Origin of the sequence: Neobacillus terrisolis (assembly GCF_051233475.1) — a bacterium.
Classification (GTDB): domain Bacteria; phylum Bacillota; class Bacilli; order Bacillales; family Cytobacillaceae; genus Bacillus_BU.
In genome coordinates, this window is sequence record NZ_JBKFGH010000027.1 from 57,672 (window position 1) to 115,342 (window position 57,671).

Below are 57,671 nucleotides of genomic sequence, written 5' to 3' on the forward strand. Positions count from 1 at the left end.
CATCTTTGATATTCTTTGCAGCTCCCACGCCCATAATCGCAGTTGTGATTGTATGTGTTGTCGAAACCGGTATTCCAGTGGCAGTTGAAAGAAATAAACACGTAACCCCTGCTAATTCAGCAGAAAACCCCTGATATTTTTCCAACTTAACCATATCCATCCCGACAGACTTGATTATACGATAGCCACCGATTGATGTGCCAAGCCCCATTACTGCAGCACAAATTACCATGAGCCATAACGGAATGATCACTTCGGCTGTTTCTGCCTGGCCTTTGGCAAGAAACATTCCAAGCAAGAATATACCAATGAATTTTTGACCATCCTGTGCACCATGCATAAACGCCATGCCTGCCGCGGAAAAAATCTGAGCTTTTCCAAAAAACTTACCCGATTTGTAATGATCCATACGCCTGAACAGAAGTTCAACAAGCCTCACCATCACAAAACCCAACACAAAACCCAAGCCAGTTGATAGACCTAAACCATAGAGAACCTTGATCCACTCACTGCCATTAATTCCAGAGAATCCTCCCTGTAAAGCAATGGCTGCTCCCGAAACCCCGGCAATTAAGGCGTGACTTTCACTTGTTGGAATTCCAAATACCCAAGCTGCAGTTGCCCAAAGCACAATCGCGATCATTGCGGCACATAATGCGACCAACGCATCATCTACATTCCCATGAAAATCAACCATATTGTAAATGGTCTCAGCCACCTTTTGATTGACCAAAGTCATCGTAAGTACACCAAGCAGGTTGAACACCGCCGCCATGAAAATGGCTGAACCCGGACGAATTGAACGGGTGGAAACACTAGTGGCTATGGCGTTGGGAGCATCCGTCCATCCATTGACAATAATGACGCCCAATGTCAGGATTGTCGTGATGATCAATGCTGGATATTCACTTAATTGAGAAATGAAATCCAATAACGTTATTTCCATAGGATCGGACTTCCATGAAAGTAATATTTGCATTGTGCCAATTGAATTTCCAACATTATTATCAACTTCCTTCGGTTCAAATTTTTTCCGGAGTGTGGATGCTGTTTGCCCTGTTGTGTCGGTCAAATGAAAAGCTACTCTTTCATCCCAAATCTCGTAATAACGTTAATCGTAACCTTGATTGAAAACATGGGGATGGTGCTTTTATTCTCTTAATTTATTCTAATAACTCACACTAAAAGGTAGTTTCTTCTATATAATAGTTTAATTGATTAAATAATTGTAAGTCATTCCTTTACTTTCTCCTTTGATAATTGGGTTCTTATTCTTTTCGGTAAAAGCTGTATTTTTGCATTCATTCATAAAAAAAAATAATCCAGTTCTTCCTCATAACCGATATCTCTCATAAATCTATTAACAGATTGGCGTTGAATGGTTTGAGATTGACCTAATTTAATCTGGGATAAGTGAAGCTGCGCTGCATTAAAAGCATGTTTGACAGTTGTGTTTAACTGAAGCTTTTGGTCAACTCTTGCTGAAGCATTCATGTTTGTTCGCGCAATATCAAATAAATAAACACCCATGGCGTGTAATAGTTTATTATTTTTTTTATCTACTAAATTTCTTATTTCAGCACGAATGTCCTTTAATGATGTCTCCATTAATTGAATGTGTAAACCACTACTGATGTTATATCTAGTTTTCAACTCATCAATAAGTAATTTATGTTGAATGGCATTATCTATTTCACCAATCAGCTCCTGCATGTCTTCATCAAACATCACGATAGAATCCATCGTTATGAGACCAGGTGGTCGATAGTAAACCAGCAAATGGCCTAGCTCATGTGCTTCGGCTTCTATGCGTTCTTTACTCGATAAGGATTCAAGAATGTAAATCTGCCAAACGTTTCCCTCATTTATAGCTTGAGCGGGGCTCTGTGCAAACAAACAATAAGCTTCTGCTTTTTCCCTTGGTATAAGATGAACATGATAGTTACATAAAGACTCCACATCTAATCTTAATCGTTCTAATGAATTTAGCATTAAAGTTATCCCCCTTATTTGTCGTTCGCTTACATCTGAAAAAATGTAAAGCAGTGAGGTAAAAACTTTGATGATTAGAAACTCATAAGAATTAAGTGTTATCAAAATCTGTCATCCTAAATCCGTATTCATAAGATTCATCTATAAACAGATATTTTTTATAAAATACCCCTAAAACTTTTTTTGCATTTTTAGTACTAAAATTCAGAGATTAATTTTTTCATATATTTTACCTCCATTATAAATTACAAAATCCTTCCAATACAAAAATAAATAAACGACATTCTTATGACGAATGCCGTTGTAAAAAAATGAAAGGCTAACTAAAACTGCAACACCAATAAAAAATGAGTTCCTGCCTAAAAAAAGGTGACAGGCCCTTCCAGAAAACTGGATGGTACCTGTCACCTCACATCTCTCTTCTATACTGTTTGTAATACCTCTTCCTCCTGGTGGATAGGAGGAACGATGGATTCAAGATAATATGCTTTTTCAAAGCCGTCTCGGGTAGCCTCGCCAAGCGAGCTAAAGCCTGCTGCATCACCTAATACAAACACATTTTCCAGCTGTACCTTTAATGCTTCCTCTAATGGGTTGTAGGCTTCAACACCCATAGCAACAATGATAAAGTCTGTTTCAAATTCTGACTGTTTCCCAGAAGCTAAGTCCGCTACCATTACACGGTCTGGAAGGATTCGTTCAACTTTGTGGTCAGTAACAATGTTGACATTTACTTGTTTCAGCTTCTCAAGCAATCTCAATCTCGTATCAGGTCCAATTCTCTGGCTTGCTTTTGTAGGAATTTCGACAAAGGTGACATCATTCCCAGCTTCGGCAAGGCGACGATTTGTTCCATGACAGATCATACCGCTTCCGATCACTGTCACTTTACTATTAGTAAATTCTTTTTTCTGTAACTTTACATCTTCATAAGTATAAACATGGGCTAAATCATTGCCCTCTACCTGTGGGAGCTTAGGTCTTCCGCCTGTTGCCAATATAACAGCATATGGATTTAGAGCAGTAATCGCTTCAACAGTGGCCGCTGTATTCATGCGGACATCAATATTTAGACGTTTCATTTCATTGCTGAGATACTTAACGTGCCACATCATTTTCTCTAGATAATTTGGATCAGAAACAAGGTGCAATTGGCCTCCAAGCTTGTCTTCTTTTTCAAAAAGAGTTACATGATAACCTTTTAATGATAGATTTCGAGCCGCTTCCATTCCACCTGGACCTCCGCCAACAACTACAACATGGCGTTTTTCGTCAGCATGAATTGGGAGCAGTTCCTTAAACTCTAATTCTCGGCCTGCTCTTGCATTAATGGAACAATGAATGTGTGAACCACCCATAGCTGAATGGATACAATGGAGACAGTTAATACATTTTCTAATTTCTGCCTCGCGTCCTTCCATTGTTTTGTTTACCCACTCAGGATCAGCGATTAATCCTCTGCCGATGGCCACAAAGTCTGCATTTCCCTCAGCCAAAATGGCTTCAACAAATTGCGGTTCACGAATGGATCCAACCGTGATGACTGGAATATTAACCTCTTTTTTAATCGCCTCGGCCAAATAGACTCTCCAGCCTTGTTCAAATAACGGCGATTCAATAATTTTGTCCATAGATTCATAGGTACCACAACTTATATCCAGTCCATCGACTCCTAATTTTTCCAAGTACCGACAAATCTTTTTACCTAACTCTAAATCGATGCCGCCTTCGACAAATTCATCAACACTTAGACGGACGATAACAGGGTAATCCCCACCGCACTTTTCTCGAATACTGAAAATGATTTCCTCAATAAATCTCATTCGATTCTCAAAGCTTCCCCCGTATTCATCAGTCCGCAAATTTGTTTGAGGACTTAAGAACTGGTTAATTAAATAGCCATGGGCACCATGAACTTCCACGCCATCAATCCCCGCTTGCTTACATCTAACGGCAGTCTGCACGAATTTATTGACCAACTCTTTTACTTCCGCAGTTGTTAATTCCCGAGGTTCTTCACCTATTGCAGCACTGGCAAGATTACTAGGAGCAACGATTTGTTTCCCATTGATTAATGCGGAGCTTGACTGCCGGCCGGCATGATGGATTTGCACAAAAGTCTTTGCTCCATATTGATGGACCGCTTCGGCTATACGATGAATCCCCGGGATGAAGCGATCGTCGTCCAGCCTTAATTGTCTAATAAATCCTTTCCCGTATTCATAATCAATACAGGTAAATTCAACAATAATTAACCCTGCTCCACCCTTCGCTCTTTCTTCATAATAGGCGACAAGTTGATCAGTTACCTCCCCTTCAGGACCAGCTAAATTCGTTCCCATCGGTGGCATGACGACTCTGTTTTTCAGTGTTAAGTTACCTATTTTACCTTCTTTGAATATGTTTTTATAATGCATAAGTTGGCCTCCCTTATTTCATTTTTGTGAACTAATTCACATTCACTGTCTAGCTTTATTTTATAGGTAATTAACAGAAATTGTTATCCTTTCATTTGATAGATTCGTGACAATAGTATGTGAAATTTATGGGGAATTGTAAGGATGAGAACTTAGGCGGAGACTTTCCGGCTAATGATTATTGTGGAGACTTAGAATACATATATAAACGGAGATATTCCGACTAACTCCTCTAAATAAGTCAAAATCTAATGCTTTGGGTAATATAAGCGGAAAAACTCCCTTTATTTTTAAGGAAATAAGGGTATTTCCCAATTTAAACGGAATTATTCCGTTTATTTTTCAAACACAGAGAAGAACAACATTCAAGTTTAACATAGCCTTTCGTTTTAATCCCCTGGTACCACTCCTATTTAGTAAAGCAAAATAAAAAATGAGTTCCAAACCCCTAATAAGGAATCTGGAACTCATACTTTTATATTTTATAAATCCGAAACAATGAGATAAGTTAAACGAATCGGTCCATGTACGCCCCATACCTTGTTTAACTCAATGTCAGAGGAACTACTTGAACCACAAATAAAGTTAATGGCTGCAGGATTGATTCCTTGCTTTGACATTTCATGAAGTTTTTGCATTCCTTGTGTTAAACGAGGAACGATTGTACTTTGCGGTACTATACAAACATAATTTAAAGGCAGGAAGTTTGACGATCTTCCTTTTCCCAACTTATCAATGACAGTGTAAGAAGCTGTTTCAGCAATTGAAAGATCACTAATACACACGCCATAAGACGCATTCAATGCCTTATCAATATTTTCACGGCCTTTTTCATCAGTCCAAACATACGCATCTTTCAACGCATCATTTAGACCCCATTCTGCAAAACGCTCATCATTCCAAGCGATAATTGGGCCTGTTCCATGTTCCACTAGTTTCTCAGCAACCGTTTTTGCAAGATCTTTTTTCTCGATAATTAAGGAATCAATCTTACCACCAGATCCTGCTTTGTTAACTTGAGCATTCTTATGGAATTCTTCAGCTAGTTGTTCTTGAGTAAAGCCTTTATAAATTTCAAGCTGAGGTTTGCTTGATAATTCAGGATGCACAACCTCTTTCGGCATTGGGCGACCAAGTATATTTGAAAGGTTAGAAATAAATGACTCTCTATTTAAAATTTGCCCTTGTACCATTACTTATCTCCTCCCTTACTTCTTGATTCATACCAATCTCTGAAACGTGTTTTTTCCAATGCAGGCAAGTCACGTTTGTCTGTCCAACCTTTAAGAATGCTAACACCTTTTTTAATTTTTCCATCTTCCATCAATGGTTTTGTCATTAATGGCGCAATACTTGTTCCTAGCTTGTACATCCAAGGACGGCTTAGAACCATACCTGCTCCGGACATACTTGCACCCCAGAATGCAGAAGCCTTCTTTTCTTCAGCTAATACACGCTTGTGCTCATGGATTAATGAGTGCAACGGGATATTAGATGGACAAACTTCTGTACACTCACCACAAAGTGAACACATATATGGAAGTTCTTTAAAGTCATCATAGCCTGCAAGTAATGGCGTTAATACCACGCCAAGTGGTCCAGAATAGATCGCATTATAAGAGTGGCCACCAACTTGTCGATAGACTGGACAGACATTTAAACATGCAGCACAGCGCATACATTGTAATACTTCTCTGAATTGAGACTGTAATACTTTAGAACGTCCATTATCAACGATTACCACGTGAAATTCTTTAGCACCATCCGCAGCGCCTTCTTCAGTAATCCCGTTTACAAATGTGGTATAGCTTGTATTTTTTGCCCCTACTGCACTTCTAGCTAATAAGCTAATACAGATATCTGCATCTTCATAGGTCGCAACAATACGTTCCATACCCATAACAGCTACCTGTAATTCAGGTGCTGATGTACAAAGGTCGATATTTCCTTCATTACTAATTAATGAAATCGCTCCAGATTCAGCAATAGCAAAGTTACATCCGTAAATTCCCATATCAGCCGTTACATACTCATTACGCAGTGAAGCACGAGCGAATGCAGCTAAGTCTTCGGGAATATCGTTGCCAGTATATCCATTCTTGGCAAAAACATCACGAATTTGGGTTTTGTTTAAATGTAAAGATGGCACGACCATATGTGAAGGTGGATTCCAGTCATCTAATTGCAAAATGTATTCAGCTAAGTCGGTTTCTTTTACATCTACACCAGCATCCATCATTGCATGGTTAAGTCCAATTTCCTCTGTAACCATCGATTTAGCTTTTACAACTTTTTTAACGCCTCTTTCTATTGCTAGATTGGTAACATACTGAGAGGCTTCCTTAGCATCCTTGGCAAAAAATACGTTACCTCCATTTTTGATAACGTTTTCAGAAAACTGGGTTAAATAGAAATCTAAGTTTTCAAGAACGTGGGCACGAACTTCTCCTGATAGTTTTTGCCACTCACGGAAATTACCATCTCCCAATTGTGATAGCACGTTCGTTCTATTTTTACTAATTAAATCTTGAGCTTTCACCATTGCCGCACGCATGAAATCATCGTTTAGATTCTTTTCAAGATTTTTCTCAAAAGTTTGGTCATTAATCTTAATTCCCATGTTGGCTCCCCTTACTATTTAGAATTTAGCACTTCAGCAATATGCATTACTTTGATATCTGAACCAAGTCTACTTAAACGGCCACCAATATTCATTAGACAAGCGAAGTCTGCGCCTATCAAATAATCAGGGTTCGCTTCCATAATGTATCTTGCTTTTTCATCCGCAACTTCAGCTGAAATGTCCCCCATTTTTACAGAGAACGTACCGCCAAACCCGCAACACTTATGTGAATTGTGGAAATCTACTAATTCTAGACCATCTACTTTCGAAAGAAGTTGTAATGGCTGTTCTTTCACTTTTAAAAATCTTGATGTATGGCAGTTGTGGTGGTAAACAGCCTTTCCTGGAAGTTTCGCAGAAAAGTCATCTACATTAATCACTTCGATTAGGAATTGTGATAATTCGTATGTTTTTGCTGCAACTTTTTCCGCTCTTTCTTTCCACTCTTTATCATCAGCTAAAATATGTGGATATTCTTTAACAAAATAAACACAAGAACCTGAAGGCGAAACAATCGCATCAGCATGTTCAAATGTTTCGATAAAGTGTTTGATTGTGTTTTTGGTTTTCTCTACGTATCCAGTGTTGTAAGTAGGTTGCCCGCAACATGTTTGTTGCTTAGGATAATCGATTTCATGACCCAGACCTTCAAGTAGTTCAACAGTTGCTTTACCGACATTCATTGCCATAAAATCGACAATACAGGTTGTAAATAATGTTACTTTCATGTCAAATCTCCCCTGCGATTTAGTAATATCAACGTTATTATACTAAAAAAATAACTAATCTTGTTGCGAAAATTCGACAATTTTCTATAAAAACTTAAAATATAGTATAAATAAAGAAACCTCACCCTAATTGCGGTGAGGTTTCTCCTATTCATATGTAGTTAACAAAGCCGAAATAGTGTCATACTAGTATAATTTATTGGTGGGGCACCTTTAACGGAAAACCTTTGTCAAACTTGTTAGGCTGATTCCTTGGCGATTCCAAGAACCTCGCAAATTCAGGTTCTTTTCAACCTAATAATGAGTTTGGCGATTTTCGCGGACACAGAAGACCTTATTTTTAATAAAAACACCATTTTACTAGACTTTCCGGACATAGGATCTCTTATTTATGTAGAAATCATCAAAAAAACCCCATTTTTGAACGAATAGCGGATCTGGTGTCCGCTTAACCTATCAAAACCGGACTTTTGGTCAAAATAACGGAACTGGTGTCCGCTAACATAACACTTCACATCAACCTTTATGTAAATTTATCAATTTGGCACCAATTGAAGAGGACGTCACTAGGACTCCTCGAGGTTTCTGCGATTCATAGAGTTGTTTCACAAGAGGATGAAAAAGTTGATTTTTTAAGTTTTTGCTATTTAACTATTAACCCTACCCCTACTCAAATCGGCTGCATAAATGCGAGAGCTATTTCCCCATGGATGATAACCTGTTCCAATATGTTCGAATCCGTATTTTTCATAAAAGCCAATATGTTCTGTACAGAGATATAAGTTAGAAAATCCTCCTGCTTTGGCATCATTCTTTGCCCTTTCTAACAATAAAGATCCATAACTGTTTCCTCTATATTCTTCTTCAATGTAAACAGCACACACCCAGGGATACAGGTCCATGCGGCTAATGAAATCATTTGTGATCAGTCCGGCACAGCCAATTATTTTTTCAGCATCCATCAATAGATACCATTGCGGTAAGGGATTATGGGAAGTAATACAATGTGTTATACAATCCTCATAGACCTTCATGCTATTTTCATTTGCCCATTTGCTTTGGAAATATTTTATGGCTTCATCATTAAATTCAGGATTTTTTCGCACAGATATGATTTTCATTTCCACTACTCCCTGTTGTATTTATTAAAGGTCAACTATGTTATCATTCAAAAAAATAAGCGCTGATCCTGTTTCAACTAAACCGAATGAATTTAGCGGACATACGTTCCGTTATTTGCGTAAGAAAGTGTTAATTTACTATTTGAGAGGACATACGTTCCGTTATTTAGCTTTTTAGGCTGTCTTTTGATTGATTTTTCTACAAATAAGGTACTCTGTGTCCGGGAACATTCCGAAAATAGCCATTTTTATTAAAATAGCGAACTCTATGTCCGCAAAAAATGATTTGAGTTTCAATCTGTTACGCTTCCGAGACATCGGAAGGATCCCCAACCTAGGATTCCTTCAAAAATAAGACTTTCTCAAAAAAAGGAAAAACGAAATAACCAAGGCAAACGCCAATCACGTTTAGAATAAGATCATCAATATCAAAAATTCCTCTTTTTGTAAAAAATTGCAAACATTCAATCGCAGTGATGGTACACAAAGTGATTAGAAGCAATTGTTTCATACCAGATGTCTTTTTTGTAAAACGATAATACACTCCAAATGGTATAAATAAACCTATATTTGCGCCTAGATTATAGAGTGCAATTAAATAATCTACTTTACCGGATAGAAAAAAGTTTATGGTATTGAATGGAATGAGATTGATGGTTCCATAACTTTGGCCACTGGGTCTGAAAAATAATAGAATTAGCAATCCCAAAGAATAAAGAAATGTTATAACATGGAGGATATTTTTTGATAAACGAATCTTTTCCTTTTTGACCCAGCACATACCAAATAAGACAAGTATAGAAATAGAAAACCAAATAACTCCTATGGCAATTGGATGTAGATATTTTGTTATTTCCACCCATACCGGCAAAAAAATAATAAATATTAGCTGTGAATATAGAAAACTAAGCTTTATGTTTTTATTCATGTTTCTCGCGTGCTCCACTATGTCCTAAATTTTAGTTTCCGTCACTGTAACTTCCCGAGTCAAAGGCTAAAGCAAAACAGGTAGGAACTTTCAACTATGTCAAATCCGATCTTCACATCATCTTTTTGCCATTCGGTCAAGTGATCATATACGTCTCCAACTTCCACTATCATTAATACCTTTTCGCTATTTTTATCATTTTCATTTCAGCTCAACCTTTTATCTTAATAATAACGCGTAGTGTTACTTTCAATCTATAATTTGACTATGTAATTGACTAATGTTACCTTAAAATTGAACAACATTCAAAACGATGTTCAGTAGAAACAAATGGAGAATGATTTTATGAAAACTACCGAAGTAAAAGAACGGATCATGGCTACCACAATAGCTTTAATAGAGGAATGCGATTCGATAGAAAATGTGACCATCCGAGACATTGCTGCTAAAACAGGTGTTGGAGTAGGGCTTATCAACTACCATTTTCAAACAAAAGATAACCTGATTAATCAATGTGTGCAAAAAATAATCGGCAATATTATTAATAAGTTTGAGGTAATGTCTCAAGGTGTTTCTTTGGAACCCATAGAAAAACTCCGTTTTCTGATTAAAGCTACCTGTACGTTTTTGGCCACAAACCAAGGTGTTTCCAGGGTGTCTATCCTTTCAGATCTTGTCGCCGGAACCACCTCAGACAATACATCTCAAACCATCAATGCATATCTGCCTGTTGTTAGATCAATATTCGAAGATACAAAAACAGATACCGAAATTTACATTTCAACCCACATCCTTATTTCTACTTTGCAATCAGCATTTTTAAGAAGTGAGGTTTTGCTTCAGAGTGTTGCAGTTGATTTCTACGACAAAGAGCAGCGCGACCAATTTATTGATAAGGTTATTGAAAGAATCTTCCAGTAAAAATACCTCTCCCCTTCTAAAATTTTTAAAAGGAGATTTTTAAAATGAAGGTAGTTGCCATAATGGGAAGTCCTCACAAAGGTCAAGGGTATAAAATTGTTAAAGACATTGAAACGGAATTAAAATCATTGGGAGATGTGGATTTTCAACATATTTTTTTGAGTAACGTCAATCTCCAAACATGTAAAGGTTGTTTTGCTTGTATATCAAAGGGAGAAAGATTTTGCCCGCTGAAGGATGAAAAGGAAAAGATCGAGCAAGAGCTTTTGAACGCTGATGGGGTCATCCTTAGTTCACCCGGATATGCTCAGAACGTTAGTTGGTTAATGAAAAATTTCATTGACCGTTTTGCATACAGTTTACATAGACCGAAATTTTTCAATCAGTCACTGATGCTTGTTGCGAACGGTGGGTCAGGTTTACGTAAAGTGGTAAAAGCTCTTTCACTTACTTTGGGCGGAAGCAAATTAATATGCAAACTTTGTATTACGACAACACCTTGGGAAGCAACGGAACGGTATAAAGAAGAAACCAACAGAAAAATTAAGCAGTCGGCAAAGAAATTTTACCAGTCAATGAAAACACACCAACAAGGCTCTCCAAATTTGGGTAATTTAATCTGGTTTCATATTTTTAAAAAAATGGCCTCCCTTTCAAGAAAAAATTTACCGGCTGATTATGAGTACTACAAAGAAAGATCCCATTATTTCTATGACGTCAAAGTGAATCCTATTAAAAATTTTATGGCTAATCTTATTGCAAACCTCGCTGTATGGAGTATGAAAAAGAAGGTTGTATTCAAGTAATTACCGGTTCATTCCCAGGGTTGTAAGAGAGCAAAACGGGGTGTGGATGTGCTTAGTGCACAACCACACCCCGTTTTTTTATTACCGGTTATCAGCAGGATCTTTTTAAACTAGGTTCGCTACCTCCTTTTTTATCAGAGGGACAGGTGGCTCTTGATATTCCCCTTCAGCAACTAAACTCAAATTATATTCTGGGGCAAGAACAATATTCGTGTATGTGCCAGAACCGGACAAATATTGATAAGTATGTTTTAAGCCCGCCGGGATGAAAATCGAACAAGGGCTTTCTACAATCCGCCGTTCAGCTTCAATTTCCACCTCGCATAATAATCCGGTACCACCTATCTCATTTCCCCAAAAAATAAACGCGCTATCACAGTGATGAACATGGACATCGACATGGGCCTCCATTTTTAGCTCTTCAGAAGTCCCGATAAACACTCTCTGTATCACATAGAATGAGGAACGGTCATCTGTACGATAATCCATTTGCACCCAGCGGTAACCCGGTCCATCACGATGAAATAATAGCTCGGAGGCTCCTTTAATAAAAGGACGACCGATTCGCAAATATGGAGAAAGCTTGCTGCAGGAGCGTTCCGTGCGCTTCTCTTCAATTTTCCGGATGCGACCAACAGTTTCAGGGCTCATTCCCTCATAGGCGTCAACATTTTTCTGAACGGCCTTGATGTGATATGGAGCTGTATGTGTGAATACGTTCTTCCCAATGACAGGCCTCCAATCGTCGATTTTGCAAAGGGATGCCAATTGTAGTACCTGCACCAAACCTGATATTTTTTTCAAATCAAATAAAGACTGATTACGTTTCTTGGATAAAATCACTGCTAAGTTGAGCAAGTCGACAATTCCCGCACGTTCACCAATGCCACAAAGAGTTGCGTCGATTACGGATGCCCCGGCATCAATCGCTGCCAGAGCGTTTGCCATTGCAAGTCCTAAGTCATTGTGGAGGTGGACTTCAATTTCGCACGGAAAGGATGCAACTGCAGCTTTGACAGCTTCGGAACATTGATTAGGATCCCATAAACCAACTGTATCTGCTAGACTGATTCGGTCCGCACCAGCTAATATTGCAATGTTGCCAAGGTATTCAATATCCTGCCATTCCGTTCTTGATGCATCTTCAATCGTAAAGCGAACTTTCATTCCCAGTTTTTTTGCCTCCATTATGGATTCTTTAACTTGTTCAAGAACAAATTCATGGGAGCGATCTGTGAATTTGGTTTCAAGGGAGATGGGATTAATGGATGCCCATATTCCTATCCAATCTGCTCCTGCTCGGTGGGCAGCGCGCACTTCTTCTATTTTTGCCCGAGAATGCATCAAGATTTCAGCACGTTTTGCGGAATCCGCAACTTCTTTACAAATCTTCTCCTCCTCTGGCGATATTCCGGGATGGCCTATTTCAATTAAGGTCACGCCGAAATCCTCTAGCATATGGAGCAAAGCGATTTTGTCCTCCTTTGCAAAGCGAACACCACTATGCTGTTCCCCTTCACGGAGTGTTGAATCTAATACAATTACACTCTTACTTTTCATCATTCATTCCTACTTTCAATCTATTAATATCAGAATTTATTATCCTGATTTGTAAATGGGGCGTTTCCCCCTTAAATCAAGCTTGAATTATTTGGATAAAAACAATGCCATTACCCCTGCAGCAATGATTAATCCAGCTGGCAATCCCTTCATAAATAAGACAGCAACCAAGGTTCCAAATAAAACGCCTAATAAAATAGTAGGGTTTGCCGGAAGAATTCCAACACCTCTTCCCCCGATATAGGAAACAAGGAAGCCAGCAAGGATGGAGCCGATCCCCACCGGGGAGGTCACAAGCTTCATTACACTTTCACTGGTGACTTTTCCTGTAGCAATCGGCATTAATAGAAAAAGCATCAAGAAAAAGATTCCGACTGAAAAGGAGTATTGTTGAATATAACTTAAACTGGATTTCGGTCCAAGCGCCATGATCAGGGCAAGGGAGCACGCTGCTCCGGCTACCACAAAGTCCTTAATGAAAAGAGCAAGCAAAACAATAATGAATAACACATAATATGGAAGATACATAAATTTCCCTCTTTAAAGGGTAGAATAATTCCAGCTGCCACCTTCAGGGGAAACCGCTGACACTAACCTCTGATCGGCTAAATTAATTTGGATTAAATTCGGACTTGTAATGGGTTTTAAATCTTCACGGTTAATTAACAATTTAAAGGCTTCAAAACTGGCAATAACACCGACGATATTTGCCACCGGAGCCAATACAGCCCAAGGTCGTTGCTTCTTTACATAGCTTTCGGCCCATTCCTGGTCTGCTCCGTGCTTGACAGAATAAAGCGCACGACCGTCTTTCATCGCATGAATTTTTTCTTGCATTTCTTCAGTTAATTCCTGTTGATAGGATGGATATCCCAAAGCAAGCTCGTATGGCACAGAATTCCGAGTTAAGCTCATAACACCACCGCGAAATGGCGGTGTGACCGCAATCCAGATCGACGGAATTCCTAATGATTGCGCGGTTCGATGAATGATGGCACGTGCAACTAAATTATCTGTGGCATCAATGATAACATCTGTATTCGCTAAAAGTTCTGATGCATTTTCCTCAGTAACAAACTGATGGGTCACCTGAATTTTCATCGAAGGATTGATATCCAACAGAACATCACGAGCAACGTCTGCCTTTTCCCGTCCAAGACAACTGACCGAACTAAGCATCTGCCGATTGATATTACTGGCTTCAAAAACGTCTCTGTCAATCACATGAATAGCCCCCACTCCCATACGGGCTAACTGAATTAGGGTAATGCCCCCGACACCGCCTGCTCCAACGACGGTCACATGGCTATTTTTCAACTTTGATTGCTCCTCTTCGGAAATAACCCCAATGTTTCGAGTAAAACTTGCATCATATAAATCTTCAATATTATTTAAACTTTGATTTGTCATGATTTTAAATCTCCTCTATAAAGTTTTGTAATCCCATCCGCCCTCAGGGGCAGTTTCTACACGGACTGGTGTTTGCGAATCGACATCAATTAATATTCCCTTTGGTGCTCTCGCTAGCGGTTCACGACCTGTTAAAATCTGGACCGCCTCATTAAAGCTAAATAATGATAAAAGGTGTGCTCGCATGGGAGTGATAATCCAGCCAACCTTTCCGGCGCAAAAATCCTCTGCCCACTCCTTTGGTGCACCTTTTTCTACTGAATACCAGGCACGACCTTTTTTAATATCGGCAACCTGTTTGCGCATTTGTTCATCGTTCAATTTCTTACCCACTTTACAAACATTTAATGCTTCTTCATAGGGAATGCCATCTGGAAAGAAGGTTGATACGAACCCACGTGTTGGAGGACTCCCTGACATACCCACGCTCGGGATACATAGTTCTCGGGCAGTTCGGTGAATAATCACCCGTGATGGCATATCATCTACAGCTTCAATGACGATATCATGACCTTTGATCAGTTCTTCCACATTGTCTTCATCCACTTTTGCTTGAATAAAATTTGTCGATATGTAGGGGTTAATATCCTTAACCACCTTTTCTGCAACCTGCGCTTTTGGATGATCTACCACACTTGATAGCGCTAACATTTGTCTGTTAATATTGGAAATCTCAAATTCATCCGGATCAACACCAGAAATATGCCCAATTCCCATCCGTGCACAAAGGATTGCCTCGTAACCGCCAACGCCACCTAATCCAAAAATAATTACTTTAGCTTCTCGCAGCCGTTTTTGTTCGAGTTCTGAGTATACACCAATGTTTTTCTTAACCATTTCCCAATAATACAAATCACTATTCACTTTCATTCCTCCCCATTAATGCTTTGAGTTAAAACGACCAACTTGGATATGTTTTACAAAAATTATATTAAATGGAGTTTGTGAGAATACCGTGGGGAAACATGGGATTTTATAAGAAGTTTTAATAAAACTTTTATGAAGAAGTTAACGGAGTTGTATAGCCCAACAAGGAATGGAAATCCTAATATTACCAATGTACTGAATGGAGGATTTGTGATGACAAACGATGATTATGTAGAGGGGAAATTGCCGGAGTTTCCCAAATCCTTTTGGACGGATTCAACGGATTTGCCGGAGTTTCCCAAGCTGGATCATGATATTTCTGTTAATGCTGTTATTGTAGGTGGCGGAATTACCGGAATAACCACTGCTTATCTTTTGGCAAATAAGGGCTTGAAGGTTGCAATCATCGAGGCAGACAGGTTACTGAATGGAACAACAGGAAATACAACCGCAAAAATAACCGCCCAACATGACATAATTTACGATGAATTGATTACCAATATGGGAAAAAGTAAAGCAAGGTTGTATTATGAAGCCAGCATTGAGGCTTTAAACTTTATCAAAGAAACAATTGACCAGCTTCAAATCGACTGTGACTTCAGTACACAGGACGCCTACATATACTCAACCACGGAGGAATATGAACAAAAGCTCCAAACCGAGGCCAAGGCATATGAAAAACTAAATATTAATGGAGAACTGGTTGATTCCATTCCCTTTGATATAAAAATTAAAAATGCCTTAATTATGAGAAATCAGGCACAGTTTCATCCACTTAAGTACTTAAAGCAGCTTGTCCAAAATATTACTGAAAAAGGTGGACTCATCTTTGAGAATACGGTAGCGGTGAATGTGGAGACAGAAACGCGGCCAACGGTTCTTACACGGGACGGGGGTCGCGTTACAGGTGATTATGTTCTCGCTTGTTCGCATTTTCCATTCTATGAAGGGCTCGGACTTTATTCCGGGAAAATGTATGCCGATCGATCTTATGTTCTTGCGGCTAAAACCAAAAGTAAATTTCCGGGTGGAATGTATATTAGCGCGGACCAACCAACACGTTCATTAAGGTCCGTTACGATTAACGGGGAAGAAATGGTCCTTATTGTTGGGGAAGGTCACAAGACTGGCCAAAGTAACAACACGATGAAACACTACGGGGCACTAGAGACCTTCGGACGCGAGGTGTTAGGAATCGAATCCATTCCTTACCGCTGGTCCGCACAAGATTTAACAACATTGGATAAGGTCCCATATATCGGGCCAGTTACAGCAGGTCAGCCGAAAATATTGATTGCGACTGGCTATAGAAAATGGGGAATGTCCAACGGAACAGCCGCTGCCCTTCTATTATGTGACACTGTTTTGGGAAAAGAGAACAAATTTCAAAAGCTGTTTAATCCATCAAGATTTTACATTAACCCTAGCTTAAAAAACTTCTTTGTCGAGAACGGAGATGTTGTTAAACATTTAATAAAAGGAAAACTTGAAATAACAAATCTTAACCCAAATCTATTACCTAACGATGAAGGTGCTGTCATAAGCATTAACGGGGAAAGAAAGGGTGCCTATAAGGATAAGGAAGGAACTCTGCATATTGTAGATACAACTTGTACCCACGTAGGATGCGAAGTGGAATGGAACTGCGCTGAGCGGACCTGGGATTGCCCGTGCCACGGATCTAGGTTTTCATATACTGGGGAGGTAGTTGAAGGGCCGGCGGAAAAGCCGTTACAGAAGTATGATTTTAAGATGATTGAAAATCTTACATCGGAAGACTCTGGTTATTAATGCTTCTGCAAAGAATAACCTTTGTTTAAAACTTGACAAATAAATTTATTTATGCTATAATTTACAGTTTGTTCATTTGTATGTATAATAAGGTTCTCCTGGCCGGGGGAATCTTATTTTTGTTATAAGGGAGGATTTAGGTATGGAGAAAAATGAATCGAGTTTAACTTCCTTAATATCAGCCTTTGGTAGAGCATACCACAGTAAATATGACATGCCCAAAATTTTTAATGATTTTATTGCAGATGATTTAATTACCGAAAACGAGTTTTCTGATATCAGCAAGAACATGATTCAAGGCATACCGTTTTTTAACAAAGAGATTTCTCAAAGGTTTAAAGACGATCCAGATGAAATTTTAAAATGGATTACTCAGGTCCAACTTTCACCAACTCCCCTTGCACGGGCTGCCTATTGCGAAAAAGTATTACTTAATGAAGTTATGCTAGGCGTGAAACAGTACGTCATTCTTGGAGCCGGATTAGACACATTTTGTTTCCGCCATCCAGAATTAGCCGACAAGTTAGAAATATTTGAAGTGGATCATCCTGCAACACAAGCTTTTAAAAAGACTAGATTGAAAGATGCAAACTATCAAATTCCCGAACATCTTCATTTTGTTTCAATGGATTTCACTAAAGAATATTCTGTCCAAAATCTCGTTGAGGAAGGTTTTATGCCTAACAAAAAAACTTTCTTTAGTTTGTTAGGTGTTTCTTATTATTTAACAAAAGAAGAAAATGCTAGCTTGATTAATAATTTGTTTTCGAAAGTTCCAGAAGGAAGTTCTATTGTGTTTGATTATGCAGACGAAAAGTTATTTAAAGAGAAAGGCCTCTCTAATCGGGTTCAAAATATGGTTCAAATGTCCGCAGCCACCGGTGAGCCGATGAAGTCTTGTTTTACTTTTCATGAAATGGAGAAAATGTTAGAAAACGCAGGTTTACTTATTTACGAACATTTATCACCACTTACCATCCATAATCAATTCTTTCAAAATAGAACAGATTACTTATCTGCATTTGAAACGATTCATTATATTCATGCTGTAAAAAAATAATATTTTAATTAATAACGATAAAGGAGTCTAATTCATTGGCGAATTAGACTCCTTTTATATTTGGTTCCTTATTTAAATATCTTTAAAATGAACCTTGTCTAAATAAATTTAATCGATCCAAACTCCCCATGAGGATGATATTTAAGTTGGAATTCCTTATAGATAGATTCAAGCTTAAAAAGAGGCATTTCATAAAGTTGTTTATCATCGTCTTTATATACATTAAAAAATATTAGTTTATTGATTAGTTTTTGACGTTTTTTTTCTTTTTTATTATTCATATGAAACACTCCTTTAACGATTGATTGTTTATTTATTGAAAGGTTTATTGAGCACTTTCGTTTGCACAAAATCAATCTTCATTATTCCGATTAACTTAATTGGTTTTATTGTTAAACTTATTTTAATCCAAACATTTCAAATCTGTCAAGTATGTTAATGAGCGACAGGCTTGTTTAAAAAACCGTTCCAGTAATATAGCCATTTTTCTCATCCTCTTGTTCTCTTAATCTCTTAGAATATTACAAGAGGATTATGAAATACGAGTTTACTAACTGTAGTTATTTTGTAGATATTATTATAATGAAAATAAGCTCAGAGAATCTCTGAGCTTTTAGTATTATTCTATTTAAGCGCCTGATTACTGAATAACCACTTGTCCTTTTTCGTATCACCAACTTTCGAAGATGTATAAAGTGCTTGTACCAGCTTTTGAAGTTACACTACAAACTATGCTAACACCTTACATATTTTCGTTTAAAACCAAGCTTCTTCCCTCTATCTAATTCCCTTTGAATATTTTCGGAAGCACGTACAATGCTGCTTTTTTTATCGTCCCGCTTGATTTCGACAGGGCCTACTGCCTTTGCTGTTTCAACCGCCTTTTCATGAAGCGGCAAATATGAAATCGCGACCGTGTAAAGAAAATTGTTCATTGCGGATTTCGTTCGGTCTGGAGATTCGTGAATCGTTTTTTCAACCTGGTCAAGCATGTTGGCAAGCTTGCTTGCGTTAAATTCATCGTCCTTGCGATTACCCAATAACCAGCAGTAACAGCTCCAGCCTGCCGACATTTTAAGATCTTCACCGCTTGCAATCCATTTATCGGCTACATCTTGGGCAATATCGGTTTCGGACAAAGTGACTGCAACTACATAATCGGACAGCATGTAAAAATAAGCCCCATCAATCCAACACTCAAAATCTGCTTCCGTCATTGCCTTTGGATCGGCGATGATACCAGCAAAATACATGGCATCGTAATTTCCGGTGGCGTAAAGCTGTTCGGCCAAAGGCTGATTTTTCTTGATTTGCTTAGCAATGGGTTTCATTTTGCCGGTAGCCACGCCAAAAAGGGGCTCGTGTGCCCCATTGCTTATGTAAGTCTTTTTATTTCGTTCACTGCCGAGCGCTTCCAGTTCTTGCATAACCGTTTCAAAATCCATCTATCGCACTTCCTTTCCTATAACAATACCAACTCATTTGTTACATCATTACCTGATTATTACCAATCAGCTCCAGGTAATTCAGACCCTTACATGGGCTGTTTCCTCATTATCCCTTGTACGCTTTCTGCAATTCGGCAAGATCAAATTTCTTCATTTTTAGAAATGCTTTTGTCACTCGCTCAAGTTGCTCCGGTGTGCCCTTGCTCATCATCTTGTCCATTTCACTTGGAACAACCTGCCAGGATATGCCAAACTGATCTTTCAGCCAGCCGCATTGTTCGGCTTGAGGAACGGCAGAGAGCTTTTCCCAAAAGTAATCAATCTCTTCCTGCGTGTCGCAATACACAATAAATGAGATTGCTTCGTTAAAACTGAATTTATGCTCATGAGCGCTATCCATTGCGGAAATCCACAGATTTTCTATGCAAAAATCAGCGAACATGATTGTTCCTTCTTTGTCAGGTTCCATGCCTTTAGGGTAACGGGCAATCTGTCCCTGTTTTGCGTTTTTAAATACCGATAAATAAAAATTAATTGCCGCTTCCGCGTTGCCGCAATTATCGCCAACAAACAAAAGTGATGGTACGATTGTAGGTCGCTCTTCACCTTCTGGATTAGTAAGCATTAACTGCCACGACAAACCAAACTTATCTTGAATCCAGCCAAACCTCTCACTAAACGGATACTGATCAAGCGGCATTAACGCTGTGCCGCCCTCCGACAGCTTGTTCCAAACCTCATCTATTTTTTCTCTTGCATTTGTTTCTCGAGATGGATCAAAATTTACAATGAATGATATCGACGGATTGATTTTGAAATAAGGCCCTGCACTGATGGCCTTAAACTTCTGCCCCCATAGCTCAAACGAAACGATATCGGAGTCGCCTGATGGTGTGTTATGAATTGTTGTTACATCCGTAATTTTTGAGTCAGGGAATATGGAAGCGTAAAACTCGGCAGCTTCTTTTGCCTCCTTGTCATACCATAAATGCGGAACGATTTTTTGATTTGCTTTTGACATAGGTATTCCTCCTAAATTTTCAGATTATTTTTATCAAAATTGACTTTCTGCTCTCCTACATAAAACCGTTCATCGATATTACTAATCTTTATCCTAATCCCAATATACCGTATCTATACTTTCTTTAGATATAGCTTTATTGGAATGCTGAGCTAAATTGTCATTTTTGTCATACTTTTCAACACTCGCTTTCAGGAAAAAAAACACAAACATTTGGATTTTTAAACATTTATGTAGCAAAAAAAGTCAGTTCCCTTTATAGTGAGGGACTGACTTTTTTAAAAAAATTCTAATAAATTAATTATGCAATAGAACCCCATCCGGATCGACCAGCCCCGCAAAAGTCCAAGTTTTGCCCTGATCACGTGAGGTGAACTTTGCCAATACATTTCCACCCAAGTAATCGCCATCTGACCCTTGATTCACTAATAACGTTCCTTCTTCTCCATTAAAGGTAGGAATTTCTGCCACCTTAAAGTAACCAAGAAATTCTTCAGGAATCGGTACCTGTACTCTTTCCCAGTTTGCTCCACCATCAGTAGTCCGGTACAAATTCGGAATGGGCGGCTGATTTTCGAAATGATATTCACCAAAGGAGATAAAGCCTAATTGATTGTTGATGTATCCTCCATCTGTCACTAAATTAAATACATCCCGCACGAAACCAGCCCCATACCATGACTGACCCCCATCATTCGTTTTAAATAACAAGTTTCCTTCACTACTCATCGTTCGATCACCCGTGAGGATGAGGTAGCCATCAAGGTCCGAGGTGAATCCTAGAATTCTCATCCTTATACCTGAAAAACCAGTTGAAACGATTACCTCATTCCAAGAATCTCCTTGGTCCGTACTTTCAAGGATTCGAAGTTCCCCGCCGCCACCAAGCACAAACGCTGTTCTTTCAGGGGTAATTATATAACTGCCTTTGATTAACTGATCCACTGGACCGTTGTAATCGCCTCTAAATAACTCTTCCACAGCAACAGGAACAACCTTCCATTTTCCGCCGTTGTTAAATGTAATCCTAAGGTTTTGATCCTTAATCTCATATTTAACATCTTCCGAGGGCTCCTCTATTCCTGCTTCCTTTCGATACTCCTCCATACTTTCGACAGGCGGCAATCCAATTAAAGGATCGGTTGACTTTTCAATATTGGTTATGGTGTAGGTTTGGTTTTTAACCTTATTGATCGTTAGTTTCCAAACGATATCACGAACCACTCGATTTTCCTGCACCTTTCCCCAATCGTAATCGATTTTTGCAGGGTTTTCAGGTAATTGCACTTGAAAAACGACGGCCACAACGAATGAGTTTTCATCTCCGGATAACTTTGTAAATCTGGTATAACCTGCATTTGCAATCGTTCCATTACTTTTTAAAGTATTCATAAAATCAAACAAGACCCGGTAAGCAATGATGTCTGGTTTTGTATCTGTTTCATATACTTCCGCTGTGTAGGGCAACAGGCTGTTTATATCTGCTTTCGTTACTTTTTGCGAGGGTGTTGGTTTCGGTTTGTTATGATCCTCTTGGTTTATCAAAGAAATAGTAGTGATGACCAAAAATAATCCTAATAGAATTAATATGAAACGATTTTGATAGTTTTGCACATGAATCATCCTTACTCCTCATTTATACCACTGATTATAACATTTATTACCAGTTAAACCTCCTTAAAAAGCTTAGAAGATCTGTGCTTCAATCCCGCGTTGGACTGTAACTACAGTGAGTAAAAATATTTATTAGTTTTTTGAAAGCAAATCTTTTGCATAAATCATTTTTTCGCATATACTGTCATTAACAGTATAGTGTTTTTAACAGTACGAGGAGGCTCAAATATGAAAAAATTTAAATCTGGTCGTCATACTCCTGCATTTTTGCTGCTTTTTTTAGCAAAGTCACCTAACTATGGAGGTCAGCTACTGAAAATGTGTGAAGAAAATCTTTTCGCGAATTCAATTGATAGTGCGATTTTGTATCGAACATTAAATAACTTAGAAGAAAACGGGGCTATATGTGCGTATTGGGAATCAGATAATGATGGCAACCAAAGGAAATGGTATAAGCTTACCGAGTTAGGATGGCAACAGTTAGCTGAGTTCTATGAGGACATCAAAGCTCGACAAAGAAATTTGGATTATTTTATTCATAATTACGAAAAATTAGAGTGGGATGAAAAATGATTACGGGTCTTGTTTTATACAGTGTGTCAATCGTTGGTTTGGTGATTTCATTCTTAAAGGATAAAGAAAAAACCTATCAATCTTTGAAAAAAGCATGGATGATGTTTCAAAAGCTATTGCCAGAAGTATTATTTATCATGCTTTTAGTTGGAATTACATTGTCTATATTAACACCTGAGTTGATTTCAAAGCTAATAGGAGAACAATCTGGCCTTTTTGGGGTTATTGTGGCCATGATTATTGGATCGGTGGCTCTGATTCCCAGCTTTGTCGTCTTTCCTTTAGGTGAAACCTTATTAAATAATGGAGCTGGGCTGCCACAAGTGGCAATGCTTGTTTCCACTTTAATGAGTGTTGGGATCATCTCTATGCCGGTGGAAAGAAAAATGTTTGGAGCTAAGTTTACTTATATACGAAATTTAGGGGCACTCATTATGAGTATTCTTTTTACATTGATTATTTGGGTGGTGCTATAAAATGAAATGGATTAAAACTTATCGGATGTTTCTCATTGTTTCCTTCGTTTGGATGATTATTTTTTTCACCAATAATAAAACGGGCTTAAATGCACTCACAATCACTGGGAATAGTATCGTTGATATGCTGCTACTATTGCCACCCATTTTAATATTAGTGGGGCTGCTGGATACATGGGTTCCAAAAGAAACCATTTTGAAATTTGTTGGAAAGGATTCGGGGTTTCGCGGTCCAATGATTGCTTTATTACTTGGCGGGGTTGCAGCAGGTCCATTATATGTTGCCTTTCCAATTGCAGCCATCTTATTGGAAAAGGGAGCGTTATTACGAAACGTTGTTTTCTTTTTAGGTGTATGGAGTGTCGCAAAGCTCCCAATTGTTATTTATGAATCTGCCTCATTAGGTCTAGTATTTACCATTATTCACGTCTCTTTTGGGCTATTATTCTATTATGTAGCAGGTATTTTTATGGAAAAAACTTCATATAAAGAAGTGACTATTAATCAAAATATGTCTGTTTAAGAACTGAATCAAGGGGACGCATCTCGGGTTTACCCGATTATTACCAACCGAAAAATGCTTTTGAAAGTCGATTATTCAGTTTACTTTGAGATTTGCCACCAAAGCCAAGAGCCTATTTTCATTACAAAAAACATTGCCATCAAAATGAGACCTATCCATTTAGAAGGTACTACCCGTAATGTAAAACAAATACACAAGAATACCCAACTGAAAAAGAAGATCATTCATGTTTCAGTTGGGTAATTTTTGATAGGATTAATACTCTCCAGGAAATAGGATTGCCAGAATAATTACTTCGTTTTCATTTCGGCTAAAGTAAATCCGAAATTTCTTAACCACAATTCTAGAAATCCCTTTGTATTCTCCAAATACCTCAGTATATGTTTTGCTTAATACCTCGTTGTTTAATAGATCCTCTGTTTCCAATACAAGTTGAGTAATAAAATCGAAAGTTTCCTCGGGGGTAAATCTCGGACTTCTAAATTGAATTAGCTTTTCCCTTACATTTGGAGGCCAAATAATATTTCTCGTATACATCATACGAAATTCTTAGATGACAGTGATTTTATTAACTCAGACGTAGACATTCCAAGGCCTTTCTTATATTGCTTCCGGCTTTCGTTTATCATTATTTCAAGTTCTGGATTTGCATCAACTTCAGATTTTATTGAATTGTCATCTTCTTGGAAGACAAGAGTAAATCTTCCTTTCCCTGGAATAGAGAATTGAACAACGGAGTTATCACGATCCATGCTCTGAATGTATTTCATGAGTTCTTCAGAAAAATCGACTTTTCCCAAGTAAAATCACCACCTATTTTCGGTAACTTTATTTACATCATAACATAGCCTCATCCGCTCACGAAACGTTGTAGTATTTTTGAATGTCTCTAATTTATTAAATGCAACTTAAAATATCTTTTGCTTTTTCCTTCATTTTTTTGAAGCGTTCATTTAAAGGTTCGAGGATCGTGCCGTCGGAGGTAAAATGCCTAACAATGGTCCGTAATTCATGTCTATTGAATTTACCCTGATCATGAATTTTATATCCCCTTCCGTTAAGTTTATACCTTATCATAAAGCTATCGGCTTTCTTTCCTTCTCTGGGATATACTTGAACAAAATTTAACACTGCCTCATAGCATTTACAATCTGGATTCATACAATATGAGTCAGCAACCACAAATAGCTTTCCTCTGCATTCTAATGGAAAAAAATCGGTGTCTTGATTGGGGAAAACCTCTGAATAACAAACACTGATGCCTCTAGCAATCTTACTCAATACTGAATTCATAAAACCGCTCCTTTTCAAAACTATTGATTTAACAGGCAATGTTTCATTTATTAAGGAAATAAATTTTAGTGTTTTAACCAGAAGGTATTATGAGACGGCATGATAGTTGGTTTTTAATGATGGAAGTTATAGGAGAAAATTGCAGATTTAATAGATAGGAATAATATTATTAATTATTGTTTTGGTATTTTTCCACCTCCATTCTGAAAAAAATATTTCACACAACATTTTCACATCAATTTTGTCGATTCTAATTGTTTCATTGAATATAGCAAACTACAGATTCCGAATTTCTTTTTCCGTTGATCCTGTCAATTCAGCAATTTCCGAAATGGTATAGCCCTTCTTTAACATATTTCTGGCAACATTTTCACTTCCTTCCTTCATTCCCTTTTTCACTCCTTCTTTTATTCCTTTTTTCATTCCCTCTTCTTTCCCCATCCGGTGGTATCCTTGAAGATTGCTTAATTGATCACGAAGCTCTTTCAATCGGGCTTCATACTCAGTGCGGTTTTTCTTATCAGCACTTAAGTTTTCCCATTCAATCAGCGCTTCTCGAACTTCTTCGATATTCATCGCCCATTCCTCCAGTTCAGCCAAAATTTCGCTTGTCAGTTCACTTCTATAGGGATCGAAGGCAGAAGCATCCTTCACCACAAAATTCACTATCATTTATCCGTTAAAACAATCTATAGATTCCGGATATCTTCTTCTGTTAACCCCGTCAATTCAGCAATTTGCGAAATGGTATAGCCTTTCTTTAACATATTTCTGGCAATATTTTTACTTCCTTCCTTCAATCCCTTTTTCACTCCATCTTTTATTCCTTCTTTCATTCCCTCTTCTTTCCCCATACGGTGGTATCCTTGAAGATTGCTTAATTGATCACGAAGCTCTTTCAATCGGGCTTCATACTCAGTGCGGTTTTTCTTATCAGCGCTTAAGTTTTCCCATTCAATCAGCGCTTCTCGAACTTCTTCAATATTCATCGCCCATTCCTCCAGTTCAGCCAAAATTTCGCTATGCAGAATTTTCCTTTTGGCATCTGCTGCCGAAAGCATCATTAGCCATGGCAATTCTTGATCATGTTGTTCCTTCAGTTTCCTTCTGTATTTTTTCCATTGTACCATGAAACTACTTAAGTCAATCAAATGGAATTCAAGCCGATCAGACCATAAAAATCCTTCATCGTCTTCCCTAATATGAAATTTTGTGTGAAAACGGTCTGTTTCGGTTGGAAATAACGGATAGTTTACTATGGTGATGAAAATAGTTGGAGGAAGTAGTGTATATGATTCGCTAGAATTTAATGAGGAGGAAAACATTCGCGACCAGTAATAGAGCGTTCGGTCCGGCATATCCTGCTGATCTCTAATTTGTATCTCGACATTTATCCTTTCACCTAATGAAGTAAAGACTGTTACATCGAAAAGAACGGTTTTGCCTTCCGAACGCTCTTTTATTTTTTCCGTATTTTCAAAGGTTAATTCGGCAATGAGGTCCATGCCTTTCCGTCCTATAATATCATTCAGAAATGCAATCGTGATATGCTTTCGATTTGGTTGACCAAATAATTGCATAAACATAAAATCCATTTTCAAATCAAGATATTCTTTTGTCAATGGAGGACTTCCTTTCGGGGAGATTTTTGTGGATGAAGTAAAAATCATGGAGTTTTTTCATCATTCATAGCTTCAAAGCCTCATTTTGTTTTTCTTGGTTTTCCAAGAAGATCATCCTTTCTATTTGGAGCATGACGGAAAGAACGTGAAGAAAAGTCTCATCTTTGGAATATTCCTTCTTATACCTGCTATAGTGGTAGTGGAAGCAGCTGGCCATAGCTTCTCTTGATTCGTAATCAAAATGATAGAAATCAACGATTGGGAAAAATACGTTGCCTCCTAGGGGGAGTAGTGTTCCCATGACGAGTTCACCATGTTTGGGCGGAATAGAATTGCGGTCAAATATGAAGACAAGATGTGGTTTGTGAGTCAAAATATCGATTGCAAAAAAAATTCGTTCATTAAATGTTTCACCAATAAAATAAAACTTTGGCTCTGCTTGATCGCATGCTCTTAACCAAGATGTCATGAAAGGCTTCGTTCTGAATCTATGGAAATTTTCACCAATATAATCCTCAATGCAACTTCTTTTTTTATTCTGGCCGGAACTGTTCAATATTTGCCACCAAAACAAATTGTCGAGTAAACTTTCCTTTTTCTCTTCCTTTGGATTATGCTCTTCTACAATTTCTTCCAGCACTGAAAGATTTTCATCATGGTAATACAGATCGAGGGTATCGTTCATGAAATCCCGGAACACTTTGGTGACCATTTCTAGTAATAAATCATTAGATACCGGATAATCAATTCGAAAGGTTTTTGCCTTGGGTTTGGATTGAACCATTGTGACCAGATTTTTAACGGTTTTTTGCTTTTTCATTAAATCATTCCTTTCAATTGTAAAAATAGGAAACTATTTTTTAGGTCGCGAAGACATGGATGTGCTGATTGGGTTAGTTTTAAGATTAGAAAAATTCGAGAAGGGTTGTGGAGAAATCAGAATGGGCTAAAAATTGGAGTAATACTGATATTATAATTTTTTATAGAATAAAAATGTAGCTCTTTAAGTGATTTCACAAAATTGTCAGAATATTGATTTTCAGCTCTCGTATAGAGCAGGAAATTGGGGCGGTTTGTGGAATATGAAGAATGGTCGGATAGTTTTTAAAATCCGAAACGGTTGGTCGTCGGACATTGAATCCCCTATTTCCTCTATAATCCTCTATTCTATATCTTTTAGGGACGTATAATCAGTTATTTGTTAATACAGGAATAATAATAGGATCGTTACTAGCGAATAAAGGATTCAATGTCCGCATTCAAAACATCCTCACCCCACTTCAAAGAATTTTTTTCACATTCCTTCCAATACGAAATACATCCCACCTGCCACCCATTTATCATTCCTTTGGACACAATTTTTTTAAAAATGAATCAGAAAGGATGGAAAATCAATGAACGGAATATTTGAGCAAAAATACAAAGAATGGCTTACCCTACAAATTTCGGAAGAGAAAAACCATCGGAGACGCGAAATGTTAGAAAAGGGATTAGGTCACGGGACAGTTGAATTTCTGAGGAGAATTTGGTTTCCGGCTGTAGGAAATTTTGATTATTTATATCCGGAATGGGAGGTCCGGGATCTCAACAACGGCCATCGTTACTTAGATCTTGCCTATAGGCCTGACGATTCCAAAGGTTGTATTGAAATTCAGGGATATGGGCCTCATGCGAGAGATCTTGATGTAAGACGGTTTAAGGATTTGTGCTGGCGTCATTCATTATTGGCGCTCGATGGATGGACTGTATTACCCATTGCTTATTTATCTATAATGGATGAACCAAAGCAATGTCAACAACTGGTACTTGCTTTCATTGGCAAATTCACCGCTATTGATACTCCTTCCCAGCTATCTTGGGTCGAGGCTGAGACATTACGTTTTGCACGAAGGCTGCTTCGACCATTTACTCCCCGTGAAATCACTGCTCACTTAAGGATTAGTGACCGACATACAAGACGTATTTTACGAAAGCTTGTGGACTCAGAACTGCTTTGTATAACAAGCGGTAAGGAGCGTGTCCGGGCATACAAACTTAGATGAGCGATTTTATGAGGACACTGGTTCCGTTATTTCCCTCATTTTCGGCTATTTCGGTAATTTGGCGGACATAAGATCCGCTATTCGGCTATTTTCATGTGTAACGGCATGATTTTTGACCCAATAAGGGCTCTGGGGTCCGCTTAAATTATAAAACTAGTATTTTTAACCGAAATAAGGGATTCTATGGCCGCACAATACTTTAGAGGACACTGGTTCCGTTATTTCCCTCATTTTCGGCCATTTTGGTAATTTGGCGGACATAGGTTCCGCTATTCGGCTATTTTCATGTGTAACTGCTTGATTTTTGACCCAATAAGCGCTCTGGTGGCCGCTTAAATTATAAAACTAGTATTTTCACACGAAATAAGGGATTCTTTGGCCGCATAATTCTTTAGAGGACACTGGTTCCGTTATTTCCCTCATTTTCGGCTATTTTGGTAATTTGTCGGACATAGGTTCCGCTATTCGGCTATTTTCATGTGTAACTGCTTGATTTTTGACCCAATAAGCGCTCTGGGGTCCGCTTAAATTATAAAATAATATTTTCACACGAAATAAGGGATTCTATGTCCGCATAATTCTTTAGAGGACACTGGTTCCGTTATTTCCCTCATTTTCGGCTATTTTGGTAATTTGGCGGACATAGGTTCCGCTATTCGGCTATTTTCATGTGTAACTGCTTGATTTTTGACCCAATAAGCGCTCTGGGGTCCGCTTAAATTATAAAATAATATTTTCACACGAAATAAGGGATTCTGTGGCCGCATAATTCTTTAGAGGACACTGGTTCCGTTATTTCCCTCATTTTCGGCTATTTTGGTAATTTGGCGGACATAGGTTCCGCTATTCGGCTATTTTCATGTGTAACTGCTTGATTTTTGACCCAATAAGCGCTCTGGGGTCCGCTTAAATTATAAAATAATATTTTCACACGAAATAAGGGATTCTATGTCCGCGTAATATTTTTGAGGACACTGGTTCCGCTATTTACCTCTTTATCGGCTATTTTGGTCATTTGGCGGACATAGGTTCCGCTATTCGGTTATTTTCATGTGTAACTGCTTGATTTTTGACCCAATAAGCGCTCTGGGGTCCGCTTAAATTATAAAACTAGTATTTTTAACCAAAATAAGGGATTCTATGTCCGCACAATACTTTAGAGGACACTGGTTCCGCTATTTCCCTCCTAATCGGCTATTTTGGCAATTTGGCGGACATAGGTTCCGCTATTCGGTTATTTTCATGTGTAACTGCTTGATTTTTGACCCAATAAGCGCTCTGGTGGCCGCCAAGATAATAAAACTAGTGTTTTTAACCGAAATAAGGGATTCTATGTCCGCACAATACTTTAGAGGACACTGGTTCCGCTATTTCCCTCCTAATCGGCTATTTTGGCAATTTGGCGGACATAGGTTCCGCTATTCGGTTATTTTCATGTGTAACTACTTGATTTTTGACCCAATAAGCGCTCTGGTGGCCGCCAAGATAATAAAACTAGTGTTTTTAACCGAAATAAGGGATTCTATGTCCGCACAATACTTTAGAGGACACTGGTTCCGCTATTTCCCTCCTAATCGGCTATTTTGGCAATTTGGCGGACATAGGTTCCGCTATTCGGTTATTTTCATGTGTAACTGCTTGATTTTTGACCCAATAAGCGCTCTGGTGGCCGCCAAGACTATAAAACTAGTGTTTTTAACCGAAATAAGGGATTCTATGTCCGCACAATACAAGGGAAACAACTGCAAAAAGGGACGAAAGCAAAATGCTCGTCCCTATCTTTAAACCTGAAGGAAAATTAACGATCTCCGTGATGTATACAAATGAGATGAGAACCTTCATCTATTTATTCTAGTTAAAAAGTTCAACCAAATATCCTAATAAAATACCAACCAAACCAAAGTCAGAATCCCCGAAAGTAGTACCTTCGAATCCTAGTGATCCAAGGACTGGAAGCAATAACGCAGGAAGGAATGAAATTAATAGACCATTTGCAAAAGAACCAACCATCGCACCACGACGGCCTCCTGTTGCATTACCAAATACCCCTGCAGCCGCACCTGTGAAGAAATGTGGAATTAATCCAGGTACAATTATCTTCAATCCAACCAACGGAAGGATGAACATTGAAAGAAGACCTGCAACAAAGCTAAATAAGAATCCGATAATAACTGCATTAGGAGCAAAAGGGAATACGGCTGGGCAATCAAGGGCAGGTTTTGCATTTTTTACTACTTTATCCGCTATTCCTTTGAAGGCAGGAACGATTTCAGCGATGAGCATGCGAACCCCTGCTAAAACAACATATACACCGGCTGCGAAAGTGATCGCTTGCATAATTGAGAATACTAGGAAGTTTACGCCTTCGCTCAATTCTGCTTCAACATAGCTTTTTCCAGCGATAGGCGCAACGATTAAGAATAAAATTGCCATTGTTAAAGACATAGCGACAGATGTATCGCGTAAAAAGCCAAGTGACTTAGGGACTTTGATGTCCTCAGTTGATTTAGACTTATCGCCTACACGTTTTCCAATAAATGCTGAAACAAAATATCCAATTGAACCAAAGTGACCTACTGCAATACTATCATTTCCCGTAATCTCTCTCACATAAGGCTGTAAAATGGCCGGCATCAATACCATTAAAGAGCCTAAAATGATGGAGCCGATAATGATAAGAGGAAGTCCAGTTACACCGCCAGTTGCAAAAACAGCTGAAATTAAACACGCCATAAATAATGTATGATGACCAGTTAAGAAAATGTATTTAAAAGGAGTAAATCGAGCGATTAAAATATTTACAACCATACCAAACAACATGATCATAGCTGTTTCTTTCCCAAATGTTTGCTGGGCTATGGCAACAATGGCTTCATTATTTGGAATGACGCCTTGAATATTGAATGCTTTTTCAAACATTTTCCCAAAAATATCTAGTGAACCAATTAATATACCAGCTCCACCGCCGAGGATTACAAATCCCATTATCGTTTTTAATGTACCGGAAATTACGTCGGCCGTCCCTTTCTTTTGAAGGGTTAGACCTAGCAGTGCAAATAAACCGACCAAGATAGCTGGTGTTCCTAATATATCCTTCATTATAAAATCAAACATTATGACCTCTCCCGTCATTAATAGAATGTTCTCTTGATTCTCTATCTAATTATATTTATACTAATTTTGTCTTATATTTTTTTACAGGCGAACCTCGGTTCGTCTGCTTTTTTTATTACTTTTACAATAAATGAGCTTCTAGAGCGCTTTTCAATTCGTTTTGATCAAGAATATTCGTTAAACCGATTACTGTTCTAGTCCCATCATCTAACTGACTAATAAGATCCTTTGAGCCAAGGTAAAGATCTGCCTTTTCTGATTTACCTGTTGTCAAATCAGTATGGGAAACATCTGCATCAATACCCAACTGACCTAAGATTGTTTTTACATTCATTTCTACGATAAAGCTGCTTCCAAGACCATTTCCACAAACAACTAATATTTTTTTCATCTTTTTTTCCTCCTTAATGGGTTGAATATTTCTGAATGATTTCTAATACTTCATCCGCCTTTTCAGCAGATAAAAGTTTTTCAATATTGCTTTGATCGGACAGCATGTTCGACATCTGTGATAATGCCTTTAAGTGCGTTTCACTGTCAATTGCCGCTAGAACAAACATTAGATTAACTTGATGTTCTGGTTTTTCTGAAAAAGCACAGCCATTCTTCAGATGCAAGAAGCTCATACCCAGCTTTTTCACGCCGGCTTCCGGCCGAGCATGTGGCAGGGCAATTTTTGGGGCAATCACAATGTATGGTCCCATCTGATTAACACTGTCTATCATCGCGTCAATATATTCTTTAGAAATGCATTGATCGTTTAATAGCGGTTGAGACGCTAATGTTATAGCATCTTGCCAGCTTAGTGCTTCCGAAATAAATTGGATTTTTTCCTTTGTTAATAGCTCGTTAAGCATCGGTTTTCGGAGCACCTCCTTCTCTATAACTTTTTGTGATTGAAAATAGTCTTTTAACTCCTGGTACAAAGTCTGTTCATTCTTAATATCAGCATGCTTCCTAATAATCGTCAAAAGTGACTCAATGTTCTCAGACTTCTTTATTTCCGTTAAGGAATGAATTTGTTTTAACAATGAGGCCTTTTCTGTATTATTTAAAATTGGATTCACAACAAAGACCGGAACCTGCTTTTGTGTAATCGGTGTCGTTGAAATAATAAAATTTAAATCAGAAAGGTCTGTTTTTTCATATTCCCGAACTGTTACCACTTTTACAACATCGACTGCGGGGATCAAATCTTCAATTTGTTTTTGCAAGATTCGCGAAGTCCCAATGCCACTTGCACAAACCACAATGGCCTTTTTTCGAGACTCTACCGTTACCCCTTCTTTAGCAATCCAGCCGCCAAAATGCATGGCAATATAGGCAATTTCATCGTTGGAGATCTTCTTGCCGAGAACATGTTCAAAGTGATGAACAACCTTTTTAGTCAGAACAAAGATATCGTGATAATTTTGCTTAACGGATTCAGCTAATGGGTTTGCAAGCTCGATTCCATATTTAATCCGGAAATAGGCCGGTTTTAAATGAACAAAAAGGTTTCTTTCCAAATCAGTCCGATTTTGAAAAAACAAACAAGCAAATTTTTGGAAGTCATCAACCATTAAAGGAATGATTTCCTTTAAGTTAACTAAGTCATGATTTTCAAGATCCGTTAGCTTATAATCACTTATTTTCGACCCCAGGAGGTACGTGGTCATATATAAAACTTCATCTTCAGGCATTTTAATCAAGAATGTGTCTAGAATTTTTTCACTTATATATTTGGCTGCCTGGTATTCACCTGTCCCTTTAATAACCTCTTTTTCAACTGGATCGATGGATATATGCTTACCTTGATTAAATCTCTTGATAAGTAAAAATAGCTGAACACTTAATGTTTGCATCACTTCATCGGTATACTTTACTCCAACAAACGGTTCCAATTCATTTAGAATTTCATAGATTGTATCTAAATCTTTCCGAGTAACCATTTGGGCTGCCAGATGGGGTTCTTGATGCTGGGTCAATTGTATTTCTGTTAACAGTTCATCCCAGCCTCGATTCGTCAACACTTGAGATAAAAAGTAGGCCAATACTTTCCGCTTATCCTGCTCTTCTCCCAATATGCAATATCCTGTGGATTTCTGGAACTGCAGTTTCACCTCAAAATGACCCAACTGTTCTTTTAGCTCCTTGATATCGTTCAAAAGAGTACTTCGACTCACATTCAACTTATCAAGTAAATCTTGTAGAAATATAGAAGTGTCCCTTGTCAAAATAAAAATCGCGGACCAAGCTATTCGTTCTTTTCTCGAAAATTCATAATGACTCTGCTTGTCCAACAGTGACAGACTTTTGCTAATTAATGGCCGTGATTTTTCACTTAGATAATATCCTGCTGATCGAACATATTTAAGTTCCTCAAGCTGTTGACTTTTCAGCCAATGATTGATTTTTTCAACATCATAATAGACGGTCCGCTTTGAAACGTTCAACTCCTCCATAAGTTCATCCGGAGAAACATATGAAGAGGTATGAACCACTTTCTTTAGTATTGCAATACAACGTTGATCTAACGTCATTTGGGGCGCTCCCTTCCATTATTACAGACGCTTACATTTAAACGTTGCAAAAATGAAGTGACTTTTCTTTGCAAAGATTAGACTGATAGATTTCGAAATTGCTATCTACAAAGTAATTATACTATTGTTTCTTGCAATTTTAAGTCCGAATGTTGTAGATTCGTTTTTGCAAAGATTGAACTGATTCCTTTTTAGGAGAACAAGGGGACGGTTCTTGTGAATATCAAACTAAAAGGGGAGAGCAAGGGGACGGTTCTTGTAAATCTCAAACTACTAGCTGTGTATGGGCTAAACTACGTAGTTTTTGATGTTTTCAAGCCTTGTTTTTGAAGCGACTGTACTCGACAGAACCGTCCCTATGTATTCCTCAAATAAGGGATTCTATGTCCGCATTATACTTTAGAGGACACTGGTTCCGTTATTTCCCTCATTTTCGGCTATTTTACAAGTTTGGCGGACATAGGTTCCGCTATTCGGCTATTTTCATGTAAAACTCCATGATTTTTGACTCAATAAGGACTCTGGTGTCCGCTTAAATCATAAAACTAGTGTTTTTAACGGAAATAAGGGATTCTATGTCCGCACAATTCTTTAGAGGACACTGGTTCCGCTATTTCCCTTATTATCGGCTATTTTGGTAATTTGGCAGACATAGGTTCCGCTATTCGGCTATTTTCATGTCAAACAGCATCATTTTTAACCCAATAAGGGCTTTGGTGTCCGCTAAGATTATAAAACTAGTGTTTTTTAACGAAATAAGGGATTACATGTCCGCACAAAACGCTCGCAAGTAAGATTTAACTGCAAAAAGGGACCAAAGCAAATATGCAGTAGTCCCTTTTCGCAGTTAATAGCTGGGAAAATGTGATTCGTGTATTTGACCTGGCTCTTGTTTCTTCCGTAATTCCTCTAATGCGGCAAGCAATACTTTCATTTGGGTCTGTTTATCATGAGGCTTACCTAAGGAGTGGCCGAATTCAAATCCGACTGGATGAATGGCACGAGGAGGTCTCATCAGACTCGATTGCTCCACATCAAGAGTAATCAAAGTTGTTGGAATCCCCTGTGCTTCAATTCCGCGCTGCACTGTAACTACAGTGCGATGGCAAAGTGGTCAGCCGGCAGTAAGGATGACGGCATCCGCTTTGGAACGGACGACCTCTTTGACAAGTGCCGGGATGGTCTCATTGTTGATTTTACTAAGACGCATTGAGTACCCCATCATCGTCATGTGCTTTTCAGCAACACCGCCAAGGTCCCCATCATCGACCATTTCTCTTAAACGATCAATCGGAAAAACACAATTGATATCTTCCTTTGGATAATCTGTATTGTAGTGATCTTTTGGTGCTGCATGGGTAACCGTTAAGTCTTTTGAATCAACATCCCCCGGAATAATCCGAAATGAAGCGTCCCCTTCAGCCGGATCCGTATTGAATGGTTCTTGATCCTTAAGATGGACACCTGATGTTGAAACAATCATAATCGTTGTTCCATGCAGCGGCTTTGTAACGGGTGTATATGGGATCGCTTTTCTTGACAGTTCCATACACAGCCTCCCTTTTGTTTCATTTTTAAACAGACAGATTACAATTTACGTAAAACATCAAATAATTCTTCATTGTCTGGTTGTATACCGATCGGATGAACATCGATGAAGCGAACGATCCCCTCTTTATCAATGATAAATAAGGCACGTTCTGATGCTCCGTATGCCGGTTCATCCGGATTTTTACGAAGGACACCGTATTTTTCCGCGACCTCGCCATGCGGATAAAAGTCAGAGCAGAGCGGGTAAGAAATTCCACCGATTGATTTTGCCCATGCATCATGACTGTGAACACTATCAACGCTGATACCCAAGACCTGGGTATCGAAATCTTCAAAACGAGGAAGGTCATCCTCGTAAGAAGGCATTTGCGCGCCTCAAACTGGAGTCCAATCTAGAGGATAAAAGCATAAAAATACATTCTTGGAGCCACGAAACTCGCTTAAGGAAACTTTGCGATCACCGTGGGCTGGCACTGTAAAATCAGGAGCCTGATCACCCAATTTTAGAGTGCTTGTTTCAGAAGCACCTTGCGGCATATACTGATTCCCCTTTCAATTAATTAGTATGAAACAGTTTCAGTATCGACCATTTATTGGAGGATTATCCACCTATTTTCCTCAAAGAATGTTAAGTATGGGGTCTAAAGAATAAAATACTTTGCCTAAATAAAAACTAAGCAGAGACAAACATTGCTAACTGGAGGTAAAACATGACTAGAATTCACAACCCTCAGCAGGAGAAGAAAAACAAGGATAAACCAAGTAAAATTGATGGCCAATTACATGGAGGCATGATGGAATCAGCAGATCAATTTGCAAATCTTATTACTGGTGCAGTGAGTAATGTTGGAGATAATGAAAATGGGGATGATCGAAACAATACATCCCCCAACAAATAATCAAATTGAAGAGCCAGGCACCTTTTAAATTAAAAGATGCCTGGCTCTGACTAATGATTTTTGCATGAAAAACCATACATACATATTTTGTCGTGATCTTAACTATTCTTATGGATTGATTGATTATTTCTTCTTACTTTCTTCTACATCAGTATTGCTATACATCGCTGTTCCTTGTCCTCCGGTGGTTCTGGCTAGTAATTCTTTCACTTCATTATATGAGAGTCCGGATTGTGCATTCAATTTTTTTACCTCATCAATGTTTGTTCCCACAATCGTATAATTACCATCGTTTTTATTACTTTTTTCACTCATAAAAACACCTCTAATCGTTTTTGAATATTTTCTCCAAAATAAGGGGTGATTATTAATTTTGATATGGGCTATTGCGTGGCAAGACTGTATTTTTCTTACTTATTTTTAAAGTTTACATAATAATATTATTATCTATTTGCGTGTCGTATTTTGCTTGGGATAATTTATTTAAGCTTTTTATTTTTTTTAACTCACATTGATACTTGTTTTTTCGTAATATAATAAGTTTATCGTAAAAATAGAAAAGAGTGTGTATTACATGGCAATTTTGAAAAACGATTGGGCATCATTGCTTGAGGATGAATTCCAGAAACCGTATTATTTGAATTTAAATGAGGCTTTACAATTAGAGTACGAAACACAGGTTGTGTATCCGCTTCAGGATGATATTTACAACGCACTGCACCTTACTTCTTTTAAAGACACGAAAGTGGTTATTATTGGTCAGGATCCCTATCATGGACCTGGACAGGCTCATGGATTAAGCTTTTCAGTTAAACCGGGTGTTGGCATTCCTCCCTCATTGAAAAACATTTATAAAGAACTTGAGGCTGATATGGGATGTACGATTCCCAATCACGGTTATTTAGTGGACTGGGCGAAGCAAGGAGTGTTGCTCCTTAATGCAGTATTAACGGTCCGATCTGGACAGCCTAACTCACACAAAGATCTTGGGTGGGAGAAGTTCACGGACAGAGTTATCGAAACGTTGAATGAAAGAGAGCAGCCGGTTGTGTTTATTCTTTGGGGACGATTTGCCCAACAAAAGGAACAACTGATCACCTCATCCAGACACTTTATTATCAAGTCCCCTCACCCAAGCCCTTTTTCCGCCAATAAAGGCTTTTTTGGAAGCAGGCCATTTTCTCGTACAAATGCCTTTTTGCGGGAAATTGGGAGCAAGGAAATTGATTGGCAGATTAGTAGTTTGTAATAAACAAAGGATTTTTTTGTTGCAAGCGGATTGAGAATATTTTTCGCGGACACTGAGTCCGTTATTTTGATCATTTTGGTGTATTTAAAGTCAAGTCCATCTTTATGTGTAAAAATTTCTATACAATGATTCGACGCAAAAAGTAATACTAGATAAGTAAACAATATTTATTTCGAATTTACATTGAGGGGCGGGCATGATAGCCTGGAAGGCAAGCCAGGTGTTGTTAGACACCTGGCTTCCTGGCTTAACATCATGCCCGCTGGAGGCTCAATGTCAATTCGAAATTAGGGTCTATATCTAATTTTGGGGCGAGGGTTATTTAGCCTTTTTTAGATATGGGCCTTTCTTTTTATTACTCCATTCTTCTTCTATATCCATTAATACAGCACCGATTAATCTAATAGCGGATTGATCATTTGTGAAAATTCGAATAACCTTTTCTCTCCTACGAACTTCTTGATTAACTCGTTCTAGCATGTTTGTGGTACGTAAGTGTTTATGATACTCAACAGGTTGAGAGTGAAATTGAATAGCGTCTTCAAATCCATTCTCAAGAGTCTCAATCGCTTTTGAAAAACCTTTCGTGTCTTGATATTTATCTATAAAGCGATTTTTTAATTCCCTTACGACGTCTAAATCGGAGTTTTGGAATAAATCCTTTAGCTCTTGACGAGCTTCCACAGTTCCTTTTTTCGGTAAAGTATCCATGATGTTTCTTAAAAAATGGACACAACATCTCTGCCAAGAAGTGCCTAAAAATGATTCTTTAATAGATGTCACTAGACCACCATGAGCATCAGAAATGATCATTTTAGGTGATTGAAGTCCTCTTGATTTTAGGTATTCAAAGAAAGAAGTCCAACTTTCGGTTGACTCAGTGTGGTTAATTTTTAAGCCAATAATTTCCCTATGACCATTTTCATTAACACCAGCTGCGATATGAACGCTTTTGGACACTACTTGTCTATTTTCACGAATTTTAATGTACATGGCATCCACATAAATATAAGGGTAATAATGAACGTTTAGTGGTCGGTTTTTCCAGTCAGTAATCACCGGATCTAAGGATTTGATAAGGCTCGAAACAAGTGATTTAGATACACTTTTCCCGCATAATTCTTCTACAATCTTAGTAACTTTTCGTGTTGAAACACCACTTACAACCATCTCAATCATAGAAATGATTAATGCTTGATCGCAGCGTTTGTATTTATCAAAGACTGTTGTAGAAAATTCACCATCTCTAGTCCTGGGTACTTTTAACTTAAGTGAGCCAACACCGGTAATTAGTTCACGCTCATAATAACCGTTTCGATAGCCTCTACGTTCTTCCGTTCTTTCATGAGAAAGAGCATTGATATACTCATCCCTTTCTTTTTCCATTAAGGAATTTAGAATGAGTGATAAGGAAGCTTTCACCGAAGATTCTAATGAACTATTATCAATTTTTCCTTTGAGTTCCTCTAAGTTTATAGTAATATTGATTTGGGTCATCATCATGTCCTCCGTTTTATGGTTTTCTTGGTCGAAAACATTGTAACACGGGTCATGATGATGACCTATTCTTTTTACACAATTATAAGGACTTAATCGTATTTAAGTAGTTTTGAGGACATAGGATCCGCTATTTGCCCATTTTACAGTAAAAAGGCATACAAATTGATACAATAAGGGCTCTGGTGTCCGCAAAGTTAATAAAATTGTATATTTTCATAAAAATAACGGATTCAGTGTCCGCATACCCCAAACATGTTTTAGACGAAATTCCCTCCGTGGTTTTCTTACCTCTATCCGATTCCTCCGGTTTTGACTCAAAGCTAACCATAAAGCCGGTCAGCAAATTCGGAATGAATCAAGATTAAAAACGCACGAATGGTCCCGGTGACGATGTGTATATCCAACCATGTTTTTCATTTTCGACAAAAAGCTGCCCTTTTTACTAGAGCAGCTTTCATTATTTGTTTTTTTTTGCCTCAGATATTGATTTACTTTTTATGCGGACACTGAGTCCCTTATTTTTAATAAAAACGCCGATAAATTCATGTTTGCGGACACCAGTTCCATTATTTAGCCAATATTCCATAAAAACAGGCTCAAATCACCTGAATAACGGAACGTATGTCCGGCAAGTAAAGAATTGCATAGATTTTTCCTAAAATAGCGAACCGTATGTCCTCTAAAAATTTTAATTAGCATTTAAAAAACAAATAAAGCTGTCGATTTTGTATCGACAGCTTTATTAGAGCTATTGCTCACTTTTTTATTAGAATTTAGAATGATAGTTTTCGATTTCCCAAGAGGAAATTGCAATGCGGTAGCTATCCCATTCTGCTTTTTTCATCGCTACATACTCATTGTATACATGCTCACCAAGAGTTTTTGCACCGATTTCTCCTGCTTCTAATTCTTTAACAGCTTCTTCTAAGCTACCAGGTAAGTTTTCGATTCCTCTGAACGCTCTTTCTTCTTCAGTCATGTGGAAGATGTCTTCGTTCACTGGAGCTGGAGCTTCAAGTTCTTTCTCGATTCCATCTAAACCTGCAGAAGCAATTACTGAGAATGTTAAGTAAGGGTTAGATGATGGATCTGGACAACGTAATTCTACACGTGTCGCAAGACCTTTTTTCGCAGGGATACGAATTAGTGCTGAGCGGTTAGAAGCAGACCAAGCAAGGTAAACTGGAGCTTCATAACCAGGTACTAAACGCTTATAAGAGTTTACTAGTGGGTTTGTTACTGCCACAAAGTTCTTAACGTTTTCTAATACACCTGCAATAAAGTGGTACGCTTGTTTTGATAATTGTAACTCATCGGAAGGATCGAAGAATGCATTTTCGTTTCCTTTGAAGAATGACATATTCACGTGCATACCAGAACCGTTGATTCCAAATACTGGCTTTGGCATAAATGTAGCATGGTATCCGAACTTCTTCGCAACAGTTTTAACTACCCATTTGTAAGTAGTTGATAAGTCAGCTGCAGTTAGTGCATCAGCATATTTGAAGTTAATTTCGTGTTGTCCTTCTGCTACCTCATGGTGAGAAGCTTCGATTGTAAAGCCCATTGCTTTTAAAGCACGGTAGATTTCTAAGCGAACGCGTTCGCCAAGATCATGTGGTTGTGGCTCGAAATAGCCTGCTTTATCGCCTAATTCTTGTGTTGCATAACCGTTATCATCGTTTTTGAATAAGAAGAATTCTAATTCAGGTCCTACTGAAATAGTGTAGCCTTTGTCAGCAACACGCTCAACCGTTTTCTTAAGAACGTTTCTTGTATCGCCTTCAAAAAGTGTTCCGTCCGGGTTTGTAACAGAGCAAAGGAAACGAGCTTCTGAATAACCTGGCTCTTCAGTCCAAGGAAGTACAGCAAAAGTAGTTAAATCTGGTTGTAGGTAAAGGTCTGATTTATTAATAGGTGAGAAACCTTTAATTGACGATCCATCAAACATCATTTTACCTTCTACTACATCTTCTAATTGCTCAACAGTTACCGTAACATGCTTTAAGATTCCTTCGATATCAACAAATTGTAAGTGTAGTAGTTCAACATTTTTTTGATTAATAGTTTCTTTAATTTTTGCTAAAGTTTCTGTAGTGTTTGCAATAGTAGTTTTGCTCACGTTATATTACCTCACATATCCACGTAGTATTTTATTACATCCATATTCTCTGTTTTTTATTATATTTATTTCTACACGATTTGACAACTATTTTTTTGAATATTTTTTCGAATATTTATACAAAAATTTTGGTAGCGTTTTCAAGTTAAGACTGACAAGGATGGAGATGATTATCATAAATATACATATTTATTAATAGTTTTCATTACACTCTGATATCTTTCTTTTTTTATAAAAATAAAATGCGTTACCATCCGAGAGAAGATGGTAACGCATTTATTAATTGTTATCCTGAGCTTTTAATGTCCAACAACCTGCAACCGATGATTTCTGTAAAGCTCTATGTGGTGGGATTTTGTCTTATAGAATCATATTAAAAATTACTTGATATCCCAAAGGTAGGATTGATGCTATCAAGGCACCAATAATGATTGTCGTTGTAGCGAAAGTTAAGCGTTTTTGATTCGAAATTTCCCCTCTTTTATAAGCAACAGTCAATACCTTTAGGATGGAAGAAACCGTAATTACTATGATGATAGCTGAAAAAATACTCGCAAGGATTACTGGCATTTTAGAATCACCTTTTAGTTTGCATTTACTAAATTTTACCATTTCTATTTTGAAATAAGTACCCTATTTATTATAAAATTCTTGTATTGAAGCACAAAAAAGGTCACAAGTAGCTCCTGTGACCAAATGGGTTATGTTTTACAGTTCGAACTTTGATTTAAGGTAGTGGTATACTCCGTCTTCATCACACGTGAATTCGGTTACTTCAGTGGCCATTTCTTTAATGCGGTCTGTTGCATTTTTCATCACGACAGGGTAACGAACGAATTTTAACATTTGAATATCGTTGTCACTATCCCCAATCGCCATTGTTTCATCTACGGACAAATTAAAGTGCTTTAACATCTGTTTGATTCCGGTTGCTTTGTTCACGTTGGCAACCATTACTTCCACATTGAAGTCCGAGGATGATGAGGTGGTAAAGTCGATTTCTTCCTTTATTTTTTCAAGCTCTTCCTTCCAGCTATTGATATGGTCTATCGTTCTGGAAAAGAAATAAAATTTTGAGAATCCATCCCCTTGTATCCGATCAGCCCAAGCAATTTTTCCTTTAATCGCTTCCTTACGGGAAAGCCACTCATTGATTCCGACGTGCTCTGGTTTTGGATCTCTAATTTCATTTACTACATAGTGATAATCATGTTTTAACGTAACTCGCGGTGAGTTGTATGGAAATAACTCATAGTACACTTTGTTTTGTCTTGCTTTTTCAACAATTGTATCGACTAATGGTCGCGGGAGCGAATGCTTAAATACTTCATCGTGACCTACGAAACCTGCCATCCCATTTGAAGTAACCATTCCATCCACTTTAAAGCCTTTTGGCACAACACTCTCTACTTCCTCAAACGCTCTGCCGGTTGCAAGAAAAACGAATATTCCTTGGTTTCGTAAGTCATCAATGATTTCTTTTGTATGTATACTTACCTTATTTTGGTGATTTAGGATCGTACCATCCATGTCTAAAAATATGGCCTTTTGTTTGAATTGCACTGCGTGACCTCCAGATACCTTTTTTTGATTTAAAACAAAAGATTATATTAGTATACCATAAGTATTTTTTACAATAAAAAAGAGTGCCCGGCTTCCAGACGGACCCGGCACTCTAGTTTAATTAGAGGTTAATATTTTTAGATGAGTTTTTTTAAAAAAACACCTCTTTTTTTAAAATCACTTGGAATTCTTATTAAAAAATGATTATTTTTTAGAGAAAAACCTGCTATTTTTTTTAAAAATATCTCTTTTTTAAGGATTTCTCGGTTTTTTGAATAAATGTTTGCCCGCTGAAAGGTCGTTATGCCCATTTAAATGTGGATATGGTATATTTCAGAAAAAATATGGGTCAACTTTGAAAATATATGGTCCAACTTTTTAAATATATGGTCCAACTTTAAAAAGTTATGGTACAAATTTTGGCTCTTATGCTCAAGTTTCCCCTGATATGCTCGTCAGTACCCCTTTATGGTATAAACGTAGAAAAAGCTAATTATAAAAAATGATGCACAAGAACCGTCCCCATGATTCAAATTAACCCCATTTTTTTCGCGTCGAACTGCAGTTGTTCTCTAAACTGCGGGTGAGCGAGGGTGATTAGGGATTGGGTTCTTTGTGATAGGCTTTTGCCTTTTAGTTGGGTGATGCCGTATTCTGTTACTACGTAATCGACGTCGTTTTTAGATGTGGTCACCACTGAGCCTGGTGTTAGAACGGGTTTAATTCTTGAAATGGTTCCGTTTTTTGTGGTGGAATGCATGCAGATAAACCCTTTTCCGTTTTTGGCAAATTGGACGCCGGTTCCAAAGTCGGCTTGACCGCCTGTTGAGCTGTAATACCTACCGGCAACGGTTTCAGAAGCGCATTGACCGTAGAAATCAATTTCGGTTGTGGCATTAATGGAAATCATGTTGTCTTCTTTAGCAATAATACGTGGATCGTTAACATAATCAACAGATAACATTTCGAGATGCTCGTTTTGATCCATAAAATCATAAAGGTCATTTGATCCGAATGCAAAAGTGGCTACAATTTTTCCAACATGAGTATTTTTCTTCGCACCTGTGATAACACCGGCTTTGAACAGTTTACTAATTCCATCCGTTAACATTTCTGTATGAATGCCTAGGTCTTTATGATTTTTCAAAAGGCTTACCACCGCATCTGGTATCCCACCAATCCCCACTTGTAATGTTGCCCCATGATCAATCCGCTCAGCAACGTATTCAGCTATTTTTTTATCAACATCTGTAATCACTGAAGGTTTGAGTTCCACTAAAGGGGCGGCATGACGGACATAGCCCAGGATTTGAGATATGTGTATGTTATTGTTTCCCTTCGTTCGAGGCATGTGTTGGTTTACTTGCAGGATAAACGGTATTTTGCCGATAAAGTAAGCTGCGTAATCCGCTTCGGTTCCAAGTGAAAAATAGCCATCTTCATCCATTGGTGTAGCTTGACAGATAACAACTGGATGCTTTGTTATTTTTTCCAAAAGTTTAGGCATTTGATGAAAATGATTTGGGATTAAGTCACAGGTACCGTTTGCGTAGGCTTTTCGAGCAAAAGTATTCATAAAATAGGAATGATAATGGATTTGAGGATATAACCCATGCATATAGTTCCGGTCTTTTAATTCAAGCATTTGGTGAATTCGTAAAGATGAAAAAAGCTGTGGATTTTCATCGATTGCGGACAGAATGAAGTCAGGTTCTCCATTTCCGACAGGAATGATAATATCGGCATCATTGGGTATTAAGGATAAGAGTTCTTTAATATCTTTTTCTTTGTGTTGGTTCATTCGCATACTCCTTTGGTGCATAGTTTTCAATTTTTAACTGATTGGTATCTTGTTTAAATTTTATCATCAGTTAAATAAAGAAGGTAGATTAATTATTTCTTAATTCCGTTTAATTTGGCGTGTTATTATAAAAGGATAACGATAGTCTAATTGGGGGGACGTTTGATGAATATTATCGTAGATGATTTATCCGGAACAGAAGTGATGGAGCTGATCAGAGAACATCTTCAAGATATGGCACTCCATTCCCCTCCCGAAAGTATACATGCGCTGAATCTTGACGGATTAAAAAAGCCCGACATTACTTTTTGGAGTGCATGGGAAAACGGAGACCTACTTGGTTGCGGAGCAATAAAGGAGCTTGACAGTCAGCATGGTGAAGTAAAGTCGATGAGAACTTCTAAACGTCATCTTAGAAAGGGAATTGCTGCGAGACTTCTGGAACACATTATTGAAGAGGCAAAGCGCCGTGGCTACCAACGCCTTAGCTTGGAAACAGGCTCAATGAAAGCTTTTGAACCAGCTAGAAGACTTTATGAAAGCTTTGGGTTTGACTATTGTGAGCCCTTTTCAAATTACATTGAGGATCCTAATAGTGTATTTATGACAAGGGAGTTATGAGGAATAGTTGTTTTCTAGTATTGGGGTTGGTGTTCCCTGTAAAAATTTTACTCTTTTAAGATTCCTACACAAAAAAGTGTTTAACATCTACTTATTTATACATATATAATATTTTTATAAAATAATTTTGAATGGATGCCTACTGAATACTTCTTATTAGTAAATACAAAATGTTTGAAGGTGTAATTTTACATGGTTTTACTAGAAATTGTTCTCCCTGCCTTTTTGATTTTTCTATCCGGATATTTGGTGCAAAAAAAATTCCAAGTGAGTATCCGTTCGATTTCCGTAATATCGCTGTATATCATGTTGCCGGCTCTTTCTTTCCATACCTTTTTCACGATTAAATTAAATATGCAAATCTTATATGCTGCGGCAGTATCTTTGCTGCTAATGTTTGCCCTCATGGTCATTGCCAGAATTGTGAGTCGCTTGCTTCGGTATGATGCTGCGGGAGAAAGCTCGATGATGTTAGTCACGGTATTTATGAATTCCGGTAATTATGGTGCACCGATCGTTTTGTTTGCCTTTGGCCGTCCCGGCTTTGAATTTGCAGTATTAATCATGGTTTTCCATCTTATTCTGATGAGTATTTTCGGCGTTTATCTCGCCTCCAGAGGCAAACAAAGTGCGAGTACATCGTTTAAAAACATTCTCAAAATGCCAAGTGTGTACGCGATGGTGCTGGGGTTATTATTACAAACGTTGCATGTCGAGATGCCGGACAGTTTCCTTCAGGCATTCGATTTGGTGGGACAAGCTTCTGTTCCAACGGTAATGATTTTATTAGGGATGCAGCTTGCAGAGCTGACTCTTAAAGATTTTGATTGGAAAGCGATTTGGCTCGGTACAGCGATTCGGCTGGTGATATCTCCCCTACTAACCTGGGGGATTTGTCTGCTTTTCCCGTTACAATCGCTTTTGCAAAATGTGTTAATCCTTACCGCGGCAATGCCTTCTGCGGTTACGGTGTTGATGTATGCAATTGAGTTTGATGCTAAACCGCAATTTGTCTCGAGTACTACCTTTGTGTCCACCGTGGTAAGTTTTTTTAGTATAGCGATGGTTGTGTTTTTCTTGAGGTAGTGACATTTCGAATCGTGGTATTACAAAAAGAGTGCAGGCGCCTTCTTGAAAATAGAGGTGGGCCGGCACTCTTTTTTTTTGCTCGTAGTTTTCATTCATTTGCATGTAGACGGCTTTAAATTTTGAAAAATAACGCACGAGAACCGTCCCCTTGACTACATAATCCTCCCTCTCAAGGGAATTATAGGGAATGAAAAAGTACGCTTTGATGACGTGGAGGTTTTGAAATGAGCAATTCAAGTAATCAGGAGAAGAATTTGCTGTACCCGCCGCAGCACCAGGATCAACATCCGGGCATGGAATATTTAATGAATCCTTTACCCTTGTTTGAAGATAAAAATTACAAAGGCAGTGATAAGCTTAAAGAAAAGGTTGCACTTATTACTGGTGGGGATAGCGGAATTGGACGTGCTGTTGCTTTGGCTTTCGCCAAAGAAGGTGCAGATATTGCTTTTGTTTATTACAATGAGACGAAAGATGCTGAACAAACGAAAGAACTGATTGAGGCGACTGGTCGTCGGTGTCTAGCTATATCAGGTGATTTAGCTGACGAAGCCTTTTGCCAAAAAGTAGTGGCAGATACGATTCAGTCATTTGGAAAATTGAACATCCTTGTCAACAACGCAGCTGTTCAATACGTTCAAAATGGACTTGAATTTATTTCGACTGAGCAACTGACTCGAACCTTTCAAGTGAACGTGTTTGGGATGTTTTTCTTAACAAAAGCCGCTCTTGCTCATATGGGAAAGGACTCAAGCATTATTAACACTAGTTCGCTTACTGCTTATGAGGGAAATCCCCAATTAATTGACTATTCTGCAACGAAAGGTGCGATTGTCTCTTTTACTCGGTCATTAGCGAAGTCTTTAGTTCAAAAAGGCATTCGAGTAAATGGTATAGCCCCTGGACAGGTTTGGACTCCATTGATACCCTCCTCCTTTCCTACAGAACAAGTTGCCAAATGGGGCAGCACCAACCCGATGAAAAGATCCGGGCAGCCAGTCGATTTTGGACCGGCTTATGTGTTTTTAGCTTCAAACGACTCGGCATTTATGACGGGGCAGATTCTTCACTTAAATGGTGGGGTTTTTGTGACGAGTTAACAATCGGTTTTTTCGAGTTCCTGGCACCATCCTGAAAATAGGTTGTGCCGGGCACTTTGTTTCTTTTAGATTGATAGTGGCTGCCAAAGTCCCCCACTGCTCTTGCAACATGTCGGTCAGAAGAACCGTCCCCCTGTTCACAAGCCAAAATGTTGTTTTACGAGCTGATTAAATTTTTCTCCGTCAATTTCTTCTTTATATTCTCTTCCGCCGATTCGTTGGGTGAAGGAGGTTTCTGTTAGAACGAGATTTCCTTTGTCTATTAGTCGGGTTACGAGTAGGCTTTTGTTAAAAGGTGAATAGGGATTTTCAACTATGATCTGTTGTACCTCATTCAATTCCGTTTCATCCTTTAAGTAGTGGGTTGAGTCAAAAATATATCCGCTAACCCAATCTTCATCCCTGTATTTCAGCTTCAATTCCATTAAGCAATCTCCATCTTCACTGTCGACCTTGCTAATCCGAAAATCTCCATTACTTGAGGAGGTTACCTCTCCGTTTAATGGAACCGGCTTTACCGGCAAATTTACTCCGAATCCGGTATCAACCACATATTTCTCGCCATCATGGGTGAGTAGGATAATAATATGGGTTCTGCCCGCTTGACTCCATGACTTTGCCCCAATGTTGTAGGATCGACCCCGCACAAGCTCAACATTAAAACTATTTTCTAATAAAAAGAAGTAAAGCATCGTATTGATTTCGTAGCATACTCCCCCTTCATTATTGATTAGAATTTTCTCGATTAAGTATTCTTTAGTAATTTCTTTATTTCGTTTATTCATAATGGCCAAGTTTTCAAATGGAATGGTTTTTGCGGTTAGTTCGAGGATTCTGTCTAATTTTTCAAATGATATTACCTCGTCCTCAGGGAAAGATATTCTATTTCGAAATAATTTATTTATAGAAGACATTAATTTCTCCTCCAGAGTATATTGTGATTACGGGTTCAATATTTTTAGTATCGCATAAATCATTTCTTTCTGCTTTGTATATGTCTATATTAAAAAATACCTGACTTTTATAAAAATCAGGTATTCATTATTCATCTTATAAAAACTAAAAAACTAGGAAAACATTTACCTGTGTTTGAAAATATATATCTTTTCGGCAAAAAAACTTATGATTAGACCGATAATTAGAGGAACAAATGAACCAGTTGAAATGGAAAAGCCATTTGCGTTATTAGTATACTCGTAATGAAACGTTAACCATGGAATTCTAAATATATAACCAGCAGAGTATAACAGGGCAGTTATCAATGCAAAAGAGCCAAAAGTGACAATGAAGCTTTTTAATTTCATAAGAACACCCCTATTATTATTGATTTGCAATTTCTACCATTTTATCAAAAAGAATGAGCAATGTGAACCTTTGTTGTAACCCGCCTACTTTCGGCTTAAAAAATAACCATAAGAACCGTCCCCTTGCACCACTCGTCTTGGCAATTTAAAATATTAGTAGTAATACCCATTATTTGGAGGTACGTTGGTATGAGATATGTAGCTGTTTTTTGTGGTTCGAGAAATGGAGCATCTGATGTGTATATAGAGGGCGCTATGAGGCTGGGAAAGGAGCTTGCTAGCCGAAAGATGACCCTTGTTTATGGCGGATCAAGTTTAGGTGTAATGGGAGCAGTTGCCGATTCTGTGTTAGAAGCCGGCGGGCAGGTCATCGGTGTCATGCCTAAATTTTTGGATTCAAAGGAACGATCACACCAAAATTTATCAGAGCTAATTATTGTTGATTCTATGCATGAGCGGAAAGCGAAAATGGCGGATTTGGCAGAGGGCTTTATTACATTGCCAGGTGGACCCGGTACGATGGAAGAATTCTTCGAGATTTTTACTTGGGGACAGTTAGGGCTTCATCAAAAGCCCTTAGGTATACTGAATATCAACCATTATTATGATCCACTTGTTGCCTTGTTTCATCATATGACGGATGAGCAGTTTATGGATGAAAAGTTTCGTTCAATGGCACTTGTGGATACCGAGCCGAGCGGACTGTTGGATCAATTTGTTAGTTTTAAACCGATTGATGTTAGAACTTATTTAACGGAAGATCGGACCTAATGTAAGAATTATTTTTTTTTAAAACCAAGAGGGTGAAAGCAATTCGTCCCCTCTTGGAAAACCAAACAGTTTTTCACGAAATTTTCTTTATACAAGCTCCATCAGGGCAACTCCTGATTTTATCGCGGCTTCGGAAACAGCCTTCGCAACGCTTGATACCACACGAGTATCTAGAGCACTTGGAATAATATAATCCGCATTCAACTCACTATCGGAAATTGGCAATTGAAATTCCTGCTGATCCGCTCCGTTTAAACAAGTTTAATCTTATCAATTCTACTTAGTCTGGTTATATATGAGGTGAGTTTCGACATTCGTCAGTATTGGTGATCGAAACTTCTTGCTTTTAACCAGTTTGGGAATCAATTGCTTTGATTGGTTGCATTTTCATTTGCCAGGTTAATTGTTTTTATATCCAATAACCCTCATTGGTTACAATTTCTTCTGCCAGGTTGCTTGATTTTATATCCAATAGCCCTTATTGGTTCATTTTCTTCCGACAGATTACAAGTTTTTATAACCAATAGCCCTTATAGCCTTTAACTCAATAACTTCATCAACAATGTTGCCAAAATAACCGTTGAAGCACCGCCCAGCCTTGTTGCAACCTGGGCAAACGGCATTAAGGACATACGGTTGGAAGCCGATAATATCGCAACGTCGCCTGTACCGCCTAAGCCGCTGTGACAACCTGTTACGATGGCAGCATCCACCGGGTGCATTTTCATGTATTTTCCGACGATGTAGCCCGTCCCAACCATCGCCACAACAACGGCTGCACAAACCACAATATATCCTGGTGTAACGATTTTCACTACATCCTCTAACGGTATGTAAAGGATTCCTAGGCCAACCATAAGCGGCCAGGTTAGACTTGTTGAGATGAATTTATATAAATGAAAGGCACCCTGCTCCATTTTTGCCGGCATTACTTTCAAGCATTTCACCAATGTTGCAGCGATAATCATCAAGACTGGACCCGGAATACCTAGGAATTCATGAGCTAGTCCGCCGAAAATGAAGAAACTGCAGGCAATTAGCAATCCTGCTCCCATTAATGAAAAATCGACAGGCTTATTTATATTTGTTTCTTCCTTTAGCACATCTCCGCCTTTTGTTTTGACAAGTACGCCATTTCCTGTAAGTTCAGGTCTTCTTTCTCCTAGTTTCATCATCACTCCAGCACAAATAATCGCGACGATGTTTCCAATCACCGCTGCCGGAATCATTTGCGATACAAATGATTCTGCCGACTTACCTAGAATTTGAGAATATGCCAGAGATAAAGGCAAAATCCCCTCTCCAATTCCTCCTCCAATTATTGGGACGATAATATAAAACACGGTGTGCTTCATATCGTATCCAAACAGGAATCCTACTAACACACCGGCAACAACTGAAGCAACAGTGCCGAGAATAAGCGGGACAAACATTCTAGTAAATCCTTGAATTAATACACTGCGGTTCATCCCAAGAATACTGCCTGCCACTAAACAGGAAATATATAGGTAAAGGAAGTTAGACTTTTTCATTAATGTCGTAACGGCTTCCATTGACGCGGGATTAATCAGATTATAAAACACTAGAATAGATGGGACCAAGAGCGCTAAAATTGCCGGTCCGCCGATGTCTTTTAAGATTGGAATTTTCAAGCCGAGATCTCCAAGCAACATTCCCATCACCATGATGACGGCAAATCCGCCGATCATGTCAGGGGGTAGCTGATTATAAACAGATGCTGCGTAAATAATTGCTGCTAGTACTAGATAAACTGGTAACGGTATAACCCCTACCTTCAGTTGATTGACCCGCGATAATAAACCTTTTTTCTCATCTATTTGCCTCACGTTAGGAAGCGTTTCCATTACTTTTGCTGGCTCCACGTAATATGACCTCCTATCTTTCTTGTACCTTTATGTTAGTAGTATTGGAGAACCATGAATAGTTTTTGTAACTTATGTAAGTGTTTATGATAATAAAAAAAGTAAGCAACCGCTTGGCTGCTTACAAATTATTCTCGTAAAATATTTTTCCGACCTTTATGCTCACTTTTCCAAAAGGGTTAGATAGTCGCAGACACTGCATATCGCTTCGGGCTATGAATTACCCGGTCCCGTTCTCCGAGCCAGAGGACTTCTGGAACTGGTTGAGAGTGATAGCCATATAATTCTCTCGTTTTATAGGCGTGGACCTCACTGTAAATTGTTTTCATATGGTTATATACCCATTGCTCGTCTCTATGTATGGGTGACCAGCAGAAAATGTCCATTTTATTTAACTCATTGGTCACGGCATGTATTCTTTCATAACCAATCGCATTCATCTTTTGGAAACGATTCTTTTCATAAAAGCGAATTCTTTTTTCCGAATCAGGATCCTTTTGTGTGACAGGTTCAACCTCTAGTATGATGGCTTTTCCCTCTAGTTTCAGCTCGTCAAGAATCTTTGTGCCGATTCCCTTGCCGCGAGTACTTCCACATACAAGAATGAAGTCAATAAAGATAAATTCTGACTGCTCATAATAAACAAGGACGTGATCTGAACCTTCTAGCAATTGATAGCTTCCTTTTTTTTCTTGAAAAAGTAGTTCAAAATGCTGTTTGGATTTCATTTCTCTTTCTGGAAAATATTCAGTTAACCTGCTATACCAGTTACTCATCCCTACACTATCCCTCACTCTGATTAAATTCTGAATATTACAACGTTAATTCTATAACAGGAAGACTTTGTAAATGTGTTGCTACTGTAAAAGTATTATAAATATATTGTTAAAATAGTCTGAATCATTTTTATTTTTAGTAAAATAAAAATCGTTATGATTCTATTAACTAATTCTAATGGCAGGAGCGAATGGAAATGGAAGAGAATAATCGAAAGAGAACAGCATTACTAGGCTGGAGCCTTCGTGCAATTGAAGCGATCGACAGAATGAACCGTCCGTATGTAATTGTTGGTCCGGCTGAATTTCAGTCTTTTGCAGACAGTAATGGGATCGCGTTTATCCCATGGCAATTTGACGAACAAATTGAAAAGGCAGACGAGCTTTTTGTCAAATTGAATGAACTGCAAACCAAAATCGCTGTACCGATATACGAGGAAACTGTGGAATGGGCTGGTGCTTTGAATGCAAAATTCCAGGAAAACCCACGTATTTTCAACAAGTCTCTATTATTACGAGACAAAGGCTTAATGAAACGTAAAGCACAATTAGCCGGCCTCCGCGTGGGAATCTTTGAAGAAGCTCATGCCAAAGACGATATCTATCATTTTTTTAAAAGAGTGAATGATGCGTTGCTTAAGCTAGATGGAGAGCCCAATGACCCAATTCATGTTAAGCCCTTTAATAAAGCGGGTACTGTCGGTCATCGTTTGATTCAAAATCCGCAGGAAATTGAGCAAATTGATGATTCTGAATTTCCACTTTTAATGGAAAGCCATCTGGATGGGCAGGAATTTTCCTGTGAGGCATTTATACATAATGGCAAAGTACGATTTCTAAATATTACTGAATATGTAAAGCTCGGGCACTCCAATTTTGTCCCTGCTTCCCCTTTCCTTGAGAAATGGAGACCGCAAATTAGGGCAGCAATTGAAACGCTAGTTGAAGCCTTCGATATTCAATATGGCGTCATCCATCCTGAGTTTTTCATCGCTCACGATGGAACCTTATATTTTGGTGAGGTGGCAGGACGAGTTCCCGGTGGCCATATTTTCGAATTAATTGAAAAGGCATATGGATTTAGCCCGTTTCAGGCACAGGTGCTTTGCAGCGATCCAAATACAACCGAAGCAGAGTTGGAAGCCTTTTTCCCGGAAGAAGCCGTTTCAGCAAAAGGCTATTCGGGCAGTTTGATGGTTTATCCGAACGTTAAAATCATTGACAAACTTAATGTTCCGGACGAGCTTAAAAACCATCCATATTTTGAAAAACATGATATGTTCATTCCTGTCTCATCGAAGGTTGCTGCCCGAGTGGGTTATGGCAATCACTATGGGACTATTTTCTTTTCTGGAAAAGACAGTGAGATCATGAGAAATCTTTTGAACGAATATTTATATTTTGATTTCTACCAATAAGGAGAGAATAAGGATGAGTACTTTAACGAAACGGAAAAGATTAAGTAAACAGACTACCCTATTAAAAAACAAATTTGTTGCTGCCTTAGACACACTACAGGAAGCAAAGCCATTTCTGAAAAGTTTATACCAGACAGATGTTTTCCAACTAGCGGTCGAACTAGCCCATTCAGATGAAGGTCTTTCCATCCTCTATGAAAATGCATATCGCTTCGATGTGGTGGGCGTATTTCATGGAGGCCCATGGGAAGACCCGACAAAAATGGAGCCTTCTCTGGCTGGAGGCTCACTAAGACTTAAAGATGTACAATCCATTATTGAATTGTTAAGTGAACTGCGAATGCTTTCCATTGCAAAAGGAGACTACCTCCATGACAGCATTAGACCAAAGGAAGCTGAGTCATTTTTAAATGAGGTCCTGGCCCTCAATCTTGACCTTTTGTTCGCTCCGGCACTTGATACGATTCAGTTTCCGGATCATCTGCTCCGAGCTCAGCGTTTGTTCCATTATCTAGGCCATGAACTTTCCTTTAAAGCGATTGCGGATAAAATGGTTCAAGAGATTGACCGTTTAACCGTTCAACGTCCGATTATAACGGGGCGGATTTTAAACATGATTGGCATGTCTGAAAAATTAATTGAAGGTGGAATGAATGAAGAAACAGCGGAAAATTTAAATAAATACATACGTGCTGTGGGTGCACCTTCACCGCTAAGCATGAATGCTTCCAATCAGCGCGAATACAGACTCACATTAGAAAATACCCCTGCAGAGCAACTTGAGTTGGAAGCAATAATTTTTGCAGAATCAATGAAAGAAACAGGTCTTGTTTCGCCCTTTCACGCCGTGCTTCTTCGTTTCCTAAACAGGAAACATCCTGAATATATTTCAGTTGTTCTCGGTTTATCCGAAACAGGGGTTGCATGTTTAAATACAAATAAAGATTTCATTCATGACTTAATCCAACTGTCAATATTTCCTGAAACTCGTCAGGCCATTTACGGACTTGCTAGGATGCTTGAACGCGGATTTCTTACAAAGGAATCGGTCTTTCCGGCAATTTTCCGCCAGCTATTTGAGCTCCCCATTCATAATCAGGTGAAGCATTTGCTGTCAAAGCCTGAATATGAACGGAGTGGAATTAGCCTTAACGGTGTGCTTGTTGCTGGAGTTGTAAATGTTCTCGGTAATCCGCTTGGGGTTGGGCAAGGTCATAACCCAACCTGCCAGTCCGCAAGAGCCATTTCCCTGTGGTCGCAACATGCAATCGGCAAACTGTTAAAATTTATTGCCCGTGCCGTCCGTGACAATGATATTGATATGGATTTTGAAGGAGTGAAGATTCATTCAAGCCTTCTTTTAGGAGGAGTTGCTGAGGAAATCAACCAGGATTTAGATCCGGTTTCCACTATTCTCGTTCCACATCTTGATAAGATATATAACGAAATGATGAAACGAACGCTCCTACGTGGTGAAGATGGCCATAAGTGGGTGAATCCGGAATTTTACGGGGAGTGGGTCCCAAAGGGCTTTGTTCATGTTATCGATCCGATCACTTTGAATGTCGTTCATTATAGTGCATTCATCAAGCTGTTTTATGCCACCCACCATCCTGATTTTAATGAAGGAAACAAATTAATCTATCCAAATCCGGTGGGTATTTTCATGACAAACGTACACGGTGACCTGCTTGGTCTTCACGCCGTATTAATTCAAAGGATTGAGCGCGACCCATTCGGTGATGTTCGTATTTATTTCTATAACCCGAATAATGACGGAAATCAGAATTGGGGCAATGGCATTGTGCCAAGCGTTTCTAGGTTCGGTGAAATCCAAGGAGAATCGTCCCTGCCATTTCATGAGTTTGTTTCAAGAATGTACGCATTTCACTATAACCCTTACGACCAGGGAGACATTTATATGGTTGAAAACAGACTTGTTGATGAAATAGAGAAGCTAGCTAAGCTCAGCTGGGGAAAAAATTTCGTATGGGCGTAACATTAGGGTGAAGCTCAGGCTCTTTTCTAAATTGAAAACCATTCATTTTTGGTCACGTAAAGTTCTGTTTACGTGACCACTTTTGTTCATTTTTTTGAGCACTCACATTGAAGCACCGATACAACTAAATCACCAGACAATTGTAAAATTCACTCTTCATTGGTACTTCTCGTTGTATAACATCAATAATATATAAAAAGCAATGCAGGAAAGGGAATGGGAATATGGGACTTTTTCAATTTACTCCAGAGCATTCGTTTGAACGAGTTTTTAATCAGTTAAAACGAGCTCCTGCTCCAAAAAATATTCATTTTCAGCAAACAGTTTTTGAAGAAGCTTCTGCCCTTCTCAAAGAAACGAATGGACTGGTGAAGCTTTTTCACTATGCTCACCTCTTTGATGAGGCGGGAGTTTTTGCTGGAAAGCCTTGGGAGAATGTCGGCAAGCTCAACCCTGTTCTTGTTCGCGGCACTTTGCATGCAGGCGGAACAATGGCAGCGGCTGAGGCGTTGAGCAATTTGAGAATACTGGCGATCGCCACGGGTGTCTACGTTCATCCTGAAATGTCGGCCTATGAGGCAAATGGATTTTTAACGAAGGTATTGGCTTTAAATATAGATCTTTTACTTATGAAGGAAACAGAAGAAAACAGGGTTAAACAGCTTTATAAAGACCAACAAGCAGCAGAAATTCTCAGGTTTATTTCAGACCATTGTTTTTCAGCGCTTGTTTTTCAAACTCTTTATGAAGAAGTTGATAATCTCGCTGTCCAAAGGCCGATTGTAACCGATAAAATCCTTAAATTAATTTGCAGCGCCAAAAAATTAGCCGGTGGTCTCGAAGAGAAAGATTCAAGCCTTATGCGATATGAAAACTCAGTTTATTCACCATCCAATTTAGCTGCCGGGAATATGGATATGGAAGGTTATGAAAATAAACTTAGAACCTGTAATAATTCACAGCTAATCCATGAGGCCGAACAGCTTCGCGTATCCATGGATAAAACGGGCCTTGTTTCACCTTACCATGAATTGTTTTTACACTTTATTAATAAAGAAAAACCTGACTTCCTGCTAAGTTTGTTGGCCGCAGACAGAACCTCTAGGAAAAATCTGCGCTCTAATCTGCATTTTATTTCTACTCTCATTCACTCAGCTATTACGACCAAATCAAGAAGAAGTATTTACGGTTTGATGCGCCTTATCCAACGGGATCTATTGTCGAGTGAATTTAAACATGAATTTAAAAAGCTTATGAAGATTTCTATCCATGGCGGCGTTAAAAAACGGATTTCGGAACTATATAACATAACTCATCATCGTGAACAAGTTTCACTTCTACTCTCAGGTATGATTAGCGTTTTAGGGCAGCCTCTTGGGATTGGTCAAGGGTTTAATCCGACCTGTCAATCAACAAGAGCCCTCAGTTATTGGGCACAAAGGGAGCCTCTCCTGCTGCTCAAACTATTTAATCACTTTCTAGAACAGGGAAAGATCACCCTTGAGTTTGAGGGAAGATCCATTTCCTCTGATACACTTCCTCATGTCTCACTT

The 57,671-nt window shown here is 38.4% G+C and carries 54 protein-coding genes (2 of these 54 cut by a window edge); 17 read left to right on the top strand and 37 right to left on the bottom strand.

What is annotated here, in order from left to right; all coding sequences use genetic code 11:
• From ACI48O_RS16795 to ACI48O_RS16830, 8 genes are all read right to left on the bottom strand, one after another.
• Positions 1-1,072, bottom strand: partial view of an inorganic phosphate transporter gene (locus ACI48O_RS16795; protein ID WP_435563000.1) — the 5' portion only. The gene continues 107 nt to the left of window position 1, outside the view; the window shows 1,072 of its 1,179 coding nt (coding positions 1-1,072); it begins with the start codon at positions 1,070-1,072; its stop codon lies beyond the left edge, outside the window.
• Positions 1,073-1,305: 233 nt separating this feature from the next.
• A complete protein-coding gene (locus tag ACI48O_RS16800; protein WP_435563001.1) occupies positions 1,306-1,992 on the bottom strand; it encodes a hypothetical protein in 687 nt (228 codons plus the stop codon).
• A 422-nt stretch (positions 1,993-2,414) separates the two neighbouring features.
• Positions 2,415-4,409 carry an oxidoreductase gene (locus ACI48O_RS16805; RefSeq protein ID WP_435563002.1) on the bottom strand — a complete coding sequence of 665 codons (1,995 nt, stop codon included), beginning with the start codon at positions 4,407-4,409 and terminating at the stop codon, positions 2,415-2,417.
• 482 nt (positions 4,410-4,891) lie between these two features.
• The gene (locus ACI48O_RS16810; protein WP_435563003.1) at positions 4,892-5,602 is read right to left on the bottom strand and encodes a LutC/YkgG family protein; all 711 of its coding nucleotides are present in this window, start codon (positions 5,600-5,602) and stop codon (positions 4,892-4,894) included.
• Entirely contained in the window at positions 5,602-7,029 is a 1,428-nt protein-coding gene (locus ACI48O_RS16815) for a LutB/LldF family L-lactate oxidation iron-sulfur protein (protein WP_435563004.1), read from the bottom strand. The genes ACI48O_RS16810 and ACI48O_RS16815 overlap by 1 nt, the downstream gene beginning before the upstream one ends.
• A gap of 14 nt (positions 7,030-7,043) precedes the next feature.
• On the bottom strand, positions 7,044-7,760 hold the full coding sequence (locus ACI48O_RS16820) for a (Fe-S)-binding protein (protein WP_435563005.1): 717 nt from the start codon (positions 7,758-7,760) through the stop codon (positions 7,044-7,046).
• A 647-nt stretch (positions 7,761-8,407) separates the two neighbouring features.
• Complete coding sequence (locus ACI48O_RS16825) at positions 8,408-8,881, bottom strand: GNAT family N-acetyltransferase (RefSeq protein ID WP_435563006.1); 474 nt, start codon at positions 8,879-8,881, stop codon at positions 8,408-8,410.
• Between the two features lie 334 nt (positions 8,882-9,215).
• Entirely contained in the window at positions 9,216-9,809 is a 594-nt protein-coding gene (locus ACI48O_RS16830) for a VanZ family protein (protein WP_435563007.1), read from the bottom strand.
• 345 nt (positions 9,810-10,154) lie between these two features.
• Between ACI48O_RS16830 and ACI48O_RS16835 the strand changes: the two genes are divergently transcribed.
• Together ACI48O_RS16835 and ACI48O_RS16840 are read left to right on the top strand one after the other, a co-directional pair.
• Positions 10,155-10,730 (top strand): TetR/AcrR family transcriptional regulator, encoded by a 576-nt coding sequence (locus ACI48O_RS16835; protein WP_435563008.1) that lies wholly within the window; start codon positions 10,155-10,157, stop codon positions 10,728-10,730.
• 44 nt (positions 10,731-10,774) lie between these two features.
• Entirely contained in the window at positions 10,775-11,536 is a 762-nt protein-coding gene (locus tag ACI48O_RS16840; protein ID WP_435563009.1) for a flavodoxin family protein, read from the top strand.
• A 105-nt stretch (positions 11,537-11,641) separates the two neighbouring features.
• Here ACI48O_RS16840 and ACI48O_RS16845 read toward each other — a convergent pair whose 3' ends face one another.
• The 4 genes from ACI48O_RS16845 to ACI48O_RS16860 form a co-directional block, all read right to left on the bottom strand.
• Complete coding sequence (locus ACI48O_RS16845) at positions 11,642-13,096, bottom strand: homocitrate synthase/isopropylmalate synthase family protein (RefSeq protein ID WP_435563080.1); 1,455 nt, start codon at positions 13,094-13,096, stop codon at positions 11,642-11,644.
• 87 nt (positions 13,097-13,183) lie between these two features.
• A complete protein-coding gene (locus ACI48O_RS16850) occupies positions 13,184-13,624 on the bottom strand; it encodes a DUF441 domain-containing protein (protein ID WP_435563010.1) in 441 nt (146 codons plus the stop codon).
• 12 nt (positions 13,625-13,636) lie between these two features.
• Complete coding sequence (locus ACI48O_RS16855; protein WP_435563011.1) at positions 13,637-14,506, bottom strand: HesA/MoeB/ThiF family protein; 870 nt, start codon at positions 14,504-14,506, stop codon at positions 13,637-13,639.
• A gap of 15 nt (positions 14,507-14,521) precedes the next feature.
• Positions 14,522-15,370, bottom strand: coding sequence for a HesA/MoeB/ThiF family protein (locus tag ACI48O_RS16860; protein WP_435563012.1), 849 nt, complete (start codon positions 15,368-15,370; stop codon positions 14,522-14,524).
• Positions 15,371-15,586: 216 nt separating this feature from the next.
• Here ACI48O_RS16860 and ACI48O_RS16865 point away from each other — a divergent pair, with 216 nt between their 5' ends.
• Entirely contained in the window at positions 15,587-17,164 is a 1,578-nt protein-coding gene (locus ACI48O_RS16865) for an FAD-dependent oxidoreductase (RefSeq protein ID WP_435563013.1), read from the top strand.
• A 142-nt stretch (positions 17,165-17,306) separates the two neighbouring features.
• Positions 17,307-18,224, top strand: coding sequence for a class I SAM-dependent methyltransferase (locus tag ACI48O_RS16870; protein ID WP_435563014.1), 918 nt, complete (start codon positions 17,307-17,309; stop codon positions 18,222-18,224).
• A gap of 98 nt (positions 18,225-18,322) precedes the next feature.
• Here the strand turns inward: ACI48O_RS16870 and ACI48O_RS16875 are convergent, their stop codons facing one another.
• The 4 genes from ACI48O_RS16875 to ACI48O_RS16890 form a co-directional block, all read right to left on the bottom strand.
• Complete coding sequence (locus ACI48O_RS16875; RefSeq protein ID WP_435563015.1) at positions 18,323-18,505, bottom strand: Fur-regulated basic protein FbpA; 183 nt, start codon at positions 18,503-18,505, stop codon at positions 18,323-18,325.
• A 453-nt stretch (positions 18,506-18,958) separates the two neighbouring features.
• A complete protein-coding gene (locus ACI48O_RS16880; RefSeq protein WP_435563016.1) occupies positions 18,959-19,669 on the bottom strand; it encodes a DNA alkylation repair protein in 711 nt (236 codons plus the stop codon).
• A gap of 109 nt (positions 19,670-19,778) precedes the next feature.
• Positions 19,779-20,693: a VOC family protein gene (locus ACI48O_RS16885; protein WP_435563017.1), complete on the bottom strand. Its 915-nt coding sequence runs from the start codon at positions 20,691-20,693 to the stop codon at positions 19,779-19,781.
• Between the two features lie 297 nt (positions 20,694-20,990).
• The gene (locus tag ACI48O_RS16890) at positions 20,991-22,316 is read right to left on the bottom strand and encodes a WD40/YVTN/BNR-like repeat-containing protein (protein ID WP_435563018.1); all 1,326 of its coding nucleotides are present in this window, start codon (positions 22,314-22,316) and stop codon (positions 20,991-20,993) included.
• 219 nt (positions 22,317-22,535) lie between these two features.
• Here ACI48O_RS16890 and ACI48O_RS16895 point away from each other — a divergent pair, with 219 nt between their 5' ends.
• The 3 genes from ACI48O_RS16895 to ACI48O_RS16905 are packed head-to-tail and all read left to right on the top strand — an operon-like array spanning position 22,536 to position 23,879.
• Positions 22,536-22,880, top strand: coding sequence for a PadR family transcriptional regulator (locus tag ACI48O_RS16895; protein WP_435563019.1), 345 nt, complete (start codon positions 22,536-22,538; stop codon positions 22,878-22,880).
• Positions 22,877-23,356: a hypothetical protein gene (locus ACI48O_RS16900; RefSeq protein ID WP_435563020.1), complete on the top strand. Its 480-nt coding sequence runs from the start codon at positions 22,877-22,879 to the stop codon at positions 23,354-23,356. The genes ACI48O_RS16895 and ACI48O_RS16900 overlap by 4 nt, the downstream gene beginning before the upstream one ends.
• A gap of 1 nt (position 23,357) precedes the next feature.
• Complete coding sequence (locus tag ACI48O_RS16905; protein ID WP_435563021.1) at positions 23,358-23,879, top strand: permease; 522 nt, start codon at positions 23,358-23,360, stop codon at positions 23,877-23,879.
• A 536-nt stretch (positions 23,880-24,415) separates the two neighbouring features.
• Here the strand turns inward: ACI48O_RS16905 and ACI48O_RS16910 are convergent.
• From ACI48O_RS16910 to ACI48O_RS16930, 5 genes are all read right to left on the bottom strand, one after another.
• On the bottom strand, positions 24,416-24,679 hold the full coding sequence (locus ACI48O_RS16910) for a hypothetical protein (RefSeq protein ID WP_435563022.1): 264 nt from the start codon (positions 24,677-24,679) through the stop codon (positions 24,416-24,418).
• A gap of 97 nt (positions 24,680-24,776) precedes the next feature.
• The gene (locus tag ACI48O_RS16915; RefSeq protein WP_435563023.1) at positions 24,777-25,172 is read right to left on the bottom strand and encodes a hypothetical protein; all 396 of its coding nucleotides are present in this window, start codon (positions 25,170-25,172) and stop codon (positions 24,777-24,779) included.
• A gap of 276 nt (positions 25,173-25,448) precedes the next feature.
• A complete protein-coding gene (locus ACI48O_RS16920) occupies positions 25,449-25,838 on the bottom strand; it encodes a hypothetical protein (protein WP_435563024.1) in 390 nt (129 codons plus the stop codon).
• A gap of 23 nt (positions 25,839-25,861) precedes the next feature.
• Entirely contained in the window at positions 25,862-26,794 is a 933-nt protein-coding gene (locus ACI48O_RS16925; RefSeq protein WP_435563025.1) for an Rpn family recombination-promoting nuclease/putative transposase, read from the bottom strand.
• Between the two features lie 64 nt (positions 26,795-26,858).
• A complete protein-coding gene (locus tag ACI48O_RS16930; RefSeq protein ID WP_435563026.1) occupies positions 26,859-27,614 on the bottom strand; it encodes a hypothetical protein in 756 nt (251 codons plus the stop codon).
• 574 nt (positions 27,615-28,188) lie between these two features.
• On the opposite strand from ACI48O_RS16930, the gene ACI48O_RS16935 reads away from it, so the two are divergent.
• On the top strand, positions 28,189-28,836 hold the full coding sequence (locus ACI48O_RS16935) for a transcriptional regulator (protein ID WP_435563027.1): 648 nt from the start codon (positions 28,189-28,191) through the stop codon (positions 28,834-28,836).
• Between the two features lie 1,851 nt (positions 28,837-30,687).
• Here ACI48O_RS16935 and ACI48O_RS16940 read toward each other — a convergent pair.
• The 6 genes from ACI48O_RS16940 to ACI48O_RS16965 form a co-directional block, all read right to left on the bottom strand.
• A complete protein-coding gene (locus ACI48O_RS16940) occupies positions 30,688-31,950 on the bottom strand; it encodes a PTS ascorbate transporter subunit IIC (protein ID WP_435563028.1) in 1,263 nt (420 codons plus the stop codon).
• Positions 31,951-32,071: 121 nt separating this feature from the next.
• Positions 32,072-32,341 (bottom strand): PTS sugar transporter subunit IIB, encoded by a 270-nt coding sequence (locus ACI48O_RS16945; RefSeq protein ID WP_435563029.1) that lies wholly within the window; start codon positions 32,339-32,341, stop codon positions 32,072-32,074.
• A 13-nt stretch (positions 32,342-32,354) separates the two neighbouring features.
• A complete protein-coding gene (locus ACI48O_RS16950) occupies positions 32,355-34,472 on the bottom strand; it encodes a BglG family transcription antiterminator (RefSeq protein WP_435563030.1) in 2,118 nt (705 codons plus the stop codon).
• Between the two features lie 847 nt (positions 34,473-35,319).
• Complete coding sequence (locus ACI48O_RS16955) at positions 35,320-35,520, bottom strand: hypothetical protein (protein WP_435563031.1); 201 nt, start codon at positions 35,518-35,520, stop codon at positions 35,320-35,322.
• A gap of 66 nt (positions 35,521-35,586) precedes the next feature.
• The gene (locus tag ACI48O_RS16960) at positions 35,587-36,021 is read right to left on the bottom strand and encodes a glycine/sarcosine/betaine reductase selenoprotein B family protein (RefSeq protein WP_435563032.1); all 435 of its coding nucleotides are present in this window, start codon (positions 36,019-36,021) and stop codon (positions 35,587-35,589) included.
• A 38-nt stretch (positions 36,022-36,059) separates the two neighbouring features.
• Positions 36,060-36,560 (bottom strand): redoxin domain-containing protein, encoded by a 501-nt coding sequence (locus ACI48O_RS16965; protein WP_435563033.1) that lies wholly within the window; start codon positions 36,558-36,560, stop codon positions 36,060-36,062.
• 173 nt (positions 36,561-36,733) lie between these two features.
• On the opposite strand from ACI48O_RS16965, the gene ACI48O_RS16970 reads away from it, so the two are divergent.
• On the top strand, positions 36,734-36,922 hold the full coding sequence (locus tag ACI48O_RS16970) for a hypothetical protein (RefSeq protein WP_435563034.1): 189 nt from the start codon (positions 36,734-36,736) through the stop codon (positions 36,920-36,922).
• A gap of 123 nt (positions 36,923-37,045) precedes the next feature.
• Here the strand turns inward: ACI48O_RS16970 and ACI48O_RS16975 are convergent, their stop codons facing one another.
• Positions 37,046-37,237 carry a gamma-type small acid-soluble spore protein gene (locus ACI48O_RS16975; protein ID WP_435563035.1) on the bottom strand — a complete coding sequence of 64 codons (192 nt, stop codon included), beginning with the start codon at positions 37,235-37,237 and terminating at the stop codon, positions 37,046-37,048.
• Positions 37,238-37,496: 259 nt separating this feature from the next.
• Here ACI48O_RS16975 and ACI48O_RS16980 point away from each other — a divergent pair, with 259 nt between their 5' ends.
• The gene (locus tag ACI48O_RS16980; RefSeq protein WP_435563036.1) at positions 37,497-38,171 is read left to right on the top strand and encodes a uracil-DNA glycosylase; all 675 of its coding nucleotides are present in this window, start codon (positions 37,497-37,499) and stop codon (positions 38,169-38,171) included.
• Positions 38,172-38,489: 318 nt separating this feature from the next.
• Here ACI48O_RS16980 and ACI48O_RS16985 read toward each other — a convergent pair whose 3' ends face one another.
• The 5 genes from ACI48O_RS16985 to ACI48O_RS17005 form a co-directional block, all read right to left on the bottom strand.
• A complete protein-coding gene (locus ACI48O_RS16985; protein ID WP_435563037.1) occupies positions 38,490-39,668 on the bottom strand; it encodes an IS256 family transposase in 1,179 nt (392 codons plus the stop codon).
• A gap of 769 nt (positions 39,669-40,437) precedes the next feature.
• Positions 40,438-41,793 carry a type I glutamate--ammonia ligase gene (gene glnA, locus ACI48O_RS16990; RefSeq protein WP_435563038.1) on the bottom strand — a complete coding sequence of 452 codons (1,356 nt, stop codon included), beginning with the start codon at positions 41,791-41,793 and terminating at the stop codon, positions 40,438-40,440.
• A gap of 360 nt (positions 41,794-42,153) precedes the next feature.
• Positions 42,154-42,363 (bottom strand): hypothetical protein, encoded by a 210-nt coding sequence (locus ACI48O_RS16995; protein WP_435563039.1) that lies wholly within the window; start codon positions 42,361-42,363, stop codon positions 42,154-42,156.
• Between the two features lie 138 nt (positions 42,364-42,501).
• On the bottom strand, positions 42,502-43,356 hold the full coding sequence (locus ACI48O_RS17000; RefSeq protein WP_435563040.1) for a Cof-type HAD-IIB family hydrolase: 855 nt from the start codon (positions 43,354-43,356) through the stop codon (positions 42,502-42,504).
• 529 nt (positions 43,357-43,885) lie between these two features.
• The gene (locus ACI48O_RS17005; RefSeq protein WP_435563041.1) at positions 43,886-45,157 is read right to left on the bottom strand and encodes an acetyl-CoA hydrolase/transferase family protein; all 1,272 of its coding nucleotides are present in this window, start codon (positions 45,155-45,157) and stop codon (positions 43,886-43,888) included.
• Between the two features lie 165 nt (positions 45,158-45,322).
• On the opposite strand from ACI48O_RS17005, the gene ACI48O_RS17010 reads away from it, so the two are divergent.
• The 3 genes from ACI48O_RS17010 to ACI48O_RS17020 all read left to right on the top strand — a co-directional run bounded on the left by ACI48O_RS17010 (position 45,323) and on the right by ACI48O_RS17020 (position 47,967).
• Positions 45,323-45,778, top strand: coding sequence for a GNAT family N-acetyltransferase (locus ACI48O_RS17010; protein ID WP_435563042.1), 456 nt, complete (start codon positions 45,323-45,325; stop codon positions 45,776-45,778).
• 192 nt (positions 45,779-45,970) lie between these two features.
• The gene (locus tag ACI48O_RS17015) at positions 45,971-46,864 is read left to right on the top strand and encodes an AEC family transporter (protein WP_435563043.1); all 894 of its coding nucleotides are present in this window, start codon (positions 45,971-45,973) and stop codon (positions 46,862-46,864) included.
• Between the two features lie 227 nt (positions 46,865-47,091).
• Positions 47,092-47,967: an SDR family oxidoreductase gene (locus tag ACI48O_RS17020; RefSeq protein ID WP_435563044.1), complete on the top strand. Its 876-nt coding sequence runs from the start codon at positions 47,092-47,094 to the stop codon at positions 47,965-47,967.
• 137 nt (positions 47,968-48,104) lie between these two features.
• Here ACI48O_RS17020 and ACI48O_RS17025 read toward each other — a convergent pair whose 3' ends face one another.
• Positions 48,105-48,881: an arylamine N-acetyltransferase family protein gene (locus ACI48O_RS17025; protein WP_435563045.1), complete on the bottom strand. Its 777-nt coding sequence runs from the start codon at positions 48,879-48,881 to the stop codon at positions 48,105-48,107.
• A gap of 579 nt (positions 48,882-49,460) precedes the next feature.
• Here ACI48O_RS17025 and ACI48O_RS17030 point away from each other — a divergent pair.
• Positions 49,461-50,042 carry an LOG family protein gene (locus ACI48O_RS17030; protein ID WP_435563046.1) on the top strand — a complete coding sequence of 194 codons (582 nt, stop codon included), beginning with the start codon at positions 49,461-49,463 and terminating at the stop codon, positions 50,040-50,042.
• An 87-nt stretch (positions 50,043-50,129) separates the two neighbouring features.
• Here the strand turns inward: ACI48O_RS17030 and ACI48O_RS17035 are convergent, their stop codons facing one another.
• The 3 genes from ACI48O_RS17035 to ACI48O_RS17045 all read right to left on the bottom strand — a co-directional run bounded on the left by ACI48O_RS17035 (position 50,130) and on the right by ACI48O_RS17045 (position 52,701).
• Entirely contained in the window at positions 50,130-50,267 is a 138-nt protein-coding gene (locus tag ACI48O_RS17035) for a hypothetical protein (RefSeq protein ID WP_435563047.1), read from the bottom strand.
• A gap of 314 nt (positions 50,268-50,581) precedes the next feature.
• A complete protein-coding gene (locus tag ACI48O_RS17040) occupies positions 50,582-51,907 on the bottom strand; it encodes a 2-hydroxycarboxylate transporter family protein (RefSeq protein WP_435563081.1) in 1,326 nt (441 codons plus the stop codon).
• Positions 51,908-52,104: 197 nt separating this feature from the next.
• Entirely contained in the window at positions 52,105-52,701 is a 597-nt protein-coding gene (locus tag ACI48O_RS17045) for a GNAT family N-acetyltransferase (protein WP_435563048.1), read from the bottom strand.
• A 197-nt stretch (positions 52,702-52,898) separates the two neighbouring features.
• Here ACI48O_RS17045 and ACI48O_RS17050 point away from each other — a divergent pair, with 197 nt between their 5' ends.
• The 3 genes from ACI48O_RS17050 to ACI48O_RS17060 all read left to right on the top strand — a co-directional run.
• Positions 52,899-54,119: an ATP-grasp domain-containing protein gene (locus ACI48O_RS17050; RefSeq protein ID WP_435563049.1), complete on the top strand. Its 1,221-nt coding sequence runs from the start codon at positions 52,899-52,901 to the stop codon at positions 54,117-54,119.
• Between the two features lie 13 nt (positions 54,120-54,132).
• A complete protein-coding gene (locus ACI48O_RS17055; RefSeq protein WP_435563050.1) occupies positions 54,133-56,118 on the top strand; it encodes a hypothetical protein in 1,986 nt (661 codons plus the stop codon).
• A gap of 224 nt (positions 56,119-56,342) precedes the next feature.
• Positions 56,343-57,671, top strand: partial view of a hypothetical protein gene (locus ACI48O_RS17060; RefSeq protein ID WP_435563051.1) — the 5' portion only. The gene runs 501 nt beyond the window's last position; 1,329 of the gene's 1,830 nt are visible here — the first part of the coding sequence; the start codon lies at positions 56,343-56,345; its stop codon lies beyond the right edge, outside the window.

Bases quoted from the DNA above. Each gene is read 5' to 3' on its own strand.
- ACI48O_RS16800 (WP_435563001.1), bottom strand. From the start codon at position 1,992: ATGCTAAATTCATTAGAACGATTAAGATTAGATGTGGAGTCTTTATGT.
- ACI48O_RS16805 (WP_435563002.1), bottom strand. From the start codon at position 4,409: ATGCATTATAAAAACATATTCAAAGAAGGTAAAATAGGTAACTTAACA.
- ACI48O_RS16810 (WP_435563003.1), bottom strand. From the start codon at position 5,602: ATGGTACAAGGGCAAATTTTAAATAGAGAGTCATTTATTTCTAACCTT.
- ACI48O_RS16815 (WP_435563004.1), bottom strand. From the start codon at position 7,029: ATGGGAATTAAGATTAATGACCAAACTTTTGAGAAAAATCTTGAAAAG.
- ACI48O_RS16820 (WP_435563005.1), bottom strand. From the start codon at position 7,760: ATGAAAGTAACATTATTTACAACCTGTATTGTCGATTTTATGGCAATG.
- ACI48O_RS16825 (WP_435563006.1), bottom strand. From the start codon at position 8,881: ATGAAAATCATATCTGTGCGAAAAAATCCTGAATTTAATGATGAAGCC.
- ACI48O_RS16830 (WP_435563007.1), bottom strand. From the start codon at position 9,809: ATGAATAAAAACATAAAGCTTAGTTTTCTATATTCACAGCTAATATTT.
- ACI48O_RS16835 (WP_435563008.1), top strand. From the start codon at position 10,155: ATGAAAACTACCGAAGTAAAAGAACGGATCATGGCTACCACAATAGCT.
- ACI48O_RS16840 (WP_435563009.1), top strand. From the start codon at position 10,775: ATGAAGGTAGTTGCCATAATGGGAAGTCCTCACAAAGGTCAAGGGTAT.
- ACI48O_RS16845 (WP_435563080.1), bottom strand. From the start codon at position 13,096: ATGAAAAGTAAGAGTGTAATTGTATTAGATTCAACACTCCGTGAAGGG.
- ACI48O_RS16850 (WP_435563010.1), bottom strand. From the start codon at position 13,624: ATGTATCTTCCATATTATGTGTTATTCATTATTGTTTTGCTTGCTCTT.
- ACI48O_RS16855 (WP_435563011.1), bottom strand. From the start codon at position 14,506: ATGACAAATCAAAGTTTAAATAATATTGAAGATTTATATGATGCAAGT.
- ACI48O_RS16865 (WP_435563013.1), top strand. From the start codon at position 15,587: ATGACAAACGATGATTATGTAGAGGGGAAATTGCCGGAGTTTCCCAAA.
- ACI48O_RS16870 (WP_435563014.1), top strand. From the start codon at position 17,307: ATGGAGAAAAATGAATCGAGTTTAACTTCCTTAATATCAGCCTTTGGT.
- ACI48O_RS16875 (WP_435563015.1), bottom strand. From the start codon at position 18,505: ATGAATAATAAAAAAGAAAAAAAACGTCAAAAACTAATCAATAAACTA.
- ACI48O_RS16880 (WP_435563016.1), bottom strand. From the start codon at position 19,669: ATGGATTTTGAAACGGTTATGCAAGAACTGGAAGCGCTCGGCAGTGAA.
- ACI48O_RS16885 (WP_435563017.1), bottom strand. From the start codon at position 20,693: ATGTCAAAAGCAAATCAAAAAATCGTTCCGCATTTATGGTATGACAAG.
- ACI48O_RS16890 (WP_435563018.1), bottom strand. From the start codon at position 22,316: ATGATTCATGTGCAAAACTATCAAAATCGTTTCATATTAATTCTATTA.
- ACI48O_RS16895 (WP_435563019.1), top strand. From the start codon at position 22,536: ATGAAAAAATTTAAATCTGGTCGTCATACTCCTGCATTTTTGCTGCTT.
- ACI48O_RS16900 (WP_435563020.1), top strand. From the start codon at position 22,877: ATGATTACGGGTCTTGTTTTATACAGTGTGTCAATCGTTGGTTTGGTG.
- ACI48O_RS16905 (WP_435563021.1), top strand. From the start codon at position 23,358: ATGAAATGGATTAAAACTTATCGGATGTTTCTCATTGTTTCCTTCGTT.
- ACI48O_RS16915 (WP_435563023.1), bottom strand. From the start codon at position 25,172: ATGAATTCAGTATTGAGTAAGATTGCTAGAGGCATCAGTGTTTGTTAT.
- ACI48O_RS16930 (WP_435563026.1), bottom strand. From the start codon at position 27,614: ATGAAAAAGCAAAAAACCGTTAAAAATCTGGTCACAATGGTTCAATCC.
- ACI48O_RS16935 (WP_435563027.1), top strand. From the start codon at position 28,189: ATGAACGGAATATTTGAGCAAAAATACAAAGAATGGCTTACCCTACAA.
- ACI48O_RS16940 (WP_435563028.1), bottom strand. From the start codon at position 31,950: ATGTTTGATTTTATAATGAAGGATATATTAGGAACACCAGCTATCTTG.
- ACI48O_RS16945 (WP_435563029.1), bottom strand. From the start codon at position 32,341: ATGAAAAAAATATTAGTTGTTTGTGGAAATGGTCTTGGAAGCAGCTTT.
- ACI48O_RS16950 (WP_435563030.1), bottom strand. From the start codon at position 34,472: ATGACGTTAGATCAACGTTGTATTGCAATACTAAAGAAAGTGGTTCAT.
- ACI48O_RS16960 (WP_435563032.1), bottom strand. From the start codon at position 36,021: ATGGAACTGTCAAGAAAAGCGATCCCATATACACCCGTTACAAAGCCG.
- ACI48O_RS16970 (WP_435563034.1), top strand. From the start codon at position 36,734: ATGACTAGAATTCACAACCCTCAGCAGGAGAAGAAAAACAAGGATAAA.
- ACI48O_RS16975 (WP_435563035.1), bottom strand. From the start codon at position 37,237: ATGAGTGAAAAAAGTAATAAAAACGATGGTAATTATACGATTGTGGGA.
- ACI48O_RS16980 (WP_435563036.1), top strand. From the start codon at position 37,497: ATGGCAATTTTGAAAAACGATTGGGCATCATTGCTTGAGGATGAATTC.
- ACI48O_RS16985 (WP_435563037.1), bottom strand. From the start codon at position 39,668: ATGACCCAAATCAATATTACTATAAACTTAGAGGAACTCAAAGGAAAA.
- ACI48O_RS16995 (WP_435563039.1), bottom strand. From the start codon at position 42,363: ATGCCAGTAATCCTTGCGAGTATTTTTTCAGCTATCATCATAGTAATT.
- ACI48O_RS17005 (WP_435563041.1), bottom strand. From the start codon at position 45,157: ATGAACCAACACAAAGAAAAAGATATTAAAGAACTCTTATCCTTAATA.
- ACI48O_RS17010 (WP_435563042.1), top strand. From the start codon at position 45,323: ATGAATATTATCGTAGATGATTTATCCGGAACAGAAGTGATGGAGCTG.
- ACI48O_RS17015 (WP_435563043.1), top strand. From the start codon at position 45,971: ATGGTTTTACTAGAAATTGTTCTCCCTGCCTTTTTGATTTTTCTATCC.
- ACI48O_RS17020 (WP_435563044.1), top strand. From the start codon at position 47,092: ATGAGCAATTCAAGTAATCAGGAGAAGAATTTGCTGTACCCGCCGCAG.
- ACI48O_RS17025 (WP_435563045.1), bottom strand. From the start codon at position 48,881: ATGTCTTCTATAAATAAATTATTTCGAAATAGAATATCTTTCCCTGAG.
- ACI48O_RS17030 (WP_435563046.1), top strand. From the start codon at position 49,461: ATGAGATATGTAGCTGTTTTTTGTGGTTCGAGAAATGGAGCATCTGAT.
- ACI48O_RS17040 (WP_435563081.1), bottom strand. From the start codon at position 51,907: ATGGAAACGCTTCCTAACGTGAGGCAAATAGATGAGAAAAAAGGTTTA.
- ACI48O_RS17045 (WP_435563048.1), bottom strand. From the start codon at position 52,701: ATGAGTAACTGGTATAGCAGGTTAACTGAATATTTTCCAGAAAGAGAA.
- ACI48O_RS17050 (WP_435563049.1), top strand. From the start codon at position 52,899: ATGGAAGAGAATAATCGAAAGAGAACAGCATTACTAGGCTGGAGCCTT.
- ACI48O_RS17055 (WP_435563050.1), top strand. From the start codon at position 54,133: ATGAGTACTTTAACGAAACGGAAAAGATTAAGTAAACAGACTACCCTA.